Source organism: Photobacterium atrarenae (assembly GCF_024380015.1).
Lineage (GTDB): Bacteria > Pseudomonadota > Gammaproteobacteria > Enterobacterales > Vibrionaceae > Photobacterium > Photobacterium atrarenae.
Genome location: NZ_CP101508.1, coordinates 1,859,630 through 1,917,300 on the forward strand (window position 1 = coordinate 1,859,630; position 57,671 = coordinate 1,917,300).

At 50.5% G+C, this 57,671-nt stretch carries 47 protein-coding genes and 1 tRNA gene (2 of these 48 running past the window's edge); 22 read left to right on the top strand and 26 right to left on the bottom strand.

Going from position 1 to position 57,671, the window contains the following annotated elements; translation table 11 throughout:
* The 8 genes in view from tssA to tagH are tightly spaced (at most 30 nt apart) and all read right to left on the bottom strand, a layout consistent with a single transcriptional unit that may run on beyond the window.
* Positions 1 to 435: the 5' portion of a type VI secretion system protein TssA gene (gene tssA / locus NNL38_RS08920; RefSeq protein WP_255387707.1), read on the bottom strand. Its footprint begins 591 nt before the window's first position; the window shows 435 of its 1,026 coding nt (coding positions 1-435); its start codon is at positions 433 to 435; its stop codon lies beyond the left edge, outside the window.
* A 23-nt stretch (positions 436 to 458) separates the two neighbouring features.
* Positions 459 to 1,268 carry a PP2C family protein-serine/threonine phosphatase gene (locus tag NNL38_RS08925; protein WP_255387708.1) on the bottom strand — a complete coding sequence of 270 codons (810 nt, stop codon included), beginning with the start codon at positions 1,266 to 1,268 and terminating at the stop codon, positions 459 to 461.
* Positions 1,247 to 1,939: a type VI secretion system-associated protein TagF gene (tagF, locus tag NNL38_RS08930; RefSeq protein ID WP_255387709.1), complete on the bottom strand. Its 693-nt coding sequence runs from the start codon at positions 1,937 to 1,939 to the stop codon at positions 1,247 to 1,249. The genes NNL38_RS08925 and tagF overlap by 22 nt, the downstream gene beginning before the upstream one ends.
* Positions 1,921 to 5,472: a type VI secretion system membrane subunit TssM gene (gene tssM / locus NNL38_RS08935; protein ID WP_255387710.1), complete on the bottom strand. Its 3,552-nt coding sequence runs from the start codon at positions 5,470 to 5,472 to the stop codon at positions 1,921 to 1,923. The genes tagF and tssM overlap by 19 nt, the downstream gene beginning before the upstream one ends.
* Before the next feature lie 14 nt (positions 5,473 to 5,486).
* A complete protein-coding gene (gene tssL, locus NNL38_RS08940) occupies positions 5,487 to 6,776 on the bottom strand; it encodes a type VI secretion system protein TssL, long form (RefSeq protein ID WP_255387711.1) in 1,290 nt (429 codons plus the stop codon).
* A 22-nt stretch (positions 6,777 to 6,798) separates the two neighbouring features.
* Positions 6,799 to 8,124, bottom strand: a complete 1,326-nt coding sequence (tssK, locus tag NNL38_RS08945) for a type VI secretion system baseplate subunit TssK (RefSeq protein ID WP_255387712.1) — start codon at positions 8,122 to 8,124, stop codon at positions 6,799 to 6,801.
* Between the two features lie 30 nt (positions 8,125 to 8,154).
* Positions 8,155 to 8,610, bottom strand: a complete 456-nt coding sequence (gene tssJ / locus NNL38_RS08950) for a type VI secretion system lipoprotein TssJ (protein WP_255387713.1) — start codon at positions 8,608 to 8,610, stop codon at positions 8,155 to 8,157.
* A 9-nt stretch (positions 8,611 to 8,619) separates the two neighbouring features.
* Positions 8,620 to 9,882, bottom strand: coding sequence for a type VI secretion system-associated FHA domain protein TagH (gene tagH, locus NNL38_RS08955; RefSeq protein ID WP_255387714.1), 1,263 nt, complete (start codon positions 9,880 to 9,882; stop codon positions 8,620 to 8,622).
* A gap of 286 nt (positions 9,883 to 10,168) precedes the next feature.
* Here tagH and NNL38_RS08960 point away from each other — a divergent pair, with 286 nt between their 5' ends.
* Entirely contained in the window at positions 10,169 to 12,256 is a 2,088-nt protein-coding gene (locus tag NNL38_RS08960; RefSeq protein ID WP_255387715.1) for a serine/threonine-protein kinase, read from the top strand.
* A 432-nt stretch (positions 12,257 to 12,688) separates the two neighbouring features.
* Here NNL38_RS08960 and NNL38_RS08965 read toward each other — a convergent pair whose 3' ends face one another.
* The 4 genes from NNL38_RS08965 to phnW all read right to left on the bottom strand — a co-directional run bounded on the left by NNL38_RS08965 (position 12,689) and on the right by phnW (position 17,194).
* Positions 12,689 to 13,099: a hypothetical protein gene (locus NNL38_RS08965; RefSeq protein WP_255387716.1), complete on the bottom strand. Its 411-nt coding sequence runs from the start codon at positions 13,097 to 13,099 to the stop codon at positions 12,689 to 12,691.
* Between the two features lie 639 nt (positions 13,100 to 13,738).
* A complete protein-coding gene (gene phnX, locus NNL38_RS08970; protein WP_255387717.1) occupies positions 13,739 to 14,548 on the bottom strand; it encodes a phosphonoacetaldehyde hydrolase in 810 nt (269 codons plus the stop codon).
* 37 nt (positions 14,549 to 14,585) lie between these two features.
* The gene (locus NNL38_RS08975; protein ID WP_255387718.1) at positions 14,586 to 16,043 is read right to left on the bottom strand and encodes an aspartate aminotransferase family protein; all 1,458 of its coding nucleotides are present in this window, start codon (positions 16,041 to 16,043) and stop codon (positions 14,586 to 14,588) included.
* Positions 16,040 to 17,194: a 2-aminoethylphosphonate--pyruvate transaminase gene (gene phnW / locus NNL38_RS08980; protein ID WP_255387719.1), complete on the bottom strand. Its 1,155-nt coding sequence runs from the start codon at positions 17,192 to 17,194 to the stop codon at positions 16,040 to 16,042. The genes NNL38_RS08975 and phnW overlap by 4 nt, the downstream gene beginning before the upstream one ends.
* Positions 17,195 to 17,462: 268 nt before the next feature.
* On the opposite strand from phnW, the gene NNL38_RS08985 reads away from it, so the two are divergent.
* Entirely contained in the window at positions 17,463 to 18,476 is a 1,014-nt protein-coding gene (locus NNL38_RS08985) for a putative 2-aminoethylphosphonate ABC transporter substrate-binding protein (RefSeq protein WP_255387720.1), read from the top strand.
* 145 nt (positions 18,477 to 18,621) lie between these two features.
* On the opposite strand, the gene NNL38_RS08990 is transcribed toward NNL38_RS08985, so the two are convergent.
* Entirely contained in the window at positions 18,622 to 18,780 is a 159-nt protein-coding gene (locus tag NNL38_RS08990; protein ID WP_255387721.1) for a hypothetical protein, read from the bottom strand.
* A 244-nt stretch (positions 18,781 to 19,024) separates the two neighbouring features.
* On the opposite strand from NNL38_RS08990, the gene NNL38_RS08995 reads away from it, so the two are divergent.
* From NNL38_RS08995 to phnR, 3 genes are all read left to right on the top strand, one after another.
* Entirely contained in the window at positions 19,025 to 20,104 is a 1,080-nt protein-coding gene (locus NNL38_RS08995; RefSeq protein ID WP_255387722.1) for a putative 2-aminoethylphosphonate ABC transporter ATP-binding protein, read from the top strand.
* 38 nt (positions 20,105 to 20,142) lie between these two features.
* Positions 20,143 to 21,852: a putative 2-aminoethylphosphonate ABC transporter permease subunit gene (locus NNL38_RS09000; protein WP_255390604.1), complete on the top strand. Its 1,710-nt coding sequence runs from the start codon at positions 20,143 to 20,145 to the stop codon at positions 21,850 to 21,852.
* A 265-nt stretch (positions 21,853 to 22,117) separates the two neighbouring features.
* A complete protein-coding gene (gene phnR / locus NNL38_RS09005; RefSeq protein WP_255387723.1) occupies positions 22,118 to 22,819 on the top strand; it encodes a phosphonate utilization transcriptional regulator PhnR in 702 nt (233 codons plus the stop codon).
* A 127-nt stretch (positions 22,820 to 22,946) separates the two neighbouring features.
* On the opposite strand, the gene NNL38_RS09010 is transcribed toward phnR, so the two are convergent.
* From NNL38_RS09010 to NNL38_RS09035, 6 genes are all read right to left on the bottom strand, one after another.
* Positions 22,947 to 24,359: an FAD-dependent oxidoreductase gene (locus NNL38_RS09010; protein WP_255387724.1), complete on the bottom strand. Its 1,413-nt coding sequence runs from the start codon at positions 24,357 to 24,359 to the stop codon at positions 22,947 to 22,949.
* A gap of 230 nt (positions 24,360 to 24,589) precedes the next feature.
* Positions 24,590 to 26,251, bottom strand: coding sequence for a L,D-transpeptidase family protein (locus NNL38_RS09015; RefSeq protein WP_255387725.1), 1,662 nt, complete (start codon positions 26,249 to 26,251; stop codon positions 24,590 to 24,592).
* A gap of 384 nt (positions 26,252 to 26,635) precedes the next feature.
* Complete coding sequence (folE, locus tag NNL38_RS09020; protein ID WP_255387726.1) at positions 26,636 to 27,289, bottom strand: GTP cyclohydrolase I FolE; 654 nt, start codon at positions 27,287 to 27,289, stop codon at positions 26,636 to 26,638.
* 249 nt (positions 27,290 to 27,538) lie between these two features.
* The gene (locus NNL38_RS09025) at positions 27,539 to 28,051 is read right to left on the bottom strand and encodes a DoxX family protein (protein WP_255387727.1); all 513 of its coding nucleotides are present in this window, start codon (positions 28,049 to 28,051) and stop codon (positions 27,539 to 27,541) included.
* Positions 28,048 to 28,917, bottom strand: a complete 870-nt coding sequence (locus NNL38_RS09030; protein ID WP_255387728.1) for an NAD-dependent epimerase/dehydratase family protein — start codon at positions 28,915 to 28,917, stop codon at positions 28,048 to 28,050. The genes NNL38_RS09025 and NNL38_RS09030 overlap by 4 nt, the downstream gene beginning before the upstream one ends.
* A 71-nt stretch (positions 28,918 to 28,988) precedes the next feature.
* Entirely contained in the window at positions 28,989 to 29,966 is a 978-nt protein-coding gene (locus NNL38_RS09035) for an AraC family transcriptional regulator (RefSeq protein ID WP_255387729.1), read from the bottom strand.
* Between the two features lie 310 nt (positions 29,967 to 30,276).
* Here NNL38_RS09035 and moeA point away from each other — a divergent pair, with 310 nt between their 5' ends.
* Positions 30,277 to 31,509: a molybdopterin molybdotransferase MoeA gene (gene moeA / locus NNL38_RS09040; RefSeq protein ID WP_255387730.1), complete on the top strand. Its 1,233-nt coding sequence runs from the start codon at positions 30,277 to 30,279 to the stop codon at positions 31,507 to 31,509.
* A gap of 30 nt (positions 31,510 to 31,539) precedes the next feature.
* Positions 31,540 to 32,286 (top strand): molybdopterin-synthase adenylyltransferase MoeB, encoded by a 747-nt coding sequence (moeB, locus tag NNL38_RS09045; RefSeq protein WP_255387731.1) that lies wholly within the window; start codon positions 31,540 to 31,542, stop codon positions 32,284 to 32,286.
* A gap of 138 nt (positions 32,287 to 32,424) precedes the next feature.
* On the opposite strand, the gene NNL38_RS09050 is transcribed toward moeB, so the two are convergent.
* Entirely contained in the window at positions 32,425 to 33,264 is an 840-nt protein-coding gene (locus tag NNL38_RS09050; RefSeq protein WP_255387732.1) for a CvfB family protein, read from the bottom strand.
* Between the two features lie 310 nt (positions 33,265 to 33,574).
* On the opposite strand from NNL38_RS09050, the gene NNL38_RS09055 reads away from it, so the two are divergent.
* The 8 genes from NNL38_RS09055 to NNL38_RS09090 all read left to right on the top strand — a co-directional run bounded on the left by NNL38_RS09055 (position 33,575) and on the right by NNL38_RS09090 (position 43,508).
* Positions 33,575 to 34,918 (top strand): hypothetical protein, encoded by a 1,344-nt coding sequence (locus NNL38_RS09055; protein WP_255387733.1) that lies wholly within the window; start codon positions 33,575 to 33,577, stop codon positions 34,916 to 34,918.
* 150 nt (positions 34,919 to 35,068) lie between these two features.
* The gene (locus NNL38_RS09060) at positions 35,069 to 36,562 is read left to right on the top strand and encodes a protein adenylyltransferase SelO (protein WP_255387734.1); all 1,494 of its coding nucleotides are present in this window, start codon (positions 35,069 to 35,071) and stop codon (positions 36,560 to 36,562) included.
* Between the two features lie 221 nt (positions 36,563 to 36,783).
* Entirely contained in the window at positions 36,784 to 37,839 is a 1,056-nt protein-coding gene (locus NNL38_RS09065; protein WP_255387735.1) for a 3-deoxy-7-phosphoheptulonate synthase, read from the top strand.
* Positions 37,840 to 37,969: 130 nt separating this feature from the next.
* On the top strand, positions 37,970 to 38,452 hold the full coding sequence (locus NNL38_RS09070) for a YajQ family cyclic di-GMP-binding protein (RefSeq protein ID WP_255387736.1): 483 nt from the start codon (positions 37,970 to 37,972) through the stop codon (positions 38,450 to 38,452).
* Between the two features lie 222 nt (positions 38,453 to 38,674).
* Positions 38,675 to 39,907 carry an HDOD domain-containing protein gene (locus NNL38_RS09075; protein WP_255387737.1) on the top strand — a complete coding sequence of 411 codons (1,233 nt, stop codon included), beginning with the start codon at positions 38,675 to 38,677 and terminating at the stop codon, positions 39,905 to 39,907.
* Positions 39,908 to 40,153: 246 nt separating this feature from the next.
* The gene (locus NNL38_RS09080) at positions 40,154 to 41,791 is read left to right on the top strand and encodes a glycoside hydrolase family 19 protein (RefSeq protein WP_255387738.1); all 1,638 of its coding nucleotides are present in this window, start codon (positions 40,154 to 40,156) and stop codon (positions 41,789 to 41,791) included.
* 164 nt (positions 41,792 to 41,955) lie between these two features.
* Positions 41,956 to 42,552: a DNA-J related domain-containing protein gene (locus NNL38_RS09085; protein ID WP_255387739.1), complete on the top strand. Its 597-nt coding sequence runs from the start codon at positions 41,956 to 41,958 to the stop codon at positions 42,550 to 42,552.
* A gap of 101 nt (positions 42,553 to 42,653) precedes the next feature.
* Positions 42,654 to 43,508 (top strand): pirin family protein, encoded by an 855-nt coding sequence (locus tag NNL38_RS09090; RefSeq protein ID WP_255387740.1) that lies wholly within the window; start codon positions 42,654 to 42,656, stop codon positions 43,506 to 43,508.
* Positions 43,509 to 43,669: 161 nt separating this feature from the next.
* Here the strand turns inward: NNL38_RS09090 and lpxL are convergent, their stop codons facing one another.
* The 5 genes from lpxL to NNL38_RS09115 form a co-directional block, all read right to left on the bottom strand.
* The gene (gene lpxL / locus NNL38_RS09095; RefSeq protein WP_255387741.1) at positions 43,670 to 44,596 is read right to left on the bottom strand and encodes an LpxL/LpxP family Kdo(2)-lipid IV(A) lauroyl/palmitoleoyl acyltransferase; all 927 of its coding nucleotides are present in this window, start codon (positions 44,594 to 44,596) and stop codon (positions 43,670 to 43,672) included.
* A gap of 238 nt (positions 44,597 to 44,834) precedes the next feature.
* Positions 44,835 to 45,416: a NapC/NirT family cytochrome c gene (locus tag NNL38_RS09100; RefSeq protein ID WP_255387742.1), complete on the bottom strand. Its 582-nt coding sequence runs from the start codon at positions 45,414 to 45,416 to the stop codon at positions 44,835 to 44,837.
* A gap of 12 nt (positions 45,417 to 45,428) precedes the next feature.
* Positions 45,429 to 45,917: a nitrate reductase cytochrome c-type subunit gene (locus NNL38_RS09105; protein ID WP_255387743.1), complete on the bottom strand. Its 489-nt coding sequence runs from the start codon at positions 45,915 to 45,917 to the stop codon at positions 45,429 to 45,431.
* 10 nt (positions 45,918 to 45,927) lie between these two features.
* Positions 45,928 to 48,420 (bottom strand): nitrate reductase catalytic subunit NapA, encoded by a 2,493-nt coding sequence (napA, locus tag NNL38_RS09110; protein WP_255387744.1) that lies wholly within the window; start codon positions 48,418 to 48,420, stop codon positions 45,928 to 45,930.
* A gap of 44 nt (positions 48,421 to 48,464) precedes the next feature.
* Positions 48,465 to 48,602, bottom strand: a complete 138-nt coding sequence (locus NNL38_RS09115) for a periplasmic nitrate reductase, NapE protein (protein ID WP_255390605.1) — start codon at positions 48,600 to 48,602, stop codon at positions 48,465 to 48,467.
* Positions 48,603 to 48,833: 231 nt separating this feature from the next.
* Between NNL38_RS09115 and NNL38_RS09120 the strand changes: the two genes are divergently transcribed.
* The 5 genes from NNL38_RS09120 (at position 48,834) to NNL38_RS09140 (ending at position 55,072) form a co-directional block, all read left to right on the top strand.
* Positions 48,834 to 49,127 (top strand): winged helix-turn-helix domain-containing protein, encoded by a 294-nt coding sequence (locus NNL38_RS09120; RefSeq protein WP_255390606.1) that lies wholly within the window; start codon positions 48,834 to 48,836, stop codon positions 49,125 to 49,127.
* Positions 49,128 to 49,425: 298 nt separating this feature from the next.
* Positions 49,426 to 50,040: a DUF2760 domain-containing protein gene (locus NNL38_RS09125; RefSeq protein WP_255390607.1), complete on the top strand. Its 615-nt coding sequence runs from the start codon at positions 49,426 to 49,428 to the stop codon at positions 50,038 to 50,040.
* Positions 50,040 to 51,875, top strand: a complete 1,836-nt coding sequence (locus tag NNL38_RS09130; protein WP_255387745.1) for an Hsp70 family protein — start codon at positions 50,040 to 50,042, stop codon at positions 51,873 to 51,875. Before NNL38_RS09125 ends, NNL38_RS09130 begins: the two co-directional genes overlap by 1 nt.
* Positions 51,876 to 51,940: 65 nt before the next feature.
* Positions 51,941 to 54,772, top strand: a complete 2,832-nt coding sequence (locus tag NNL38_RS09135; RefSeq protein WP_255387746.1) for an Hsp70 family protein — start codon at positions 51,941 to 51,943, stop codon at positions 54,770 to 54,772.
* 96 nt (positions 54,773 to 54,868) lie between these two features.
* Positions 54,869 to 55,072 carry a helix-turn-helix domain-containing protein gene (locus tag NNL38_RS09140; RefSeq protein WP_255387747.1) on the top strand — a complete coding sequence of 68 codons (204 nt, stop codon included), beginning with the start codon at positions 54,869 to 54,871 and terminating at the stop codon, positions 55,070 to 55,072.
* A gap of 495 nt (positions 55,073 to 55,567) precedes the next feature.
* Here NNL38_RS09140 and NNL38_RS09145 read toward each other — a convergent pair whose 3' ends face one another.
* Positions 55,568 to 55,870 carry a hypothetical protein gene (locus NNL38_RS09145; protein WP_255387748.1) on the bottom strand — a complete coding sequence of 101 codons (303 nt, stop codon included), beginning with the start codon at positions 55,868 to 55,870 and terminating at the stop codon, positions 55,568 to 55,570.
* A 592-nt stretch (positions 55,871 to 56,462) separates the two neighbouring features.
* Between NNL38_RS09145 and NNL38_RS09150 the strand changes: the two genes are divergently transcribed.
* Positions 56,463 to 56,539: transfer RNA gene (locus NNL38_RS09150), tRNA-Pro, on the top strand.
* Positions 56,540 to 57,520: 981 nt separating this feature from the next.
* Positions 57,521 to 57,671: the start of an alanine/glycine:cation symporter family protein gene (locus NNL38_RS09155; protein ID WP_255387749.1), read on the top strand. 1,328 nt of this gene lie beyond the right edge of the window; only the first 151 of its 1,479 coding nucleotides appear in the window; the start codon lies at positions 57,521 to 57,523; its stop codon lies off the right edge, out of view.

Here is a 57,671-nt window from a genome sequence, read left to right on the forward strand (position 1 = left end):
ACCATCAACACCGTTGAGCCCAATCAAAGGAGAGATGCGAGTTTCCAAGCCATCCTCATCAGGCTCCGGGTAAAGGTCATCCCAAAATTCCTCAATCAGTAAACGAGCAACTTTAAAACCAGTACCCAGTCCCTTAAAACCATAATTTCTTGTGAGTCCCTCGATGTACCAGGCAGCATATTCAAGATCTTTTGCCTCGTTAGCAAGAAGCTCAGGGACTTGCCTAAGAATTTGACGCCATTTATCAGACAAACTTAATAGCGGCTCATTATCAATAAGCGCTAATCTTTCTGCTGCACGAGCCTGATTCCTGACATCCTTCAACAGATAATAAGGTGAATGAGGCGATGTATCTGAACGGGGGTCATTACCCGTTTGACTCTCGGCAGAAATAGGTTTTAATACCCCTTCAAAATCAAGTTGAATGTTATCCATATCACTCACCAACATATACCTGCTTATCGTTTCTTCTTAAAAATAGGGACTGTCGTTTCTAACCTGGTTTGGTGTACTTGTTCTGATACTTTCACCATGACACAAGTGACATTATCCGATGCCCCTCTCACCAGCGCTGAATGCATTAAAGCTAATACAGAATCATTCACCTCACTGGCGCGAAGGCAATCAGATATATGATGATGGTTTAACTCTTTTGTTAAACCATCGGAGCAAAGTAAGAACTTATCACCATCGCACAAAGTGTCTGATACTTCATCAATGTCTATCTCATATTCAACGCCTACAGCTCTGGTAATAACATTCGCCATAGGGTGCTGCTCTGCATTTTCCTCAGTCAAAATACCTTGATCTACCATATCCATGACTTGGCTGTGATCCCGTGTTTTTTGAACCAACTGATTATTTCGATAGAGATAAATTCGGCTATCACCTGCCCAAAGGCAGTAAAAATGGCCATTCTGAATGAGCAATATTGCCACCGTGGTTCCGACAACTTCCCCATTTAACTCATTGATTGAGTACTCTTTGATCTTGTAATTTGCTTCGGTAACAATATCTCGCAAAAGTACCGTATCAACATCTTTTTCGTTTACTTTACTCAAATGATGTTCAATCAGTTCAACGAGTAATTTGCTGGCATAATCCCCCGCTTCATGCCCCCCCATCCCATCAGCAACAACCCAAACGCCATTGGCATCAGAGCAAAAAAAGGCATCTTCATTATATGAGCGCACCTTGCCCTCATGACTTTTTGAGAATGATGAAAAGTTCAAACAATAGTCCACCATCACCAACCCCATTTCTGCCATTTGCCGTCTAACATCGCAGAGAACTGTCCCACTAAAGGCAAGCCTGATGTGATTAATTTACACTTCTGAATTTTCTGTGATCCGCTGGTCCACCAAATACAGTAGTTATCGAAACTTGACTCAGCTAAGTGGTGTATAAAGTAGTCAGAATCTGACTCACTCTCATCAACTACAATCATGCCCTTTGAGTTACTGGTCATTATTCTTGGCGATGATGACACAGGCTCATCTTCAATCAGCCAGTCATTGTCACTGAATGTAGCGAGCCAAGGCTCCAGAGCATTTCCGTCGTCATACAGCTTAAGCAAGTGACGCTCAATCTTTAAACTCCAGTCTCGACTCATCCAGTAGTCATACGGGTTCTTGTTGACTTCTCGTACCGTGGTAAAAAAATAGTGCCTACCCACTTGGTCAACACTTGGCATCATGGTACCTATCACCGTCTTGTCACAGCAAACGCCCGGCGATAGCGAAAAATGCCACACAGGGCTGGTTAAAAAGGCGTCCAGCCATTGCTCTGCTAACTGCTCTTTACTCACTGCGAGTACTGACTGCAACCACTCGCTCCAAACTTCAGTAAATTCAACAGAGACATCATGATGAATATAATCCCCACGCTCAGGCACTTTGCCAAAGTAGCCAAATTTAGATATTAAAGCCGTGCCGGACATGAAAAGCTCTCCAGTGCTTTAAGCCAAAATGGATGAGATACACTACTAGGTACCAGCTTCATTGCGACTTTATTTCCTTTAAAGTCAACATTGATCACCTTGTCTGTAACTGTTTGTGCACGCTGATTCTTCGCTTGTGTGAACATCCTGAATAACCCCCACTCTCCCGGGTATTCTTTCGTGATGGAAAACCCAGATTGTGGTGGTGTGAAAATTAATCTGACGCCATCAGATCGACCATTTGTCGGCCATTTAAAACTATTTACTCGTGTCGGTCCGTGACGATAAGTCATCGATGTGTCCCCGAGCTCAAACCGGAAGTTACTGATATGTAGATCCAGATAAACAGTTTCCATGCCAAATTCAACATTCAAATTTTGGGTACCCGGCTCAAAAAATTTGTTTCGGATTTCTCTTGCTCTCTGAAATTGACGTAGTGATCTATTACTAATCCCAACGTTATTAACAAACCGCCATCTGTTTCTCGAAGTATCTACGTACTGTTCTACATATTGACTAAAGAAACTATCAATTACACCACCATAACCGAAGAACTTAGAGAAATCTTTCAGCTTCACTTCATGACGTGCATTCGGTGATAAAGGATATTTTCCACGGATTGCTTTTTTATATTCTCGATAAACTTGATCTTGCCAAATGTCATTGAGCTGACTTTGTGTTCCTTCTTTAGAAAGCTGGGTTGTTTTGTTATGTGCCTCTACTAACCAATAGCTAAATGGTTCAGGTAACGTATCCCTTAGTTTCCTGAACGCACTATTGATCTCTGTATTATTACTTGTGCCTATCAATGGTAGCTGATTCACTTTGCCTGAACGAACATTCGCAATATTTAACAGTTCACTTTCCAGCGTACTCAATGAATAATTTATTTGTTTTAAGTCACTTTCCGTAGCATCAAGAATTTCTGAAAAATAATCTTCTACAACTTCTCCCGGTAAATCACCACGAGCGTTACTTTCCGACACCGGAAGATAACGTTCAATTCTTGACTTTTTATTTTCTAGCGCAACGTCTGCAGCATGAGTCGCAATTTTCGCTGCTTTAGTCACCTCATCTCCAGCCGGCAGTGTACTTAACTTTAGCTGTTTCTGAATAGCATAGATCATGTTCTGTATCGGTCTCTCCGATCCAGAAAGCACACTAACGATGTCAATTCCTTCTGAAGCTGAATCAAATTCCTTGAGCCTGAGATCTGAAATTAGTTTTTCCCATACAAAGATGTACTCCTGATAATACTTACTCTCAACTTCCTTCATAATTTCGTCGTTAGTAATTTTCGAAAGCTCTATTTCTTCATCACCATAAATCCATGAGTCTTCCATCAAACGCTTGACTATTCTCTGATTTTCTAACTGAAAGATACTGTGAAATCCGTTATAGGTGTAAAGCCCAGGGATCCCTTCACTCAATTTTTTCCCGCTTTCCCGGTAGAAAATATTGTGACTATCGCTCCCAATGACATTGGTGATCCGGAAGTCAGGTATATGGCTTGATTTATAGTCAAGCTTCAGACGTTGATATGCTCTTTCGGAGAGCGGAAGCTCACTCAAGGCCTCACGAGCCACTCTTACACTATCATCGTCATAGTCAGCAGTTCTCACACCACTTTCAAGCATGGCATCGGTATGAACTAACAAAGACGTTCTGAGATCAGCATTTATCTCACCCGGGTAATTACGACCATAATATTGAACATACCAACTCAGAACTTGCTCTTTATTAAATCGACTGCTATCAAACAACATCAAATAAGTTTTCAATGTCTCATATAAATATTCCAAATATGACTGCTTCTGATTCATATCATGAATTAAAGCAGAGGTAATATACGGTGAAAAGTGTTCTTTCAATACTCGATAATAGGCAACATTAAGAGGCTCGCCAATCTTATCACCTTGATACAACCCTAAGTTTTTGGCAACAACAACCTCACCGTCTAAACTTTTTGAAATAGAATTTGGTGATTGTTTCAAATAGTCCAAAGCCTTTACCAGGGAAACAATATCAGTATCTTTTGATAAACCACTTCCTGTAATTAGATCGAACTCATCCAGTACTTCTTCAGTCTTGTCCACATAAAGCATATTCCAGCGGTAACTCAAACTCCACAACACAGTAGAAGTGACGAGAAGCAAACAGCTTGCACCAATGACGCAGCGACGAATCAATAGGCTATTTCTTTCATGGATACGGTTCAATGTTCCAGCATCTTGCTCTGGAAAGATCACCTGTTCGAACAAGTTTTTGACAAAGTAACCTTTCGACTGACCACCATGCTGATGTAGCGAAACTTCTCCCATTCCGAGACTATGCGTTGCTTCAGAAATAACCTTGTCAATAGGTGTGCCTTTCTGTGTCGCGCTAACTAAATATATCCCACGCAACATTGGTGGCTCTTCAAAGCTATTCGGGCTAAATATTATTTTCAACAAATCATCCGCTGCTGCTTGCAACATCCTGAGCTGTTTTGGAAATTCGTAAATCAGCAGGCGCTTTTCTTTGTCAGCTACGTTGAAAACTTTTTCGTTAATCTGTTGAGTTAAGTTTTCTAGAATTCGATGAAACTCTCGATTGAATTGAGAAACTACACCTTGTTCATCTTCGCTGGACTGCTCTGGAAGGGTTATGCCAAAAACCTGCTCACGCTGCTCCTGGCTTAACCCTTCAAAAAACTCATTAAACCCCGCGACCAGATCAGCCTTTGTAAAAATAACATACACAGGGAAATTCATGCCCAGCCTATTTTTTAACTCTTGAAGGCGTTGTTTTATTGCACGCGCCTGAAGTGTTCTTTCTGTAGGCGTGTCATTCATCAAGCTGGTTAGGCTGATAGTGATAATTGCACCATTGATCGGCTTTTGAGTCCTGTATTTTTTAAGCAGACCGAGAAATCCGAGCCAGGCTTTACTATCGAGCTTAGCGTTGCTGTTCTGTGTTGTATACCGACCTGCTGTATCAATCAGAATAGCTTTATTTGTAAACCACCAATCACAGTGCCTGGTACCGCCAACCCCAGCCAACGGATCGTCACCTAGCTGGTCTTTAAGCGGAAACTCCAAACCTGAGTTGTACAAGGCAGTTGTTTTCCCTGTTCCGGGTGGGCCAATTAAAATATACCAAGGCAACTCATATAAGCTCTTTCCTTTCAGTAATGAAGATGTTTTTAGGATTGAGATCGCCTTGGTAATTCGTGCGCGTAACGTATCGATCTCATGGTCAATACCTTCTTTATCTTCCTCTTCCGATGAAATATTCAGCAAAGAGTTTACATTCTCCTCATTGCTCCTTTTCTCTTTTTTAGCTTGGTAAATGTTAATACCTGCCCAAAAAAATGTCAGGCACAAGATTATTACCAATCTTACGATTGGGCTAGAAAACGGCTCACTGCCAGCAATTGCAATCAGCGGACCTCCAAACCAGATTAAGAAGGATAACGCTAGCAAGCCGATCAAAGTGATAGCCCACTTTGAGTATAAAACTGCTTTAAGATAATGAATAAATCTGTAAAACATCTTCAGCCCTAAAATTAATTAAATAGCAGGTCAATTTCAACACGGCGATTTTCGGCGCGCTGAGAATGTGAGTCATTGGGATACCTGGGGCTCGCATCCCCTTTTCCTTCCGGCCATAAACGGCCTTGAAGTTCAGAACCCATTGCTAATATGTTTGCAACAGCTGTTGCCCTGGCTAACGATAGGTGCCAGTTGGATGGATATTTACTTGTAAAAATGGGCTGATTGTCTGTATGCCCGGTGATTAAAATATGTCCACTTGTTGATTCCAACACTCGAGCCACTTTTGCAAGAATAGGCAAAATACCCTCTTTTACTTCAGCGCTACCAGAGGAAAACAACTCACTAGAATTAATAATAATCCTCAGCCTGTCATTCAATTCAATCAGTTCAATAAACCCTTTAGAAACTTCACTTTGTAAGAGTTGCTTGAGGTGCTGAACTGAAGGGTTGCCTTCACTGTCAGAAATAACCACACCTTGTTCTAACTGAGCTATGTTGTTAATACGAGCAAAAACAGGATCAGATAAGCTATTGATATTATATGAAAAACCCATGTAAATCCCTAAGGTCATCACAGCAAAAACTGCTGTAACTACCCACAGCGGAATACCTCGAGTCGGTTTTACCCCGATCAGTAAGTTCTTCTTGTATGTGGGGCTGATCAGAGTTTCAGTATTTTCTGACATTCTTTTTATTATCTGGAAAGCCTTATACCTATAAGTTTCTATCTGATCCATGCCATTATCTTCAATGCGCATTTTCCCAATGAACCCCAGGGAAAGACACATATATAGAAACTCGATGAGCAAAAGATTATTTTGAGGATCAGATAGTGCATCATCGAGCAGCTTATAGAAATATTCGCCACCAAAAGTTTCTGTGTGAAAAATAGAAAGCAAGCTTTCTTCAGACCAGTTTGAACGACCACCCCAAGTTGTATTCAATACGGTCTCGTCAACGAAAGAGCACAAACAGTACCTAGCAGATTCAATATCACTCAGTGACAAGTTATTATCTTTCAATCTCTGCTCATAGTCTTTCACCCTATCAATTGAGTACTTTTTCAGGTTATCGACATTCGTGTTATCCGGAGCACTTCTGACCTTGAAAATAATTGAGAATATGATTGATGCTTCCTCGACAAGTGGATTATTCGAGAGTGGCATAACACCCAGTTTCGAAGAGTTCTTATGAACCACTGTTCTGTCATTGCTCAATGATGGTGCCTTGACTACACCGACATTGGTCTCCATCAATCCTAATCGTCCTGGTTTTGGTTTGATTACTGTTGAATCAGCCACAACATATCCTCAATTGTTCGAGCTACTTAATAGCCCACATCTGAATGTCTAAATTTGGGTATCGACCTGACAAGTGAAGCGCTATCCCGCCACTTGCACTTAACCTATTCCAGTAACTATTTTTCTGATCCAGCTGAAAATAGTGATAGCCAGCATTGTATGGAATCTGGCGTGGTGCCACGGGTAGTGGTGAAATAGAAACCCCAGGCAACTGGTTATTGACAAGATCACGAATATGTTCAACAGGACCAATTTTTATTTGTGCTGGGAAGCGCTTTCTTAATTCTTCAACAGAAATATCAGCTTTCACTGATAAAACAAAAACTCCAGAATCAAAAAGGGTTTTATCCGGAATGGTGACCACTTTAATACCGTATTTGGCTGACTCTATATTTAGCTGCACGGCTGTTTGTTCAAGTACCGTACTCATATATTGCTTGAGCACCACCATCAAGTTGCCAAAAACAGTCGTCAATTCATCATGCTGATAGACCGGTAAGATTGGCGGCCGCTTGTTATGGCTAGAGAATGTTGCCATTTCACCTGACATTGAACAAATAAGCCTAAAGATCTCTTCCGGATGCGTTCCATTCGTTTGCTCTAAATGTATAAGAAGCGGCTCATATCGGTTCAGTGCTTGCAGCATCAAAAAGTCAATGATTGAGTTAGATGTACCTTGTCCTTGCCCCAGCCTGCTTGCAATAGAATCTGCACGTAGCTTTACAACACTTCTAAGATCATGGATGAAACGTTTTATATTCGCATTACTTTGAGAGTTTATCGTCGGCGGAATAAACTTATCGTCAAGAACGACTTTCCCGTCATCATCGACTTCTTTGATTCTTGCGATTGGAAGCGCTACATAGCCAGATAAACTACTCTCATCCGTTGTGAGCTCAAGGCTATACTTCGTGACTTGAATAATTTCTGAAGCCTCGCTGCCAACAGAATTGTCTACAGTTTCATGATCCTCAAAATGAAACCTTGTAACCTTTGTTGAGTTTATATCAGATAAATTTAAGCCATTGCTCTTATCCGCCGGTATAGCTAAATAGACAATTTTGTCCCTTGTGTTCTTTTCTATCTGCAAAGGTGGTGGTAAAGCATCTTTCTTGGGTAAACTGATCGAAACGCCGTCTTGCATTTGTGCAGACAACGTAATGATGCCAAACTGAGACAACTTTAGTAATGATTCATCAATAGCAATGTCATATATACCCCAATAGTATGGCTTTGACTTCTCCAGGGTCGAAGTCAACTCACTCAGAATTGCACGCTCCTGCTGTTGGAAATGCTGCGGCCTCAGGAACATGCCCTCGGTCCATGCCACGCGACTGAAATCACTCATCTCTAAATTCCTTTGATTTGGACGGCGGGACTACTTATTCAAGACAGATACAGCTAGCTTCCCAACATCTATTTGATAGGTTTCATAGTCTGTGTTATCGATTTCAACAATCTCTCTCCAACGAGCATTCTCCAGATCTCTGTAGGCAACTAAAATACCCGCATACCTGACTCCAGGTTGAAGTGTTACATCATATGAATTTTCGGAACCAGGATAGAACTCAAACTCATCTCTAGCGATCAAGTCAGGACCTAATACTTTTTCAGGTTCGTCATATAATTCGAAAAAATGATGATTCTCAAAAAGGGTTCTCGATGATAATTCATACACTTTGACGACGACAGGCGACGGTCGTCCATTTAAGTCCGGATTAACTTCTTCAGATACACTAAACTCTAACTTTGTATAGGCCGGCACAACATAATTTGCGACCGTACAACCACTCAGTAGAATGAGCGACACTAGTAACACAGCGAAATTCTTCATAGCATGACCTTACTTACTATTGATGTATGTTTCATATGCTTTATTAAAATCATCCATATAAAACTTGTAACCGTTCATATCGTTCGTCATTTTCTTATAAACACTTTGATAGTTATTCCAACTGTCTTTACTTTCATTTTTGAATAGCTTTCGACGCCACTTTGTTTCATCTGTGCTACTTACTTTTATATTTCTTGGCGATAAAACTGTAAGAATCCCTTGAATACTTCCTTCCAGGCCAGCCTGAAGTGCTTTCTCGTGTTCTTTAATATCGTCAAAAGCTTCTTTTATAGCCAATTCAGGGCTCATAAAGCTTGTACTTTCACGGATGAATAGATTGTGTATAAGGTCTTCAATTGTCCCTGAATATTTTATGGGATTATTCTCTGTCTTTTGGAATAAAGTCTGATTTAAGCGCTTCTGCTGCTTGAATTCAGTTCTGCTATGCAAAGTTTCAGCGATACCCTCCAGTAGCAACCTTAATGAGGATCCCATTAACCTCCAAAACCTTTCATTCGAAGCATCCGGAACCATACTTGGATTTATCCCCAGCCCCTTGACAAAAGAATCGTAGATATCAATGTTTTCAAGACTAACTTTTGTAGAAGATTTTGAAGACAAAGCAGCGAAGGTTTCTTCAGCGTGTCCTGCCGTCTCCTTGGTCAATTGATCTTGGCTATCCAGTGATAGGCTCCAATCTTCAGGGATACTCCCTACAGCTCCGGTTTTTCCAGAGTGATTGTCGGGTATCTGAAAATTTTCATCTAAGTCGATTTCTAATGCTTGCGTTTTATTCTGCGTATTAATCGCATCATCAGCGAGCAAACCCGAGGAGATTCCAAAATCTTGAAGCAATATCTCATCTGTTTCAGATTCAATATTCCTTACACTTGAACCGCCTTCTGTTTTTTGAACTAAACTCACATCTTTAATTTCAGCCGCTTGTATATAAACCTTAATTTGATAGTCGGATATACTAATTTCATCTCCGTGCTCAAGGTAATAGGTGTTATTTTGGCCCAATGGGCTTGCTGACCCATTTATGTATAAACCATTGGTTGATACGTCTCTTATAACAAATGAGTCCTCAGTAATTAGTATCTGAGCATGTTCAGCTGAAATAACCCTTTCCGGATCAGGTAAATACCAATCACTTTCTCTAGCCCGCCCTAGCGTAATCAACCTGCCGTGATCGCTCGAAGAGAAGGTTTTAGAAACTTCAGTCTCTGTCGCGTACTTGTGATAACTGGCTATCTCTAGTGTAAGCTGCATCGTAAATGCCCCTGAAACACAGACACCTGTAGGAAACCACAGATATCTAAATTTAACCTCATTTATTAACCGTTGAATCCTATTGGCAGGTATTAAAAAATCAACGCTAAAGATTTAAAGATTAATTTTTATTCCATCAAGATCAAAAAATCGATGTAATCTATCAAATTATCATTATCTATATCGATCGAATTTCAGCGTATAACCGCTCAGCTTCTAGATCTTGTGGTTAATTAGTGTTATTTATGTCGGCGTTATTAGTTCTTGAATATACTTTGGGTTAGTTATGGAAAATGAAAACACCCCTCGTGATAATGCTAATGATGATTCATCACGGCAGAAGAATGATGAGACTGTTATCAAGTCGGCTGAGTTAGTTTCTGAGCATTCTGCCAATAATACCCATGATGACATTATCGATAATTCTATAGATAAGACTAACCACAAAAATACCAGCTTGGATAGTGGGGATATTATCGATAATCGTTACAAAATTGTGTCGCTTATCGGTCGAGGTGGCTTATGCGAGGTATATCAAGCGAAGGATTTGCTTTTAGAAGCTGAAGGTATTGATGCCTCGGATGTTGCAATAAAGGTACTTCAGTCAAATACGACTGAAAACCCTGATTATAATGATTTACTGATAAAAGAAGCTAAACAGACACAATCACTAAGCCACCCGAATATTGTGAAAGTGTTCGGTTTTGGTTTCGACAGGTTTTATTATCTGGTAATGGAGCTTTTAGACGGAGAGACGCTTGAAGATATTATCTTGCGCTCTCGTCCTAACGGGCTACCCCCGAAGAAGACTCTTTCACTGCTCAAACAAATCGTTTCCGCTTTCAGTTATGCCCATAGTATGGGAGTCGTTCATTCAGATCTAAAGCCCAGCAACATTATGCTCACCCGAAACGGCGTCATCAAAATATTTGATTTTGGTGTAGCACGGGCACAGAGCCTAAGTGTCGATAAATACGCATCCATCACACATGACGAGTCCAGCATCATCGCCGGCTATACGCCAGCTTATGCATCACCGAACCTGATTTCTGGTAATTCTCCTTCTTTTCAAGATGATATTTACGCTTTTTCATGCATTGCCTATGAGCTTGTCACGAGTAAACACCCATATAATCGAACACCATCAAACCAAGCTCAAGAACAAGCTCTCAAACTAACTCGCCCTCAGCAACTACCTGGCTACTTATGGAAGGTACTATTCAGCGGGCTGCAGTTTAATCCCTCTGAGCGACTCAAAAGTTTTGCTGAGATCGAAACGCTACTAACCCGGAGAAAGAGTCATTTTCCTGTACTCGTTGCTTCGTTATTAGTTATGGCGGCTGCTGCCTCCTATGGCTATCACTCACTGAACCAAGCAAGGTCAGGGCTTCAGGCTCAGCTAACCGATATCCAAAATGCACAAGACCATGAAGAAAAACTACTAGCGCTGCCTGTCGAGTCATTACTGAAGACATTGCCAACACTCCCACCAGAAAGCAGCGTTTTAAAGGCAGCTTTGTTACACCTGAATCAAGAGAAAGCTATCGACTGGTATCAGGATCGCATTGATTCTATTTTAAACAACAGCACCAACCGCTACCCTGACTACTATGCAATTGAAGGCATTATTAAAGAAGCTTTGAGCCTTTATCCAGATTCTCACTCTCTAACCGAGATGAATAAGCGTGTTACTCTCAGCTGGCAATCAAGTAAGTCTTTAATCATCGATCAGATTAACTCGATCTTGGAGGCAGGTAGTTACTTTGATCCCAAGATAGGACAGGACATTACGCGTTTGAGAGCGGACCTCTCTCAGATTGACCATAATTTTGACTTTAAGCCCAGTGCTGCAGCTAATTCAGTTTTTGCAGACCAGTTTCGTACCGCAATGAACACTCTTGATTCTCAACGATTGAAAATGCTCATCGCTGTTGGGGATACCTATTTCTCAGAGGATGAACATAATGTTGCCCTGATAACCAAGGGAGAGAGACTGTTTAACGCAGTTCAATCGATTAACAGATATCATGAGTTAAAACAATCAGATAACCCAATCAAGTTCCCATACAAAGCGGCTAGTGACTACTATGAGTTCCAGTTCAACGCTTTCCACGAACGGTTGCGTAATCTGAAAACTGTGCGACAGCTTCAGTCTTTAGAGAATGATGTAAACCAAGTAGCAAAGGATGTTCCTGCTGATTTTTCTCCTTTAATCAAAACTCAGCTAGCGATGGCCAAGCGCTACATACAGTTCTCTGATCAATTCCTCAATGCGCGTAAGCAAAAGGCAGCAAACACTGTAATGAAAAGAGCCAATGCATTATTTGCGAAAATCGAAGCAAGCAAGAAAGAACAATACGATGATAGAGGTTGATTTTGGATCTGAAAACGATACTAAGGACAGCCAGGTATACGAACACGCTTATTATTAATCGTGTAGGCCTGTGCTATTTGATAACAACGGCCAAACGTTGCCCATTCGGTATGGATAGCAGTTTTTCATTGGATTCATTTAAGAACAAGCTACAGGCCCATCTTTTGCTAAGCTCGCATTCGCAAAATTGGGGGGTGCAGTTCAGTATTTCCCGTCTTTATGCATCATTGATTGATAACCCTTTACAATGCAACTTATCAGAAGATGAAAAGCACCAAGAATTATGTAATCGAATCGCATCTGGTGACTTACTAGTCTATCGCATCCACAACTTCAATCCACCCATGTAGGAGCACTCGAATACAAAGGGAGGTATACAAGTGCGCCTTTCGATTTCAGGTAACCAGCATAATAAAGCAAAACCCGCAACGCTTAGATGCGCACTTCACATAACATGGCTCGAAGTACCTCCCCGCTTTCAGCCGCCAGTATAATCTTACACTCTGCCTTTTCTTCGATATAGTCCAGTTGCTCAACATCGAGTGCATAAGGCAAAGTGATCAGCAACTCCTGGATACGCTCCTGGCGCGCTAAACGAATAAGACGGATCAGATTATTGGTATCACTAGTACTGGTGGACAGAACTTTCAGCGCCTGCGTTTGCAGCTTTTCCGACTCTGACATCCCCTCCGGCAGCGCAGAAGTCCAGGATACTGTCAATGATGGAATTAATGCTTTGAGCGCATCGATAAACGTCAGCCTGTATTGACAGGAGGCAGATAAAAACAATGTGTAATTAAACACGACGCCACTGTCTTTCGAGATATCAATTGGTGTATCCATAACCATCCCTAAAGAAACATGACCACGACAAACTGAACGGCATTCAGAATCTCAGTCGGCCGGTTGCCGTCTGCTTTATACTTAAAGAGCACTTTCCAACTATACGTCTTACTTGATGCTGAGGAATGATGGATTTTAGAAAATTTGCGGTCGATCTTGATTTTAAGCGCAGAAAACCAAACACAAAATATTTACAATACAATTGATTAACATCAACAAAACTGTAAAAACAAAAGTTTTACCCTATTCATATTGATTTAACTTATGTTTTTTCGGGGCAGGATGCACAGAATAAGACCATACCCGGCCCTTATTGGCAAAAAAGTTTGTATAAAACAAGACCTCAATCACTGATTCTTAGCTGATGAAAAACATCAACTTTTTGAAGCGCCCGACCCGATTTGGTACTTATGAGGCATCTCTAATTCATCTCACCTTTCTTGCTTTACCGCTAAAGCGCCCAGTATCCGCTGGCGAACCTGAAGTCATGGCGCACCTAATGAGTGAACTCTGGCCCATGCGCACCGACTGCATGCATCCCGGACAAAAACAAAAAAAGCCTTCGCATCACCACAATGCAAGGCTTGATCTGTTTAGATGGAAATTGTCAGTATGTTTTGCGGTGAAATCAAAGGCGATTTACGGGCGCTCACCGTTTGCCAGCCGCTGCTCAATATCAGCAATCACTGCCGGCAGATCGGCAATGGTATCAATCTGATAATGGGCGCCCGAATGGGCAAACGCATCCTGAGCTTTCACCCGGGCTGCCGCCAGCGTCGCTTCATCCGCCACCTCAAACTCAGCCTGAGTCAGACCCGCTTCGTTTCCGGACAGGAGCAGCGCAACCGTCCACATCCCGGCATTTAAACCTTCGGTGATCCCCGGCACCGAGTCATCCACTTTCACGCAGGCTTTAACATCGCTCACCGCCAGCGTCAGCATGTTTTGCAGCAGCATATAAGGCGCCGGACGGCCCCCGGCTTTGAGATCGTCGGTTGCAACCGCACAATCCGGGCTGTAACCATTGGCTTTAGCGGCCGGGATCAGCGCATCCAGTACCACCCGCGGGTAACCGGTGCATGAACCAATTTTCAGGCCCTGTTCACGCAAGTTATCGATCACGGCTTTAGCGCCGGGGATCAGATCCGCATGCTCACCAACTTTTTTCACCTGCAGCGGCATGAAAGTCTGATAGATTTTATCAATGTCTTCTTTTTGCATCGGGCGACCAAACCTGGCTTCCCAGCGCGCCGCAACTTCCGGTAGCTCCCCGACGGCTTTAATATGATCCCACTTGCCGAGGCCCATCGGAACACGAGCTTCTTCCAGGCTGATCTCAAAGTCATATTCGCGCTTAAATGCTTCGACAAAAATGGTGGTCGGGGCAAAAGAGCCGAAATCAACCACAGTGCCAGCCCAGTCAAACATAACCGCTTGTAAATGTTGCATCTGATGTCTCCTCATCCTTCGTAAAGATGTGCCGCATTCAGCGTCTGCGCCAACCGGCACACCCGAGTAATCGTTGTTGTGGTTCAAATTTGTTTCTGACGGCGTCGGCTTCACCGATCGCCTGCTCGACGATATCCAACGCACGGGCAAGGGCGTCGCGACTGATAATCAGGGGGGGACTTAGCTGCAAGACGTTACCCTGTGACACCTTAAAGCTCAGCCCCAGCGCCAGACAGCGATACATCACCTGCTCGGCAGCCGCTAATGCACGGGCTTTGGTCTCCTGATCGGTGACCAGCTCAACGCCCCACAGCAGCCCCATACCGCGCACATCACCGATCAGGGAAAACTTCTCTTTCATCTGCAGCAGTCGTTCACGAACATAAGCCTCATCCGCCCTGACTTTCTCCAGCAGGCTTTCCTGCTCAATCACTTCAATCGTCGCCAACGCGGCAGCACAGCACACCGGACTCTTCTCGTGGGTGTAATGGCCAAGCGAGACTTGCGACGCGGTGTTGTACTGATCTCTGGTCAGCAGCGCCGCCAGCGGCACCACGCCGCCGCCCAGGCCTTTCCCGATACACAGAATATCGGGCTCGATGTCGAACGCCTGGTGGGTGAACCAATGGCCGGTACGTCCCATCCCATTGGGGATATCATCCATGATCAGCAGCACATTGTGCCGATCGCAAATCTCCCGCACCCGCTGCCAATAGGCCCGGCTGGGCACCTGAACATCAGTATTGCGGATGCCTTCAGCAATAAAGGCACCGATCCCGCCTTCTTTTTCAATCACATATTCTAAGTAATCGGCGTAATGAATATCGCTGCCATCCGGGGAAGGCAAAGCTCCCCGGTAACTGACGGCAGGCGGGATCCGTTCAACCCCAGCCATCAGCGGTCCCATCCCCTCGCGGAAGCAGGCCTCACCGCCGACCGAAATTGCATCCATCGACGCACCGTGAAACGAATCCCACAATGACACCACCTTGGCATTGCCGGTGACAAAACGCGCCAACTTGAGCGCCATGCCGATCACCGAGGTTCCCCCCGGCGCAAACAGCACCCGGTTCAGCTCGCCCCCGGCAACTTCCGTTAAACGGCGGGCACAATCGATCGCCGTCTGATTCGTGAAACGACGTGGTGCGAACGGTAAGGTTGCCAACTGTTGCTGCACCCGTTCAATCACATGCGGGTGACCGTAGCCAAGCTGATGCACGTTATTGCCGTGAAAATCCATGTAGCGCTTGCCGGCAACATCTTCGAGATAGATCCCCTGAGCGCCCACCAGCGCATCCAGGCACGGGGTCGACATCGCCTGATGGAGGAAATAGCGGCTGTCCTCGGCCAGCGTGGCTCGGGTTGTCTCATCGGAAATCGTCTGGCTCCAGGCCGCACGCGCCGGGGAAGTATTGGTATCCCCTTCACTGCGCAGTGACTGCTCGGTCAATGCCGTATCGTGATTGACCAGGGCTTCATTTTCCGGAAGGCTCATGCCTGCTGCTCCTGCATTTCGGCAGCGGTTCCGCCCTGTGCGCCATGTTGCCAGTACATTGAAGAGCCAATGGCATCAATCAGGCGATGGATATCCTGGTTGTAAACTTCGCCGATATTGCCGATCCGAAAGCAGTCCGCGTTCGACACTTTGCCCGGATAAATCACGAAGCCCTTTTCTTTCAGCAAGTGATAGAAAGTCTTGAAATCGTAATCCGGGTGCGCCGGAGAGTAGAAAGAGGTAATAATCGGTGAGTGTAGCGATTTATCCAGCAAACAGCGGAACCCCAAACGTTCCATCCCATCGACCAGAATTTGCTGATTGCTGTGATAACGCGCATAACGGGCTTCCACGCCCCCTTCCACCAGCAGTTCCTGCAGTGCCTGGTGAAAAGCACGAACGGTGTGGGTCGGTGAGGTGAAGCGCCATTTTCCGTGATTTTTTTCCATGCACTGCCACTGATCATACAGATCCAGCGTCAGCGAACGGGCACGGCCCTGACATTGTTCCAGCTCCGCTTGTTTGGCCAGGACAAAACCAAATCCCGGCACGCCCTGGATGCATTTGTTGGCAGAGCTGATCAGAAAGTCGATCCCCAATTCCCCGATCTCCAATGGGATCCCGCCAAAGCTGGACATCGCATCGAGGATCATCACTTTGCCGTGCGCTTTCACCAGCTCACACACCGGTGCGACCGGGTTCAGCATGCCGGTGGTCGTTTCACAGTGCACCATCGCGATATGGGTAATGGCCGGGTCTTCAGCCAGAATCGTCTCCAGCGCCTGCAAATCCGGCTGAGCGACTTCACCCAGCTCGACAATATGGTGAGCAATGTTCAGGTACTGGGCAATCTGGCCGATCCGCTCGCCGTAGGCACCATTGTTAATCACCAGCAGTTTGCCGTCGGCCGGGATCACCGAGCCGATCGTCGCTTCCACCGAGGCGGTACCGCTACCCTGCATCAGCACACAGGTATAGCTATCCTGAGCTGTCGCCAAGGCAACCAGTTGCTGGCGAATCACCTCAACAATGCCCTTGTTATAGTCATCATCCCAGGTACACCAGTCTTTCAGCATCGCCTCACGCACGGTACGGCTGGTTGATAACGGGCCCGGGGTCAGCAGCAAGTATTGATTTTCTACAGTTTCCATCTTTTGATTCTCATTCTGGACTATACCAATTTGATAAAAACTATAGCGAGCCAAACGAATTGATGTAAATCCCCCCACCGTAGACTTAATAAAACTTTCATAAACGGCAGTAAATGATCCAAACATGAACAGCATGCCGCAATTAACAACTCACATAACTGTTAGCAAACTGACATCTGAAAATCATTGAATTGTCATAATTGCTCCCTAGCATCTTCCAAGTCGAACCAATCTGGTACATACCAAATAGACTCATGGAGAATGAACAATGAAGCACCGTTGGATGATTGCGCCTCTGACTGCGATTGCCGCCCTATCTGCGACCTCGGCGTTTGCCGCTGAGGAACTGACGGTTTACACCGCCTACGAAACAGACATGCTGGCCAAGTTCAAAAATGGATTTGAAAAAGCCAACCCGGATATCAAAATCAAATGGGTTCGTGACTCAACCGGGATCATGACTGCAAAACTACTGGCTGAAAAAGCCAACCCACGCGCCGATGTGGTTTGGGGCCTGGCAGGCTCATCGATGGCTCTGCTGAAAGATGAAGGGATCCTGAAGCCTTATACGCCAGCCGGTCTGGATCAAATCCGCCCGAATCTGATTGACCCGGAGCAAGATAAAGCCTGGTTCGGCAACGACGCCTTCTTTAACGCGGTGTGCTTTAACGAAATGGTCGCCAAAGCACAGGGGCTGCCGAAACCGGAAAGCTGGCAGGATCTGCTGAAACCTGTCTATAAAGGCCATATCGCAATGCCGAACCCGGCCTCTTCCGGCACCGGCTATATGCAGGTTTCCGCCTGGATGCAGTCCATGGGTGACGATGCGGCCTGGGACTACATGGAAAAACTGGATAAGAATATTGCCCACTATACTCACTCGGGCTCCAAGCCTTGTGTTCAGGCCGGGATGGGAGAAGTGGCCATCGGTATTTCCATGGCGATCCGTGGCGCGAAACTGAAAACCCAAGGCGCACCAATCGATATCATCATGCCGACCGGCGGTGTGGGTTGGGAATCGGAAGCGGTGGGCCTGGTGAACACCCAATCGGATGCGGCGAAGCGCCTGGTTGACTGGTCATTGTCGAAAGAAGCCAATCATTTGTACAACGCCTTCTACCCGGTAGTCGGCCACAAAGCGGTTAACAAGCCGGTGAAAAACTATCCGGATGTTGAACGTGCCATGGTGAAAATGGACTTCTCAAAAATGGCCGTCAGTCGTCAGGAGGTGCTAAAAACCTGGTCTGCCAAATTTGACGCCAAGTCTGAGCCACGCTCATAAGCGTGCTTGATTGGTCTTGAAACACCAAGAAAGAGTGATGGTGAGCAGCCATCACTCTTTTTTATACCAATCTGATCCAGCCTCTCGGCTATGAATGATGAGACAAATAACCCGAGATTGGTTCAGGTTGGCAGGTCACAACCACTTAGTGTTGTTTATCTTTCAGAATCGCTTCTTCGGCTTCGGGCAGCACGGCTTGCTCTTGCTGCTCCCACTTCGCATCCAGTACCGCTAGCTCTTTCTTCATTTCTGATAACTCACGTTCCATATACGAAATATTTCGAATCAGCATTTTCCTTTCCATCACTTATTCCTTGTTAGATTAAGCTCATGTGGATAGTAGCAATATTGAATGGATTAAAACGCGGCTCTCTATTCAATAATCTTTTTTCACGCCAAGTAAAAAAAGGTCATTCAGGTAGAGTTAAGTATTAACCCGATGACAGAAATTTACCACCTGAACTGTCTTTTTTTCGTCAAGTAGCTGTCATCGAAGTGTAATTAGGTCGGTGTATGTTTGGTATATACCAAATAAATCGAGCTAAACCATGAATACCTATCTGAAGATTGAACATCTCAGTAAGCAGTACGGCCAATTTACTGCGCTGACAGACATCTCTCTCGACATTCACAAAGGCGAATTCATCTGCTTCCTCGGCCCTTCCGGGTGTGGCAAAACCACCCTGCTGCGGGCCATTGCCGGTCTGGATCTCGCATCTTCAGGCAAGATCACCCAACAAGGCCAGGAAACCACGTTCCTGCCACCGGAACAGCGCGATTTCGGCATTGTGTTTCAATCCTACGCCCTGTTCCCGAACCTGACTGTAGCTGAGAATATCGGTCTGGGACTGCGCAACCAGGGCAAGAGCATAAAAGAAGTGGATGAAACCGTCAGCCACTGGCTCAATCTCATCGGCCTGGCTGATGCCGGAGTGAAATTCCCAAACCAGCTTTCCGGCGGTCAGCAACAACGTATTGCGCTGGCCCGTGCCCTCTCATTATCCCCAGGATTGTTACTGCTTGATGAACCTTTGTCAGCACTGGACGCCAAAGTTCGCGGCCACCTGCGAGAGGAAATCCGCCGCCTGCAGCGCCAGTTGGGGATCACCACCATCATGGTGACCCATGATCAGGAAGAAGCCCTGGCAATGGCCGACCGCATTATGGTGATGAACCATGGCTGTATCGAGCAGGTCGGTACCCCGGAAGAAATTTACCAACAACCGGCATCGCGCTTTGTCGCCGATTTTGTCGGCAACATGAACTTTATTGCCGGCTCCGTGGTCAGCGACACCCAAATCCGCATCGGTGAAACCCTGTTGCCAAAACCTGCCGAACACCTCAAGCGCGGTGATATGCTGGAGCTTGGCCTGCGCCCGGAAGATCTCCACTTTACCGACATCGGCGAATCGGGTGAAGCCAGCTTCCCGGTGATGGTCGAAGATCTGGAGTTTCAGGGCACCTTTGTCCGGGCTGAATGTAAATTGCAGGGTGAGCACAACGCGCCGACGCTCCGCGTCGATGTGCCGATCCGTGAACTTCGCCGTCTGGCACTGAAGCGCGGGCACTACCATCGGGTTAACCTGTCGCAAAAACACACCCACATTTTTCTGGCGGGGCAATCATGATGGCGACCAAAATGACTTCGATCACCAGCGAACCCGCAATGACCCGCGCTCAAGCCAGCGGCAAGCAGCGACTCTACCGGCTCAGAAATGCCTTCAGCCGCGATAACCTGATCCTGGGCATCGTGCTCAGCGGGGTGGCCATCATCATGGCCCTGTTTGTCCTCGCCCCACTGGGTGCCATGCTGCAGAAAAGTGTCCTCGACCGTGACGGCAATTTTGTCGGCATGGCCAATTTTGCCGAATACTTTGCCTCACCGGCACTGTGGCTCTCACTGCAAAACACCATGGCGATTGGCCTCATCGTCACCATGGCGGTCGGTTTGCTGGCCTTCGGCTATGCCTACGCCCTGACCCGCAGCTGCATGCCGTTTAAAGGATTGTTTACCGTCATCGGCGCAGCGCCAATTCTGGCCCCTTCACTGCTGCCGGCGATCAGTCTGATTTATCTGTTCGGGAATCAGGGGATTGCCAAAGACTGGTTGATGGGCTATTCCGTCTACGGCCCGATCGGCATTGCCCTGGGCCTGATCTTCTGGACGTTTCCGCACGCGGTGATGATCCTCACCACCTCGCTGAAAACCTCCGATGCGCGCTTGTATGAAGCCGCGCGGGCACTCAATACCTCGCCGTTTAAAACCTTCTTCATCGTTACGCTTCCGGCCGCGAAATACGGCCTGATCAGTGCGCTGATCGTGGTCTTCACCCTGGTGGTGTGCGACTTCGGCGTACCGAAGGTTATTGGCGGACAATACAATGTGCTGGCGACGGATATCTTCAAACAGGTGGTCGGTCAGCAAAACTTCTCGATGGGTGCGGTCACCAGTGTGATCCTGCTGCTCCCTGCCCTGCTGGCTTTCGCCGCCGATCGCTGGGTACAGAAAAAACAACAAGGGTTATTTGATTCGCGCTCGGTGGCCTACACACCGGCCCCGCACAAAGTCCGGGACGGCCTGTGCTTGCTGTTCTGTGCCGGGATCGCAGTCGCCATTCTGGCGGTCATTGGCATGGCGGTGTACGGCTCGCTGGTGACCTTCTGGCCCTGGAACCTGACCCTGAGCCTGAACAACTATAACTTTGCCGAATTCAGCACTTATGGCTGGGCACCGTATTTCAACTCGATTCAGCTCGCCAGCCTGGTTGCACTTCTCGGTACAGTGGTGATCTTCATCGGGGCTTACTGTATCGAGAAAGGTCGCAGCTTCAGTCCGCTACGCAACCTGCTCCAGATGATTGCGATTGTCCCAATGGCCGTCCCCGGCATGGTGTTGGGTCTGGGCTATATCTTTTTCTTTAACCATCATGCGAACCCGATGGCGGTTCTGTACGGCACCATGACGCTCCTGGTGGTCAACACGGTGATCCACTACTACACGGTCGGCCATATGACCGCCTTGACCGCGCTCAAGCAGCTGCCGGCAGAAGTCGAGGCCATTTCGGCCTCAATCAAGATGCCGCAGTACAAAGTGTTTTTCAAAGTGACGGTTCCGGTCTGTATGCCAGCGATTCTCGAAATCGCGGTCTACCTGTTCGTCAATGCCATGACCACCACTTCGGCCATTGTGTTCCTGTACGCGACCGATACCATGCCGGCCTCTGTCTCCGTGCTGAATATGGATGATGCCGGTCAGACCGGTCCGGCGGCCGCGATGGCCGTCATGATCCTGCTCACCGCGGCAGGGGTAAAGCTGGCACATGTTGCAACGGGGCGCTTCATTGAGCGCTCGACCCAAGCCTGGCGAAAACGCTGAGCAACCATGCCATGGCCCTTGGGTTACCTTGTTCATCCAATGGTCATGGAAAACAATTAATCTGCGTTCACCAATCCGATACCAAGCTGAAGATCCGGCCAGCACCTTACCCCGACAATCAAACTCAGCTTGGTATTTTTTATGAACAATCAACATCTAACGCGTTTGATGAACCTCAGTTGCTGCCTGGTCAAGCCATTTGTCCCGCGCAGAAAACTGATATAATGCCCTCGCGCACCGCACATGACATGATGAAAGGTAAATCGTGCAATATTTAAAAATCATGGAAGCCATCAATGAACAAATTGATGCCGGACTTCTGATTGCAGGGAATAAACTGCCGGCCGAGCGCAAGCTGGCTGAATCTTTTAATACCACGCGGGTGACTCTGCGGGAATCCTTGGCCCTGCTGGAAGCCGAAGGCAAGCTGTATCGCGAAGATCGTCGCGGCTGGTTTGTCTCACCTGAGCCGCTCAAGTACGATCCGACCTACACCACTAATTTTCCGGCCATGGCCAGAGAGCAGGGCCGGGTTGCGCGCTCTCAGCTGCTGTCTGCCAAACGGGTCCCAGCCAGTCGCCGCGCTGCTTCCCTGCTACAATTGCCGCCACTCACAGAAGTGTACCGGATCGACCGGCTGCGCTTTTTAGATGAGCGCCCGGTCGTGGTAGTCACCAACTTCATTTTGCCCCAGCATTTTCCCGACTTGCTGGATCATGATGTCACCAACTCGCTGACAACCACCTATCGTGAGCAATACGGTGTGATCTACTCGAAAACCCGCTACCGGGTGAGCACCACATCCCTTTTGGGGGAAACCGCCCAGGCGTTACGTGCGACCTCCGGCAGCCCGGCGATGTTTGTCGAGCGACTGAACTATGATCAGCACAATAACCTGATTGACTGTGATCTTGAGTACTGGCGCCACGATGCCATCTGTATCGAATCACTGGCGACACTGACTTAAACACATATTGGGTCGGCTTTGAACCGCCCCAATATGCAAACTCGCCACTGAGTCCATTAAAAAACCGCCAACCTAAAAAGACTGGCGGTTTATTTATGTCTAAAAACTTGATCCGAGATATCGAATATTAGCCCTTGTCCGCCTTCCCGGCCGCATCAGCAAACTTAGCCAGTTGCTGATCCAGCCAGCGCGGCTTCAGTCCGGCATCCTCTGCCGCCTCTTTTCGGCGAATGGCATTGCGGACCAGCATCGCCCCGCTCCAGCGCACCGGCTCCGGCGGGAAATAGCCTTTGGGTCCCGACACCAGGCCGCAACGCCGCCATGCGTTGTCCTGCTCCAATACCAGGGATGAGAGGATCTGACCGCCAATCCAGGTTTGCGCCACCCCGTTGCCGGAATAGCCCAAACCATAAACGACATCGTGATTGTCTTTGAAATAACCGAAGAACGGCAGGCCGGTCACCGAGCGATCCGAAGCGCCGGTCCAAGTGGTGGCAAACGGCTCATCAGCCAGCGACGGGAAAAAACCGGCAAAGGCCCGGCGCAGCAGCGACTGATACCGGCTTGGCTGATCAAAGATCGGACTGACCCGGTTGGCAAAGGAAAAGTGATTGCCGCCCTTGCCCAGCATCAGACGACCATCAGGCGTCGTTCGGTAGTAATGGACAAACGTTCGTGAATCAACAACCGCCTTGCCGTCAGCCAAGCCCATTTGCTGCAGCTTGTCCGGAATTGGCTTGGTAATCGCCATATCGGAAGAAACCAGCACAATGCTGCGACGAAATTCAGGAAACTTCTCCACCATCCATGCGTTGAGCGCCAGTACCACTTTACCGGCAAAAATATCAGCCTGCGGGGTCGTGATGGTGATCGGTGCATCGGTATTGATATCTTCCATCGGGGTGTGCTCATAGACTTTCACTCCCAGCTTCTCTGCCACCTGCTTCAATCCCCGCACCAACATCGCCGGCTGAACGCTGCCGGCCGCCGGAGAATAGAAACCTTCCCGATGCAGCGCTGATCCCGCAGCCTGCTGCACCTGCTCAGTTTCCCACTGTTGCCAGCTGTTGATTTCCTGCGCATCCAGCGCCTGCAACACCGGATCCAGACTCCCTTCCTGCGCCGCATTGGTCGCGGTATACAGCGCGCCATGGCGCCTCAGTTGGGCATCAATCCCATGCGCCTGGCAAAACGCTTCGATTTCATACACCGCCTGCTCAGACGCCTTGACCAACCGGACCGCTTCTTCTTCACCGTAGAGCTTTTTCATCGACAGGTACTTAGTCGACCAGGTCAACATACAGCCGCCGTTCCGACCCGACGCCCCGCTACCGCACAACCCCTTTTCAATCACCACCACATCCAGGGATGGCTGCTGCTGCTTCAGATTGATCGCAGTCCACAGCCCGGTAAATCCCCCGCCGACAATACAGACATCGGTTTGAATATCATGGGTGAGTCCTTTAGCACTGGCCGGCGATTCCGCTTTCATTGCCTCGGCAAACCAGTAAGGCTGGCATGCCTGATGATTCTTTTGCATATTTCACCTTGGTATAGACCAAAACAAGATTGCGCTAATGTAAGGCAAAACTGTGAATCCTTCATGATCACCAGCGGCTGACACAAAAATTTCATCACCCAGAGAGCCCATATATAAAAAGCCCTCACATAAAAAAGCCCGGCCCTGTTGAGCAGGGCCGGGCTCTGATACCAAGCACAGAAAATACGATTTCTGATCACTTACTTTGCTTGGTATGACGATGTCTTCGCTCAGTAGCTGAAGTCTTTCAACGTAATATACTGCGGCTCAACCGGCTCGGTCCCCGGCCGGTCATAGCCGTAAATATCTTCACGCATTTGCAATTGTTGGTGCTCATCGAGCCAGGCGGTGACATAGGTAAAGTCCACGTCCACCCGTTTTGCGAGGCTAATCGTGTCCTGCCCCTCATCACGAACCATGGCCCGGTAAGGCGGGATCCCCGGGCGGGCCTGGTATTCGAGTAAGAACTCCGCCAGCTCATCGGCTTTTTCAACCCGGACACAACCGGAGCTGAAGCTACGTTTATGCTGCCGGAACAGGCCGCGAGCCGGGGTATCATGCAGAAACACCGAGTAATCATTAGGCATCAGAAACTTCACCCGGCCCAGGGCATTTCTCGGCCCCGGCCCCTGCTGGAATTCATACGGGAAGGTTTCCGGCTCAACCGCGCTCCATTCAATCTGAGACGGTGAAATTTCACTTCGATCACGCCAGCTACGGACAATCCGCATATTCCGTTCGGCCAGATAACTCGGCGACACTTTCACTTTCGGGATCACATCTTCCTGTTTGATGGTTGTCGGCACATTCCAGTACGGGTTGACCACCATGGTATTGAGCGAGGAAGAAAACAGGTACGTTGGCCGTGAGCTGCGCCCGACAATCACCTTCGATTCAAACACCAGCTGATTGTCCTGGGTCACCCGCAACATATAATCCGGAATATTGACTTGGATCCTCGGACGCTCGGTCTCTTGGATGCCAAACCGGCTACGCTGTATATTCAGTGCAATCACCCGTGCGACTTCCGCATAAGGCAACACCAACTGGCGTACGGTTGCCGGGCCAATAATACCGTCATCCAGCAACCCGTTACGACGCTGGAACGCCTGAATAGCATGATGGACTTCACCACTGTTGGTTATGATCGGCTGATCGTCCAGCAGTTGGTAATCGAGCTGGCTGAGATCGCCAAACTGCATCAACACCTCCAGAAGCTGATGGCCATTGGGGATCACCTGATGCTGCTTCACAACCCCGCGCAGCGGCAGCCTCAGCCCGTGAGGGGCTAAGGTACGAAATGTTTCAGCCATTGCCACCGCGCGCTCCAGCCGCATCACATTCGGACGCAATTGCTCAAGCTCGGCGGCCAAATCCAGTGGCAGCTTCAGTGAGGTTAAAATATTTTCCGGTTGAGTTGTCAGCGGAAACTCCGCCTGGACAAATAATCCACTGGGATTCGCCTGTATTTTTTCGATAGCAGATTTATAGAGCAGAAAAGTATCAGTCGCGACAATGTCAAAGGCCCGTTGATCCGTCTCCTGCTTTAATCGCTCAAGCTCAGTAATCCGCACCGCTAATCCGGGCACAAGTTCTGCGTAAGCCAAAGATTTTAATTGCAACAGGAACTCATCTCGCTGCGGTGATTCAGTCCAGATCGGATAATAATGATTTGCCGCATATATCTGCTCCAGCTGCTGGGGCAAACAAACTTTCTCTGAGCGATGCGGACATAAATCCTGTTGGCTGACCGGCTGATAATTTGCCAGCGGCTCCCAGCCCAACTGCGCTTTGGCCTGTACCGTATCGGAAGACAACGCCACAGCGGCCGCAAGAAACGAAATCACACTGAGTTTTAACACAACATGCAAGGTACGGCTTACTTCGAACATTATTAACAATCCTGCTTAAGGAAGAAAACTATTAATGCTCTCAATCCATGATGACTTTTAGGGTTTATATTGCCGAATCAATCTTCGGTTTCATTTCAGCAATACATAATATTTAGTCAACAAACTGACATTATGACAAATAAATACCAAAGCGCGATTTAAGATCTTGTTTTTAAAAAAACTAAAATATTCCACTCTCGGACAATCATGTATTTATTTCATACTTTTTTATGAATACTCATCATAAAAACTGTTTTATCCTATCTCGAATTATCAAAGGTTCAGGTATTTAATGTGTCAACTTATCTCAGGACGGGACATCAATAAATAAAAAGCCGGCTGAGATCAATCAGCCGGCTTTCCATATTGAAAATAGATTCGGGTTTACCGTAAACCGTTCAGGAACTCTGCACGTGTTGCCGGGTTACGTTTAAAGATCCCACCCAGCGCAGTGGTCGTGGTTGCACTGGTTGCATCCATCACCCCACGCGCTTTCACGCAGTAGTGCGTTGCGTCCATAGTGACGGCAACATCGTCACTTTCCAGCAAAGTCTGCAGCGCGACGAGGATCTGCTGGGTCATTCGCTCCTGAACCTGCGGACGCTGGGCAAAGAAACGGACAATCCGGTTGATCTTGGATAAGCCAATAATTTTGCCACGTGGAATATACGCCACGGTCGCCTTACCATCGATGGTCACCAAGTGATGCTCGCAGGTACTGGTCAGCGTAATATCCTTAACCCGAACCATTTCATCACAGTTCATCTTGTTTTCAATGACGGTGATTTTCGGGAAGTTCGCATAATCCAAGCCAGAGAAAATCTCATCCACATACATTTTGGCGATCCGATGGGGCGTTTCCATCAAACTATCGTCGGTTAAATCCAACGACAACAGCCCCAGGATTTCACGCATATGATATTCAATTTGCTCTTTCTTCTCTTCGCGGCTGACCACCCGGTCGGTCATCGGTGTTTCAAGCCCGCGCGCTTCCAGTGCGTTACGCACTTTTAATGCAGATTCACTTAATGCCGTCATTCTTTCCCTCCAACTGGCCCAGGCGTCATGCAGTATCAATGCCTTAATATCAGCAGCCAGCGATAATCAAGCCCGAAGGATACCTGTAATTGACACAAAATACACTACGAAATTACCAAATGGTTCTTGCTGAGAGCCCAAGAGAGTTCGGGCCGGAGAGGGAGCTGGCTTCAGCATTGATATCAGTTGACGCGGGATCACAGGGCAATGGTGAATCCCCTCACCAAGGCCCTGATAAAAGTAAGTGGTTTAATTATTGCTCAGCCGGGCCGGCCGAAGACATAAATAATAAGCCCAGGCAATCAGAGTACATTGCAGCGGGGTGCGGATCAGCAGGTAAACCGGCCCCCATTGATGACCGCCCAGTCCGATGTAATTCACTGCCGCATAAATGTTTGCTGAAAAGAAAATCACAAACACGCCAATCGCCAGTTGCGCGGCACGTACCCGAAAGCGCGGTATCAACAGCCCGATGGCAATCACCAACTCCAGCAATCCCGTGGCGTACACCAGCTCAAGACGCATCGGCAACCAGGGCGGCAGCATTTCTACCATGCCCTGTGTTTTCACGACATGCCCTAAGGCAAAGAAGAAGAACGTCAGGCTTAAGCCCAAAAAAGCCTGCTGTTGCCGGGCATGGGCAGCGCTCTGAGTCGAATCCCGCGCCGTTCCCTGTCCCTGACGTTTTCTCCTGCTCAGCAATCCGGCAGCAATCAACATCGGGCCGGTGAGGAGCAGGAGAATGATCACTGGCGTGATCATCCGAATGCCTCCCGGTCCGCATAAATCCGTTTCGGAACCCAACCGAGTGTTGCTTCTGCTTTTTGGCTGGAAAAACGCTGCTTTAATCTATATCCCTCGGTCCAGTCCCCATAGATTGCGCGCCACTGTTTGTCGGCATGAGTCAGGACTGGCCCTTCAGCAAGCGATTGAGCCAGGGTTTCCACACGCACTGCCGGATCGCCGACGCCGATATACTCTTCTCCGGCCATGCCTTTTTCCAGCACCAGCCGATACAACTCGGCCAGATTACACCGCTCCACCAACGACCAGGTCAGTGATAGCGACGTAGGGACCGTCGGTTGCCCATTGCGTTCCAGCTCCATCAGCATGATTGGCGGGACATACTGCTCTTCGACACCAATCACATTGGCCGGACTGACAACCCGCAGATCAATGTTCGGCTGCGCCGCCAGCCATGACCCGTTGTCATTCATCCATTGAAACGTATCGATGGACCGGCGCTCAGACTGCTCGGTGATCACTTGTTCATGATCGCCGTAAGTCCAGCATCCGTTGGTATAGAGCACAATTAAAGGGGTGTTCCGCGTTGTTGCATGTGACGCTAATGCCTGCACAAAGCAGCGATCTTCAGTTGCCATACTTTCCTCAAAGCCGCAAGCAGTATGGATCACAGCATCAACCTGCTCAAGATGCGCCGACCACAATTCAGGTTCTGCAATGTTGCCGTTCACCGGCAAGCACCCGGTGGCGGCCGCCTTTTGCGCACTGGCTGATGAGCGGCACAAGGCGAGTACCTGATACCCATGTTGCTGAAGTTCTTCGGCCACTGCACTGCCGACATAGCCGGTGGCCCCGGTTAGAAAAACGGTTGTGATTTGGCTCATAACTCTCTCCCTGACGTTGTTTTCCTTCAACTTACGGACATTAACCTGTCAGGAAAAGGCATCTGCTAAACTTACCGACTGATCATCGATAGCGCCGGATGAATCGTCGATTTTTCGGGTCCACTCCCCTGCGCGGCCAACCGGTATTGCTTCGGTGTGCTCTGGTGAAATTGCTTGAAGTTTCGGATCAGCACATCACTGGACTGAAAACCGCAGTATTGCGCAATTTGCTGAACCGAGTCGGAGGTCGTTACCAGGCGTTCGGCAGCGACAAAGCAACGCCATTGCCGCAGAAACTGGAGCGGCGCCGTCCCGGCAACACGTTTAAAGCGCTCAGCAAAGGACGAGCGCGACAACGCCGCGAGACTCGCCAGCTCCTCGACCGTCCACTCTCTGGCAAAATTATCCTGGATTGCCAGAATAACACGCGCCAGATGCCGATCATGCAGCGCACGCAGCCAGCTCGGATTAATCGCCAGTGTATTCAGCCCCCGCAGCATTTCGAGAAAAAACAGCTCCAGCAAGTGCTTCATCGCCAGATCATGCCCGGCGTCCTGCTGCAGATTTTCCTGGTAAATCCAGGTCAGATAGTTCTCCAACCGATCTCCGGGATCGATATCAACCACGATGGTATTCGGCATCCCGCCAATCTTGGGATCCTGCCCCCAGTGCTGCACCATGGAAAAGCGGATATTGCCGCACATCAGCTGGCACGGGGCGCCATCCCCGCCAATGTTCATCTGCCGGATCGCTTCCGGCGTCTGATGATCAAACAGCTCACTGACCGACTGGCAAGGAACCCCGGGCTCACTCATGATGCGGTGTGCACACCCATAGGGCAACAGGATCACTTGTCCTGCCCGCAGGTGGATCGGTGCCTGCCCTTCAACTTCCACTACGCAGCGGCCCGAACGCAGATAGCTGAACGCCCCACAATCGAGCTGGGTTTCCGCCATCCCCCACGGCTCGCGAAGCCCGACCTGGGCAAACACTTCCACCTGTGGTGAAAGATGGCGAATGAACTGACTCAAGGGATCTTGAAAATGCATGATCACAACCCATACCAAACAATGTGAATATTCAACGGCGAAAGCCGGGAAGCGTCAAGCCGGGACATGGGATCCTCAGCGCCCTGTCACAACTTCATGCTTTCTCATCTGCTTCATGCCTGCTCACATACACCATGCCTTTTCACACCCTGCACGTGCTTTCCCAAACGATTCCCCACTGAACGCTCTATCACAAAAGAGTTATTCTTCCCGGGTTGCCACACACAGATTAGTGAAGCCCCTGTTTTTTTGTCATAATGGCGGTCACGCCAATTATGTATAAGCCGTTGACGACAAACAGGTACACTTTATGGGATGTTGTGATGTGCCAGGCCTGATGCCTGTAGAAGATGCCCTGACCAAAATCTTGGCAGAGGTAAAACCTTTAACGAAAACCCACACGGTTGCACTGGCCGATGCCATTGGACTGGTTATTGCGGAAGATATTCGCTCACCGATCAATGTCCCGCCTTTTGCCAACTCGGCCATGGATGGTTATGCCCTGCGCCATGCCGATCTCGAAAACACCGACACCCTGACCCAAGTCGGCAAGTCCTTCGCCGGTGCGCCGTTTGACGGCCACTGCGGCGAAGGCCAGTGCGTACGCATTATGACCGGCGCTGAAATTCCGGCCGGAGCCGACACTGTGGTGATGCAGGAAGAAACCGAGGCCGATGGCGATCAAATCCGTTTCCTGTCCCAGCCTAAGGTGCAGCAGAATATCCGCCCGATTGGCGATGATGTCTGCCAGGGCGATGTGGTCGTTGCCAAAGGCCACCGCCTGACCGCCCGTGAAATGCCGCTGTTGGCGTCGCTGGGCATCGCCACCATCACCGTTTTTCAGCGTCCGCGCGTGGCCTTCTTCTCCACCGGTGATGAACTGCGCCCGGTTGGCGAGCCACTCGAAGCCGGTCAAATCTATGACAGCAACCGCTACGGCATTCGTGCCCTGCTGGAGAAATTCGGCTGTGAGGTGATGGATCTGGGGATCATTCCGGATGAGCCGGATAAATTGCGCGACGCTTTCCAGCAATCCACGCAAGCCGATGTCGTGATCACCTCCGGCGGCGTCAGTGTCGGCGAAGCGGACTACACTAAGACGATCCTGGATGAGCAAGGCGAAATCGGTTTCTGGAAAATTGCCATCAAACCAGGCAAGCCGTTTGCCTTTGGCACCATCGGTAATACATGGTTCTGCGGCCTGCCGGGCAACCCGGTGTCAGCCATGCTGACACTCTACCAGCTGGTGCAGCCCATGCTGGCTAAACTGGGCGGACACAGCCAGTACCAGCCGCCGCAGCGCCTGAAAGCCAAGGCCACCACGGCCTTTAAAAAACAGCCGGGCCGAACCGACTTCCAGCGCGGGATCTACCAAGTCAATGCCGACGGACAACTTGAAGTCGCCACCACCGGCAATCAGGGCTCTGGTGCATTCAGCTCGATGCATCTGGCGAACTGCTTCGTGGTTTTAGAACAGGCGCGCGGCCGGGTTGAGCCGGGCGAAGATGTCACCATTGAGCTATTCAACCAAACGATGTACTAAACGGCCCCAACGCATAGACAGGAAAACACTGTGGTAGAACTTAGCGACGCAGAAATGCTGCGTTACAACCGCCAGATCATCCTGCGCCAGTTCGATTTTGACGGCCAGGAAGCACTGAAGGCATCGTCCATGCTGATCCTCGGTGCTGGCGGCCTCGGCTGTGCCTCGACGCAATATCTCGCCGCAGCCGGGGTCGGCAAGCTGACCTTAATTGATGACGACAAGGTCGAAGTGTCGAACCTGCAACGCCAGGTGCTGCACAACGACGCCACAGTCGACCTGCTCAAGGTGGATTCGGCACAGAGAGCCCTGCAGACCATCAACCCCAATACCCGGGTAGACACCCTGGCCCGCCGTCTCGACGACAGCGAACTGCTGCCGTTGATCGCGCAGCACAGTCTGGTACTCGATTGCAGCGATAATGTCGAGACCCGCAACCAGCTCAACCGCTTGTGCCACCAGAGCCGGACCCCCCTGATCTCAGGTGCGGCCATTCGGATGGAAGGGCAAATCAGCGTTTATACCTATCAGGACGACGAGCCGTGTTATCAGTGCCTCAGCGCTCTGTTCGGCCAGCAGGCCCTGAGCTGTGTGGAAGCCGGGATCATGTCGCCGGTAGTGGGGATTGTTGGCGCCGTGCAGGCCATGGAAGCGATTAAAGTGGTCGCCGGGATGGGCCAGCCGCTGAGCGGAAAAATCCTGATGCTGGATGCCATGACCATGAGCTGGCGGGAAATGAAGCTGAGCAAGCAACCAAGTTGCCCGGTGTGCGGCTGACCATGTGCTGCGAATTCCATAACGAGCTCGCAACCGCCTGGTTCAGATAAAGCAAAGCCGGTCAAGAAGACCGGCTTTCTTTTTGAGGACAGGATTTAAATCGCACCGGGATTCGAGAGCTCTCCGATGACGTTTCAATTAGTTGTCGTTAAGACGGATCCCTTCGCGCTCAATGATGATCAGCCCTTTCTTGTACAGACCACCAATCGTTCTCTTGAACGTGGCCTTACTGGTGCGGAACTCTTTAAAGATCGCTTCCGGCGAAGATTTGTCGCTCAGTGGGACAAACCCGCCCTTGCGCTCCAGCGTGGTCAGAATTTTATCGGCCAGATCATCCACCTTGGCCCGGCCGGCTTTTTGCAGGGACAGATTGATTTTGCCGTCCGGACGGATTTCCTTGATAAAGGCTTTGAGCTTTTTACCCGGGAACAGTTTGCCGAAAGCTTCGGTGCGGAAAATCAAGCCCCAGTGCTGATCTTCGATCACCGCTTTGTAACCCAAATCAGTTACTTCCGCGATCTGGATCTGGACTTCCTGACCAACCTTATAGTTGGCCGGGGTTTTATCCAGGAAGCGGTTAAATTTAGTTGAGCCGACAATCCGGCCGGAAGCTTTGTCGGTATATACCCGAACCATGATGTCCTGGCCTTCTTCCAGGCGACGGCGCTGCTCACTGAACGGCACCAACAGATCTTTTTTCAAACCCCAATCGACAAAGGCACCCACCCCGCAGATTCCCACCACCCGCAGCAGTGCAAAATCTCCAACCACAGCCAGCGGACGCTCCGTGGTCGCGATCACGTCATCTTCAGAATCAAAATAAATAAAGACTTCAATTTCATCGCCCAGCTCAGTGCCGGCCGGAACATCCGATTTCGGCAACAGAATATTGCCAAAGTCTTCACCACCATCAAGGAATACGCCAAAATCTACCAGTTTGACGACCTCTAACGTGTTGTATTGTCCAATTTTAATCATCTGTTCGACACTCTCTGGGTATATAAAAACGAACCAGGCTGCCTGCCTGTCTGGCCGCTGACAATCGTTGCAGCCATCATTATCGATTGTAGGCGGCGCATTATACGTGATGTTGCTGCAACACGCCTCGCCTATCGACAGTTATTTGTTTGTTTTTCCGGCTAACGAAGCCCCATACTGGGCTATACAATAAGATTAAGCGATTAATCTTACGAAAAATCACCCGGCCAATGACATTTGTATCAAAAGTGAGTGATAATCTGCATCATCATCTTTTCCATCATTAATCCGTAAGAGGTCTTAAAGCATAGTGATCACTGTTGAAAAAAAAGACGGCCATAAAATAAAAATCTCCCACGTCATTCAAGAAACCACCAATCGACAGCTTGATCTCTATCTCTTCGTCCCCGGCGAGCTGGGCCTGAACCCCAATATCCTCTCTGAAGATGAGTTTTACCATAATGCCCTGCTTGGCAAACGAACCTATTACAGTGACGTTAACCATCTGCCGCTGGTTCACAGCCGACTCGCCAGCCGGGGGAAACTCTCTACCGAACAATACCGCTTAAGCCTGAGCCTATACGCCTACCAGTATGCCCTGGCGCTGGAGGAAACCGTCCACCAGCTGCTGGATGACAAGGTAGAGCGTACCCTGGCGGAAGTCAGTGAAGTCGCAGAGCTGGCCGTGCGGATCTTAAAGCGGTTACGCCGGAATGTGCCAAGCGATAAAAAACTGCACAAATACTACGAAAACATTGATAACTACCTGTCCTGGTATACCGAGCAGCGTTGTCTGGAACTTATTGCTCACCTGCCACGCAGCAACGATTATCCGGCAATCAAAACGATGCTGATTGAGATCTGTGAAAACGAAGCGGAACATCGCCTGAAACACAACTACAACTCCAGTCGAGCCACCCAGGATCCGACCAGGATGTCGAACAAAATGCGGCTGCTACGTCGCCTGATCGAATACCCGGTAACCATCAAAGAAACGACCATGGAACTGGGCAAAAACACCCAGAGAATTGTGACCGGGTTTGCTGCCGGGTTTGTGATGATTTTTGTCACCCTGATGTTGATCAAGGCACGCGGGGTACTGGGCGACATTACCGCCTCCTTCATTCTGGTACTGTCGTTTATCTACGCGGCGCGAGAAGTATTTAAAGATGATCTAAAAACCGTGTTGTGGCGCTGGGTGCGTAAAGGCAAGCCGAAGTGGCGCAAACAATTTGTTAATGCCAGCTCAGGCCGCTTGATCGGCCGTCAGCTCGAATGGCTGGAATACACCAGCTACGACAGGCTCGACAATGACATAAAGAAGAAACGCAAGCACAAGGTCTCCCAACGGGAAGAGACCATTCTGCACTATAAAAGTACCACCCGGATGTCGACGACTAAGTTCCTGACCGGTTACGAGCAGAGCCGCGAGTCGCTCCTGCTGGATCTGCGGGTGATCGCCAAGCTGATGGAAAAAGGCTCGCAGCGGGTCTACCAGCTCAAAGACGGTCAAGTTTCGAAAGAGTCGGTTGAAAAGCGCCACCTGATCAACCTGATCACCAAAGAGACTGATGAAGATATGACGGTTCGGATCCAACGCTGGAAAATCATTGTTAACCGTTCCAAAATTGTCGATATCGAAGCAGTAGATTAACCATGGGGCGAACCGCTATGCTTACAAGAAGCCGGTTGGGCAGTCGCTGAGCATGAAAACCCCTACTTTTTATCTCTTGTTAGCGGCCAATAACTTGCTACCCTGAGCCAACTTACCACCGCTCGATCCACTTTCGCTAAGGTCAGCTTGATGCGCGCACTTTCAGAACTGGTTTTCCATAATACTTACAGTGAATTACCGAGTGACTTCGGTACCCGGGTCACGCCTCAGCCGCTGAGCGATCCTTGCTTAGTCAGTGTCAACCCGCAGGTTTGTGCGCTACTGGAGCTGGATCCGGCGGAGGCGCAAACGGATTATTTTGTCGATCTCTTCACCGGCAATGACGAGTTGGCCGGATTTGACCCGATTGCGATGAAATACACCGGCCACCAGTTCGGCCAGTATAACCCGGCCCTGGGGGACGGGCGCGGCCTGCTGATGGGCGAAGTGCTGACCAGCCAAGGTAAAAAATGGGATATCCACCTGAAAGGCTCCGGAATGACGCCGTACTCCCGCCAGGGCGACGGGCGGGCAGTACTGCGCTCCAGTATCCGTGAATATCTTGCCAGTGCCGCCATGCACGGCCTGGGGATCCGCACCACCCATGCCCTGGCCGTTCTCAGCAGCGCCACACCGGTTTACCGGGAAAAAGTCGAGCGCGGTGCCACTTTGATCCGGGTGGCCGAGAGCCATCTTCGCTTCGGTCACTTCGAGTACCTGTTCTATACCGAGAAGCATGGCGAACTGAAATTGCTGGCGGATTACCTGATCCAACATCATTTCCCGGATCTGCTGACTGCGGAGCATATGCCGGCTCCCGCGCAACCAGATCGCTATGCCGCCATGTTCCACCGCATTGTCAGCCTGACCGCAGAGATGATCGCCGACTGGCAGTCGGTCGGATTTGCGCACGGGGTCATGAATACCGACAACATGTCCGTGCTTGGTCTGACTTTCGATTATGGCCCCTACAGCTTTCTTGATGACTATCAGCCGGGCTTTATTTGTAACCATTCCGACTACAGCGGCCGCTATGCCTTCAACCAGCAGCCGTCCATCGCCTTGTGGAATCTCTCGGCACTGGGTTATGCCCTGTCACCGCTGATTGAAAAAGAGCTCATTGATGAGGCGCTCAACACCTATCAGCCACAATTGCAGCAGCACTACAGCATCCAAATGCGCAACAAGCTCGGGTTGCAGGAACAGCTACCCCAGGACTCGCAGCTGTTCAGCGATATGTTTACCCTGCTGGCCAACCAAGCTGCGGATTACACCCTGTTTTTCCGTACCCTGTCGGAAATTCCGCACGATGAAATCGCGCAGAGTGCAAACCGGTTTGAATCTTTCTTCGGCTGCACCCAGGCCCTGTCAGCCTGGCTAGCGCAATATGCGGACCGGCTGGAGGCCGAACCACGGGATGACACGCAGCGGCTGGCCGCGATGAAAGCCGCCAACCCGAAGTTTATCCTGAGGAATTATCTGGCCCAACAGGCGATTGACGCGGCTGAACAAGGCGACTTTACGATGATTGAACGGCTCATGAGCGTCCTGGCAGCACCGTTTGAAGAGCATCCGGATGATGCACATTTGGCTGATGTACCACCGCAATGGGGCAAAGAGCTGGAAATCAGCTGCTCATCTTAGCATCACGACCAGAAACCCCGGCCTGTCACAAACTGAGCTTATACCAACAACGATGTGCACATGTTCTGCGCACGCGGTTCAAGTAACACAATTTGCAACTAATAAAGGCGGGAATTCAGCAGAAAAAGTTAGCCATATCACAAGTTTGGTTTATTCCTGCGGTCATTTGGGCTATCTTAACGCGTCGTTATTTTTTGATATACCGAGATAGGCAACAAACTATGCCAATGAAAACAGATGAACTCCGCACGGTGAGCCTTGGTTTGATGCCAACACCGGCAGAGGTTGAAGCCGCTTCCCCGCTTACCGATGATATCGCAGCCCATGTCGCGAACGCCCGCCGCCAGGTCGAAGCGATTCTCTCCGGGCAGGACAGCAGGCTCCTGGTGATCGTTGGTCCTTGCTCGGTACACGACCCGGAAGCCGCGCTGGACTATGCCCGCCGGCTTCAAGCGGTTCAGGCGCAATACCAGGATCAACTGTGTATTGTCATGCGCACCTATTTTGAAAAGCCACGTACAGTGGTGGGCTGGAAAGGCCTGGTCTCCGATCCGCACCTGGACGGCAGCCTGGACCTGGTCAGCGGTTTGCACAAAGCCCGCAAGCTGCTGGTCGATATCAACCAGCTGGGTGTTCCGACTGCAACTGAGTTCCTTGATATGATCACCGGTCAGTATATTGCAGACCTGATCACCTGGGGGGCGATCGGCGCCCGAACCACGGAATCGCAAATTCACCGCGAAATGGCTTCGGCACTCTCCTGCCCGGTCGGCTTCAAAAACGGCACCGACGGCAACATCAAAATTGCCGTCGACGCAATTCGCGCCACCCGTGAATCTCATGTGTTCTGCTCACCGGCCAAAACCGGTGAGATGACCATTTACCGCACCGCCGGCAACCCGTATGGCCATGTTATTTTACGCGGCGGTAAAATGCCGAACTACCATCAGGAAGACATTGCCTCGGCCTGTGATACCCTGGCTTCCTTTGGCCTGCCGACGCGCCTGGTCGTGGATTTCAGTCACGGCAATTGCCAAAAACAGCACAAGCGCCAGCTTGATGTCGCCGCCGACATTTGTCAGCAAATCAAAAGCGGCAGCCAATTCATTGCCGGCATCATGGCCGAGAGTTTCATTACCGAAGGGAATCAGGCCGTCGATCCGGAAAACCTGGATCAGTTAACCTATGGCCAGTCAATCACAGATCCTTGCCTCAACTGGGAGGATACGGTGACCTTGCTGGATATGCTGGCCAATGCAGTAAAATCTCAAAAATAAGCTATATATAGAATCAGTTGGGGAGATCGTGGAGCTTTTCGGTGGCTCCCCTCCACACCGCTGGCCCACACCTGATTGAGGTGGGGAGATGTCACCGAAAACAATTTCATCTTTAGACTAGGACAGAGACATGCCCTCTTTTGATATTATTTCTGACGTCGATTTTGTAGAAGTTCGCAACGCCGTCGACAACGCTTCCCGCGAGCTGGAAACCCGCTTTGATTTTCGTGGCGTCGATGCCAGCTTCGCGCTGGAGAAGGAAATCGTCAAAGTCGTTTCAGAATCAGATTTTCAAATTAATCAGTTAATGACCATCCTGCGCAGCAACCTCGCCAAGCGCAACGTGGATGCCGACTCCATTGACCAAAAGGCAACGACCCGCTCCGGGAAAAACAGCCTGTGCGATGTCGCTTTCAAGCAAGGGATCGAAACCGCAACCGCAAAGAAACTGGTCAAAATGATCAAAGACTCCAAGATCAAGGTACAAGCCTCCATCCAGGGTGATAAAGTTCGCGTCACCGGCAAGAAACGCGATGACCTGCAACAGGTCATGGCCCTGGTGCGCCAGGCAGAATTGGAGCAACCATTCCAGTTCGACAACTTCCGCGACTAACGTCGTTACTCGCAAATTCCGCAGTCAGCTGAGTCGCCATAACAATCATCATCAGCACTCAGCTGGCTGATCAGACCAATCACGACCTTTCGCGTTACTGATACTTAAAACAATTTCGGCGTGATAAAATGCGCCCATTATTATAGATGTGTAGAAGAGGCCTGCTGTGATTCAATCAGGCACATATGACTTGTTGATTTATCATCAATTAGGGGGTCATTCGTGGTAGAGACGATTTTTTCTGATAAGCGCTATACCAAAGAAGCGCAAGCTGTCGCATCAGAAATAAGTCAACAGGTACAGCAACGCCATGCCAGATGGATGGTCAGCCAAAAATATCTGGTCAACCAAGACGATGTTGATCACCTTCTAAGCCGGGAAACCGAATTCTGCGAAACCATCATTTTATATGAAGAAGAGCGGATCACGGATAATCAGCGTTTACTACTCAGCTGCGAAACTGACAAAGTTCTCGAGCGCCGGGCAGAAAATGTTGTCCGCCAGGAGCGCCATAAACGGCTGGGCGAAATGGTCCAACAGGCCGCCGGTAAAATCATGGAAACCCGATTCCAGCAAAATGATATCGCCCGGTTGCTCAATGTCCATGAAGGCTTTGGTGACTTTGCATCTTTTGCCTATTCCCCGACACTCAACTTTCAGAAACTGGGCTCACTGGCAATTTTGTATCATTCGCTCGGGGCCAATATTCTGGATCTGGTCAATGAACCTAAGTTTTGCCAACAAATGGGCAAGGCACCGCGGAAAATCTCCGATCCCAAGACAGCAATCGGCTATCTGGGAATCGACAACTGCCGGATGCTCTATCCGGTTCTGATGGCCAAGCCGTTGCTGAAATGGGCCGACAAGAACACCAAGCTCATGGCGCCGAAAATGTGGCAACACACCATTATGCTGGCTAATGCCACCCGCATGCGTCTGAGTGATGTGCATTATAAAGAGCCGGATGAAGGCGTCTTACTGGGCATTCTCCGGGGGATCGGTCAGTTTGCGATCTGCAACCACTTTACCAACTGCTTTGACATTGCTCTGGAGAAGGTGATGATGGAGTTGCGCGAGCAAGAGCGTCGGGAAGATTACTTCGCCTGCGCTGAAGTGACGCATTCGATGGATTTTTTGCCCGGGGTTCTGGCAAGCTGGGAGAAAAAGCTGACTCAAAAGATTATCAACTATATCGAGTGGAGCCCACGCAACCTGCACCTCAAAAACGCCCTCGAAGAAGACATCAACGATGTACCGATCTATGAGCGTGGCCTGCACGGTGCGGCCCTGGGCCAGGGCCGGGTCTTCACGATTTTCGATATGATGAGCAAAAGCAAAGCCTTCAATCAGGAACACGTCCCATACTGGCTTGCCAACATGCAGATGGACGGCAAGATCCTAAAATCGATTAGCCGCCGCAATCCCGGCAAATTCACCTTGTCAATCTCCGGGTAACAGCTCCTCTCAACAAACATTTGCCCTGTTCGCCAAGCCCAGTCCCCCTGGCTTGCTGCACAGGGCGAATTCACTTTCCCGGCCAATATCACACCCCACACAACACAATGGATTATTGCCGGATTATGATATTGAATTGACTCGCAAACTCATCTTCTCCCGCCATCACCATCGCCAAATTCTTTCTATGGTTATTGACGATCAACACCTCTGTATTTCATCAACATCAAAGACGGTGGTAGAAGAATGGAACATACCTTGCGAAAAACGACCAGCCAGCCTTTCCTGGCCGGATTACTTACCAGCACCCTGATGCTGTCGGCATCGTCAGCCCTTGCCGCTTACCCCAATTACAACCCGGAAGCTCTCTATCAAAGCGGCGATCAAGTGGTCTATCAGGGTCATGTTTATCAAGCCAGACAATCGGTGCAAAACCAGGCACCGACCCCCGACTCCCGCTACAACAGCTGGCAGTGGCTCGGACAGCGAAGTACACTCAGCACAGAGCCAACCTTGGCGACCGTTGTTGCCAACTATCCGGCCTATCAGGATACCCAGGTATACGTGAACGGGGATCGGGTATCTTACAACGGGCAGGTTTATGAAGCCCAATGGTGGACCCAGGGCGAAGCCCCGGATGCTGCCAACAGCACCGGGGTCTGGCAGCACATTGACGCCGATCCCGGTCCAGGCCCTGATCCGGATCCCGGTACCCCAGACAACGGCATCATCGGCCAGAATCCCGATGGCAGCTATATCATGAGCAAGGCTTTTCTGGATGCACGGGAAGCTGCCCTCACCAGCTCGCCGCAATTTGACGCGGTACGGGCCTCCATCAAAACCCGGGACAACGCCATTGTTGAGGCCATCGTCCCGGGCGCAGCCAGCAACCCGGACAATGTCAAACGGGTGGAGTCTCTGGTCAGCGAGCAACAATGGGATCATCGGTTCCCGGAGCGAAACGCCGCCTATACTTATACCAACTTCCTTAAAGCCGTCGGCAAATTTGAAGGCTTCTGCGCCACCTATACCGACCACAGAGCCGCTGAGTCTGACGCGATTTGCGCCAAGTCCCTGGCGGTCATGTTTGCCCATTTCACTCAGGAAACCGGGGCCCACAACCCGCACTCGCCGAACGAGGAATGGCGTCAGGGGCTTTACTTCGTCCGCGAAGCCGGCTGCTCAGATGATGCCGGCTCCTGTGGGTACAACAGCGAATGTGCCGCCACCAACTGGCAAACCGAGCAGTGGCCCTGCGGCACTACGCCAGATGGCCACTACGTGAAATACTTTGGTCGCGGTGCCAAGCAACTCTCCTACCACTACAACTACGGCCCCTTCTCGGATTTTATTTTCAATGACGTCCATGTCCTGCTGCAGAACCCGGATCGGGTTGCAAGTACCTGGCTGAACCTGGCCTCCGCGGTCTTCTTCTTTGTCTATCCGCAGCCGCCCAAGCCTTCGATGCTGCATGTCATTGATGGTACCTGGCAGCCCACTGCCACGGATATTGCCGAGAAACGCACACCGGGTTTTGGCGTCACCACCATGATCATTAACGGCGGGATTGAATGTACCCAGGACACCGAAAAACCGCAGTCCGTCAACCGGATCAAATACTACCGTGGTCATGCCGCTGCACTGGGCGTGCCCATTCCGGCCGATGAGCAACTCGGCTGTGCCGGAATGAAAGCTTTCAAGAAAACCGGCGATAACAGCTTCGGTTTGTACTGGGAGAACGACTGGGGTTACTACAAAGACAACCCGGACGGTGCCAGCTTCGCCTGCCGCATTGAATCGGGCTATCAGACCGCTCACACCACCCTGAAAAAAGGCGATTACACCAAGTGCGTACAAAAGTATTACGGGGTAACGATTGAGTAAACCTGCCGGTTAACCGGACCGTATCATGGCCTGCCGAGCGGCTGGGCTGGCCATGATGCTTACCGTACTTCCAGTACCTTACTGCGCCAATCCATAGGCGGACAGTTGACACTGACCCACCTTCTTCTGTTAGGCTCTGTTCAGCCCATCATCCAGGAACCCTTATGGATCTCAACGCTGAACCGGAATACGACAACCCGCTGATCTGGCCCATCCTTTCCTTGCTTAATCGCGAACCATCCGGATGGAAAGTCCACACCCTATTCGATGCCCTCAAACAGCAGGACCTGTTGGAGCAGCTCGATGACAACCCGGAACAGGATCTATTCAAGCGCAATTTCCTGCTGATGAATGCCTTATATCAGTTGCAAGCACTGCTGCTGCCGTCGCAGTGGCTACAGGTTCAGGCGATGGATATTCAGTTGCTGGAAAATACTGGCCAGCATCACCAGATTGATCAACATGATCCCTTGCGACGCTATTACCTCGACTGGCACAACTACCACACCGACGCCGCAGCGGTGAAGCGCCTGCTGTCCTCCTTCTGGAGCCGTTATCAGCGTTATATCGGCCACGACGTACCTGTTTCAGACTCAAGCCGCGCCGAGGATCTGGCCCGGCTCGCATTACCAGATGATGCCACTCCCGCTCAGATCCGCCGTCAATGGCGTAAACTGGCGCTGCGCTGGCATCCCGACCGCCCCAACGGCGACGCCGACACCTTCCGTCAGATCTGCGAAGCCTGGCAGCGCCTGCAATAGGCGCTTGTTCAGTTTTTTCAAACAACCTGTTCATTTCAGCCCGCTGTTACCCCTGCATCTGCCCGCCTACACTATCAACAATCAAGAAAATCGGAGGGCTTATGGCTATCAGACGTATCAAACAGATCATTGCTTCCCATCCATCAGCAGATGGCGACGGCGTTAAAATTCAGCGGGTCCATGGCTTTAACGACGCCCAGTTTTCTCCCTTCCTGATGATTGATGAACTCAAGTCCGAAAGCCCGGATGATTACATCGGCGGTTTCCCGCCGCATCCGCACCGGGGGATAGAGACCCTGACCTATATGCTCAGCGGTCATTTTCAACACCAAGATCATATGGGCAACACCGGGGAATTGCGGGACGGCGGCGCCCAGTGGATGTCGGCCGGGCGTGGGGTCATTCACAGTGAAATGCCAGTCATGACCGAAGGGAACCTGCATGGCTTCCAGATCTGGATCAACCTGCCGGCAGCGAAGAAAATGCAACCGGCGCAGTATCACGACTTCCAGTCAGACGTGATCACGGAAAAAGCCTTGGCTGACAACAGTCTGATCCGAGTGATCGCCGGGGATCTGACGATTAAGGGAGAAACGTTAATCGGCCCGCTGCAACAGACCGGTGTCCCGACCACCATTGCCAATTGGCAGGCCGGAAAAGGCGCACACTTCAGCAGTTGCCTCAACCCGGATTTCCAGGCGATCATCTATGTCTACCAGGGTGCAATTGAGATTGAAGGCACCACGGCCAAGGCCGGTGAGCTGGCCATTTTAGATCATGGAGAAGGACTGGCGATTGATGCAGTCAGTGAGCAGACCGGGATCCTGCTCCTTTCCGGGATACCTATCCACGAGCCGGTGGTACACTATGGCCCGTTTGTGATGAACAGCATGGACGAAATTGAGCAGGCTATTTCGGATTATCAGCAAGGTAAACTGGTGACGCCAGAGTCGTAACCCCTGCCCACGCGCCAAACCAAACTGGAGCGAGGCCACAGCAACCTCCCGGGGGGATAAACATCCGAACGTACCCGAACGTCCCTCAACGAAAAAGGGCAGAGAAACCTCTGCCCTTTTCTGTATCACGATCACGGCTGAAGCCTCAGCGGGGACATGAGCTAATACAGCGATGGTTCGCCTTCCGGCCGGGTCTTAAACCGGCGGTGCAGCCACATGTATTGCTCCGGCGCTTCCATAATTGAGCGCTCAATCGCCTTATTCACATACGCAGCGGCGGCATCCGGCTCATTGTGCGGGAATGCATCCAACGGCGGAAAGACTTTGAGGGTGTACTGACCGGAGTCGGTGTTTCTCACCATCGCAAACGGCACCAGGGCGCAATCAGAGGCATCCGCCAGCAAACTGGTTCCCGTGGTGGTGCAGGCTTTCTCGACTGCAAATAGCGGCGCGAACGTTGAGCGGCGGCGGCCGTAGTCATGATCCGGTGCATACCAGACCCGCTCGCCGCTTCGCAACGCGCGCAGCATGCCTTTCACATCTTTGCGATCGACCATATATTTATTCGAACGCACCCGGCCTTTGAACTGGAAATAATCAAAGCACGGATTATTATTCGGACGATAAACGCCAACACCCGGCGCGACAAGACCAAATGCCCGGGCCCCCAACTCCAGGTTCAGCGAATGAACCGCAATCATCAGTGCGCCCTTGCCCTGTTTCTCCAGTGCTTCCAGGTGCTCAAAACCTTCGTAGCTGACATGGCGCTTGACCCGAAAATCGGGCCAGAACCAGGCCATGCCGGTCTCAAACATCGCCAGGCCGGTATTGTCGATATTCTTGCGCGCAATAGCGTCCCGCTCTGCCTGCGGCATCTCCGGGAAACACAGCTCCAGGTTTCGTGCGATGGTTTTGCCGCGCTTTTTCATCACCTTCATCGCCAGACGGCCTAACCCCTGTCCGAGACGGAACTGGATGAAATATGGCAGCCAGCTGATCAGGTACATCACACCAATCAGGATCAGCGTCAACCAATAACGCGGATGGAGAAACGCTTTTTGAAACGTTGGTGCTGAAAATTTACTCATATCAGTAATCTAAATCCCATGGTTATTGTGATGGTCAGGATAAAGCAAGGAAGGCGATGTCTGTATCGAACATCGTATTCTATTAACAGGGAAGGATTTCTGCAAGAAAGTGATGACGGGAATGCCCGGCTGTTCAGGCGAATATCAGTGGCTGGGTAAAAAGCAGGCGATGAACGGCCTGCCATCGCGCCAATTGGCAAAGAAACAAGCAAAACCCTGTCATGAACAGGGCTGGTGACTAAAAACCTTCCACGCCATGCATGTCCGGTAACCGGTGGGCAATTCCCTTGTGGCAATCAATACAGGTTTTGCTGCCATCCGCCAGCGCCGTAGAATGCTGGTTCGAAGCCCGCAGGGACTGACGGGTAAAATCCATATAGACAAACTCATGGCAGTTGCGGCACTCCAGCGAGTCATTCTTTTTCATCCGGGTCCATTCTCGCTCAGCCATCTCCCGCCGCCGGGCATTGAACTTATCCAGGGTCGAAATCGCGCCCGTCACCCAGGCGTACACTTCTTTGGAAGCCTGCATCTTGCGCGCCATTTTATCCGTCCAGTCATGGGGAACGTGACAGTCGGAGCAGATCGCCCGCACCCCGGTCCGGTTGGTAAAGTGGATAGTGCCCTGAATTTCCTGATAGACGTTATCGCGGTGGCAGCTGATACAGAACGGCTCCGTATTGGTCAGCTCCATCCCGGTATTGAACGCCCCCCAGAAAATAATCCCGGCAATAAATCCCCCCAGGGTCAGAAAGCCGAGACTAAAATGCTTCGACGGCGAGGTGACCAGCGCCCACCATTTTTTGATCCAATTCCACATCGCGACGCCTCCTCACTCTTCCTGATCAATCAAGGTATCAAGATCGGTGAATTGAGAGTCCACCAGTGGCTTGGCATTGGTTTGCACCACATGGCACTGCTGACAGAAATAGCGACGGGGAGATAACTCTGCAAGGAAATTACCGTCACGATCCATATAATGCGTCACGCTGATCATCCGAGCCTGGGTTTCTTCCACCCGGCTGCGGGCATGGCAGGCCATACACTTGTTAACTTTTAAATCGACCTGGTAATTGTCAATCTTGTGCGGGATCAGCGGCGGCTGCATCGGATAGCTTCTGCCCGGGATCACATCAGTATTTAAGGTCTTACTCATCCGCGGTGGTTCCGGCTCAGCATTCAAATCAAACTGACGCAGGGAAGCCAGGTCCCGATCAGTCACGGCTGTAGCCGTCGCCGGATAGCAAAGCACCCAGGCCAGCGCAACAACAACCCCGCCGGCCCGACCGACTTCATTCAGCATTGAGAACAATCGCTTCATCACGCAACTCCTAGGCTTTCACCAGCTTGACCGCGCATTTTTTAAAATCAGTTTGCTTCGACAGCGGATCGGTCGCATCCAGGGTCACTTTGTTAATCAGCTGACTGGCATCGAACCAGGGCACAAACACCAGCCCCTTCGGCGGCTTGTTTCTGCCCCGGGTTTCGACCCGAGTGACAATTTCGCCCCGGCGCGAGATCACCCGCACGGCATCACCGCGCCTGAGCCCGCGCTCCCTGGCTTCTTCGGGATGCATAAACACCTGCGCATCGGGATAGGATTGATACAGCTCCGGCACCCGCTGGGTCATCGACCCGGAATGCCAGTGCTCAAGCACCCGGCCGGTCACCAGCCACAAATCGTACTCGTCATCCGGGCTTTCTGCCGGCGGCTCGAAAGGCAACGCAAAGATCACCGCCTTGCCGTCCGGCTTACCGTAAAACTCAAATCCGGCCCCCTTCGACACATAAGGATCCGATCCTTCGCGGTAGCGCCACAGGGTTTCCTGACCATCCACCACCGGCCAGCGCAAACCGCGGGTCTGGTGGTACATCTCAAACGGGGCCAAATCGTGGCCGTGGCCACGGCCAAACTCTGCATATTCTTCAAACAGCCCCTTCTGAACATAAAAGCCATAATCGGCCATTTCGTCATTGAGCATGCCTTCTTCCAAGTCGGACGACGGGAACTTGTTGACTTTACCGTTGAGAAACAGGACATCGAACAGCGTTTTATCCCGATAATCCGGGTTGGCATTCAGTAATTCTTCCGGCCAGACTTCATCGGTTTTAAATCGTTTGGAAAACTCCATCAGCTGCCACAGATCCGATTTGGCTTCCCCTGGCGCTTTGACCATCTGGTGCCACAGCTGGGTCCGCCGCTCGGCGTTACCATAAGCACCTTCTTTCTCGACCCACATCGCGGTCGGCAGGATCAAATCGGCCGCCTGCGCCGTCACTGTCGGATAAACATCCGACACCACGATGAAGTTATCCGGATTGCGATAGCCGGGCAGCGTTTCCTCATTGATGTTGGCCGCGGCCTGGAGGTTATTATTGACCTGGATCCAATAGACATTGATATCGCTATCCCGCAACATCCGGCTCTGGAGGACGGCATGGGCACCGACTTTGTCTGGGATAATCCCGGCCGGCAGTTTCCAGATCTTCTCGGCCGTCTGGCGATGCTCGGGGTTGGTGACCACCAAGTCTGCCGGCAACCGGTGGGCAAAGGTACCGACTTCCCGGGCTGTACCGCAGGCTGAAGGTTGGCCGGTTAAGGAAAACGGGCTATTGCCCGGGGTCGAGATTTTCCCGGTTAGCAGGTGAATGTTGTAGATCAGATTGTTGCACCATACCCCGCGGGTATGCTGGTTAAACCCCATGGTCCAGAAGGAGACAACCTTGGTCTCCGGGTTGGCATACAACTCCGCCAACTCGGTCAACCGCTCAGGCGCAACGCCGGTCATCTCCGCAGTTTTTTCCAGCGTGTAATCGGATACAAAGGCTTTAAATTCCTCAAACGTCATCGGCTCTGAGGCGCCGCTGTCGGGGTTTTTCGCCTGCTGCTGCAGTGGATGTTCCGGCCGCAGGCCATAACCGATATCGGTCGCCCCGCGGCGGAAGTTGACATGCTTACCGACAAAGTCCTGATTCACTTTGTCGTTGGTGATAATGTAGTTCGCGATAAAGTTCAGGATTGCCAGGTCGGTCTGGGGATGGAAGACCACGGGCACATCCGCCAGCTCGAAGCTGCGATGCTCAAAAGTCGACAACACCGCTACTTTCACCGCCGGGTTCGACAATCGGCGATCCGTCACCCGGGTCCAGAGAATGGGATGCATCTCTGCCATATTCGAGCCCCACAGCACAAACGCATCGGCCGCTTCGATATCGTCATAGCAACCCATCGGCTCATCAATCCCGAAGGTGCGGATAAATCCGACCACCGCAGAGGCCATACAGTGGCGTGCGTTGGGCTCAATATTGTTGGAGCGAAAACCACCCTTCATCAGCTTAGACGCGGCATAGCCTTCATAGACCGTCCACTGACCGGACCCGAACATCCCGATCGCTTCCGGGCCTTTGGCCTTCAGCGTTGCTTTCCACTTCTCAGCCATGATGTCAAAAGCCTGCTCCCAGGAAATAGGGCTGAATTCTCCCTGCTTATCGTACTGGCCATCTTTCATTCTCAGCAACGGCTGGGTGAGGCGATCCTTGCCGTACATAATTTTGGAGAGGAAATACCCTTTGACGCAATTCAGACCGCGATTCACCGGTGATTTTATATCCCCGTGAGTTGCCACCACATGGTTATCTTTAATCCCGACATTTACCGAGCAACCCGTACCGCAAAACCGACACGGCGCTTTTTGCCATTTTAGCCGGGTTAACGAAGCATCCGTGACCACATTACTGGCGGTGATCGGAAGCGTTATCCCAGCCGCAGCTGCCGCCGTGGCTGCAGCCTGAGCCTTGATAAACTTACGTCGAGAACATTTCATGTTGACCTCTCTACCTGCGCGCCATTGCTAATCTCAGAGGCTGACTAGCCGGTCAATACCTGGAGAAACCACACCAGAAAGCCATATCCGCCCACCACCGCGACCGCCAGTACAGGAAACAGGATCACGGTAATCAACAGGAAAGCTCTGAGTTCAGCACGACGCCGGGTGTTGTCATCCATCGGTCCAATCCGAAACTTGGGGATACGATAACTGTAGTCAGCTTTGAAAAAATTGTAAGCGCGCTTCGGGATGATACCGACAAAGTGGTAACTCAGCATCAGCTGTTGCTTGAGGGCCACCGGGCGATAGCAAAGTATCAAGCAGAGCAGAGCGCCGGTACCACCAAGGTCGCATTAATGTTACTCTCAACCCTGAAATCAGCCGCTTACAAAGGATTGAAGTACAAGGCTATGAGTATCAGCAAAACCAAAACCAGTTTTTATCGCCGCCTCTATCTGGCCCACCTGATCGATCATGGCATTGACACCGTGCCCGGGATCCTCGAATACACCGGTATGCCGCGACGCACAGCGCAGGACACCATCAAAAGTCTGTCCGACCTGGATATCACCTGCACCTTTGTGCAAACCAAAGGCGAGCGTAACCGCATCGGCCATTACCAAATCAGTGACTGGGGAGCGATTAACAAACAATGGATTGATGACAACCTGACGGAGATAAAATCGGTCCTGGACTACCCTTAATCCGCATCGAACTCGGAAAAGCGGTGACGCAGCGCTCATCTGGCCGGGCAATATCATCAGAAAATAGCGGGCACACAATCAATAGCATACGTGCTGGTCTAGAATGACAGAGATGTGTCAAACCTTTGATTGGTTGCAAATTAATCTAAGGCAGCATTTCTGACCTTAAATTGCAACAAAAATATGTCTGGCTTAGATGTAATGCAGTTTGAGTATGGTAGTATTCGACCCAAATTATTCATAGTGAATCGAATTTCACTGTAACGAGAAGACGGATATGGCTTTTGATTTTTCTAAAATGACTGTGGATTTATCGGCAATGCCGACAACCCTCGATATGGGACACGCCTGGTTAGGCGGCCTGGTCTTGGTCCTGCTGGTAATGTACATCGCCAAAAAAGGCAAGCCGGTAGAAGTTGAGAAAGTTGTCGAAAAAGAAGTCGAAGTTGAGAAAATCGTTGAGGTTGAAAAACCTGTCGAGAAGATCGTTGAAGTTGAAAAGATTGTTGAAGTTGAACCTAAACTAAAAACCGCAACACCGGATGCGGCGCTGCAACTGCTGTCCCTGCTGCAACAAGAAGCGCGCTTCATCGATTTCATGCAAGAAGATTTGAAAGGCTTTTCGGATGCAGAGATCGGCGCCGCAGCCCGTGTGATCCATGAAGGCGGCCAGAAAGTTCTGAACGACTATTTCAGCTTTTCCCCGGTTCGTGCCGAAGACGAAGAAACCCGCATCACTCTGCCGGAAGGCTTCAATGCTTCTGAAGTACGCCTGACCGGCAATGTCGTGGGCGAAGCGCCGTTTACCGGCACCCTGATCCACCGCGGCTGGAAAGTCACCGAAGTGAAGCTGCCGAAACTGGCAGACGGTCACGATGCACGTATTGTTGCCGCCGCTGAGGTAGAACTGTAATGCAAGAGACTCAAGAACATCGCTATAGTGTGGGCATCGACTTAGGGACCACCCACTGTGTCCTGTCGTATGTCGACCTGCAAGACGAAGCAGCATCGGTCAATGTCATGCCGATTGCCCAGCTGACGACACCGGGAAACGTGGAAGAAAAATCCCAGCTGCCGTCATTCATGTACCAGGCCCATGAGTCTGAGCTGGCCGAGGGCGACACCGCCCTGCCCTGGAACGCGCAGCCGAACGCCATTGTCGGTGCGATGGCCCGGAGTCTGGGCAGCAAAACGCCTATCCGCCTGATTGCCAGTGCCAAAAGCTGGTTGTGCCATGGCGGCGTGAATCGCCGGGATGCCTTCCTGCCGCTCAACAGCCCGGAAGAAGTGGCCAAAGCCTCGCCGCTGGATGCCACCCGTCAATATCTGGCGCACCTGGCTGAAGCCTGGAACCACCAGCACCCTGACACGCCGCTGTTCGATCAGGATGTCACGATCACCGTCCCGGCCTCGTTCGACCCGGCAGCCCGCGATCTGACCGCCGAAGCAGCCCGCAGCGTCGGCTTCAAACATATGACGCTGCTGGAAGAGCCGCAGGCTGCGGTTTACAGCTGGCTGAAAAACAATGATGAGAGCTGGCGTGATCAGGTCTCGGTCGGCGATGTGATCCTGGTGGTCGATATCGGCGGCGGCACCACGGACCTGTCACTGGTTGCCGTCACTGAAGAAGATGGCAACCTGGTGCTGAACCGCGTTGCGGTGGGCGATCACATCCTGCTCGGTGGTGACAACATGGATCTGGCGCTGGCCTACCGCCTCAAGGCAAAGCTGGCCCAGGAAGGCAAGCAACTACAGCCGTGGCAGATCCAGGCGATCACCCACGCCTGCCGTGATGCCAAAGAAGCGCTGCTGAGCGATGCCACGCTGCAAACCGTGCCGATTGTAGTGCCAAGCCGTGGCTCAAAACTGCTGGGCGGCACGCTGCAAACCGAACTGACCCAGGAAGAAGTCCAGCAAACGCTGGTTGAAGGTTTCTTCCCGCGTAATGCGATTGAAGAACATCCGGTAGAAATGCAACGCGGCGCCCTGACCCAAATGGGTCTACCGTATGCGCAGGATGCCGCGATTACCCGCCACGTGGCCGGCTTTTTGAGCCGCCAGTCTTCAGCGGTGGACGAGCTGTTTGAAAAATACGACCAGCTGCATGAAGGCTTTATTCGCCCGACCGCAGTCCTGTTTAACGGCGGCGTACTGAAATCTGAGCTACTGTCCGATCGCCTGCTGTCGATTATCAACAGCTGGCTGACCACCGGCGGCAGCGACGCTGCCAAACTGCTGGAAGGTCTGGATCTCGACCTGGCGGTTGCCAGCGGCGCATCCTACTATGGCTCCGTCCGCCAGGGCAAAGGGGTTCGGATCCGGGGCGGTATCGCCAGCAGCTATTATGTCGGGATAGAAAGCGCGATGCCGGCCATTCCGGGGATGGAGCCACCGCTGGAAGCCCTGTGTGTGGCACCGTTTGGCATGGAAGAAGGCACCCATGCCGAAGTGCCAAGCCGTGAGTTCGGTCTGGTGATTGGCCAACCGGTGCAGTTCAAGTTCTTCGGCTCCACGGTACGTCGTGAGGATCCGGCCGGTACCCACCTGGATTGGTGGCAACCGGAAGAGCTGGAAGAGTTACCGGCGATTCAGGTCACCCTACCGGTTTCTGAAGGTCGCACCGCTGGTGAAGTGGTGCCGGTCCGTCTGGCATCTCGGGTCACTGAGCTTGGCACCCTGTGCCTGGAAGCAATTCCGACCGACGGCGGCCAGAAGTGGCAAGTCGAATTCGACGTTCGCGATAAGTAACCCTTGTTTCATCTTGTTACGGCGCATCTTGGATGCGCCGTAATTTTTTCATCACGGAGTCATCCATGCCTTCCCCGCGTTATCTTATCGGTATCGATCTGGGTACAACTCACACTGTGGTGGCTTATGCCCCGATCACCGAAGATCTTGAGTCCAGCCCGGTCAACATCTTTGAGATTGACCAGCTCATTGCCCCGGGCGAAGTGGCCCGCAAGCCCCTCCTGCCCTCTTTCCGTTATCACCCGGCCGAAGGTGAGATCAGCCCGTCCGAGCTGGTTCTGCCTTGGGATCCTCAGCCCGTTGCCGGCGATATACCGCTCGCGATTATCGGCGAGTTTGCCCGTGAGCTGGGCGCTAAAGTTGAAGGGCGCCAGGTGGTCAGCGCCAAGAGCTGGCTCTCGCACACCGGCGTTGATCGCAATGAAGCGATCCTGCCGTGGTCTTCCGCCAGCGACGTCGATAAAGTCTCACCGGTTATCGCCAGCGCCAGCTACCTCAACCATGTCCGCCAGGCCTGGGACTATCATCACCCCGATGCCAAACTGGCCAATCAGGAAGTGGTCATTACCGTCCCGGCTTCCTTTGATGAAGCCGCCCGCGCACTGACCCTGGAAGCTGCGACCCTCGCCGGTCTGCCCAAGATCCTGCTACTGGAAGAGCCGCAGGCTGTTTGCTATGACTGGTACGCTAAGAACAAAGCCGATGCACCGCAACTGCTGGAAAATATCCCGTTGCTGATGGTATGCGATATCGGCGGCGGCACCACGGATCTCAGCCTGATCAAAGTCAGCACTCAGAACGATCAACTGAGCCTGGATCGCATCGGGGTTGGCGATCACCTGATGCTGGGCGGCGATAACTTGGATCTGGCCCTGGCCCATCGCGCCGAGCAGCGCTTGCACGGCAGTCAGAAAAAACTCAGCGCCGCCGGGTTGTCAAAACTGATCCAGCAGACCCGCAAAGTCAAAGAACGGCTGTTGTCAGGCAATGCGCCGGATACCGCCAAAATCACTCTGCTCGGCAGTGGTTCACGCCTCATCGGCGGTGCCAAAAGTGTCGAACTGAGCCGGGAGGAAGTCCACGAAATTGCCCTGGATGGTTTCTTCCCGCGAACCGAATTTCAGGATCAGCCGAGCCAGCGCCAGGCCGCGGTGGTCGAGTTTGGTCTGCCCTATGCGGCAGATCCGGCCATCAGTAAACATCTGGCCCAATTTATCAGTCTGCACGATACTGTTTGCCGCGAGGCTCTCCAGAGTCATGGGCTTGAGGTTGACGCGGATCTGCCAGCCATTCCGGCTGCCGTCCTGCTCAACGGCGGGGTGTTCAACAGCCCACTGCTGACCGAGCGTATCCTTGGCAACTTCTCACACTGGCGAGGTGACAGCGTCACTGAGCTGCACAACCCGCATCCGGACCTGGCAGTCGCTTACGGTGCGGTAGCCTACGCCAAGGCCCGCCACGGTGCCGAATTGAAGATCGGTGGTGGCTCCGCCCGCTCCTTCTTCCTAGCGCTGGATGACAAGAAAAAAGGCAAACAGGGAATCTGCCTGCTCCCGAAAGGCATTGAAGAAGGCACCGAAGTCCGCCTGGCCAACCGCAAGTTTGCCCTTACCCTGGGCGAGCCGGTGCGTTTTAACTTGGTTTCCTCAACCGATGACAGCCATACCCAGGCGGGCGAATTGTTCGAGATTGATCACGACGGATTTGTCACCTTGCCGCCGTTCATTGCCACCCTAGACAGCGAGCGGGATCGGGCTGAGCTGTCGGCCAACCAGAAAGATCGGGAAGAAGTCACCCTGGCTTGCCAGCTGACGGAAGTTGGCACCTTGCAAATGGAGTGCGTCAGCCTCGGTGATGACAGCAAGCGCTGGAAAGTTGAATTTGCCATCCGTAAAGACATTGCCCGACTCAACCGGGGTGACGACAGCACGCTGGCCGAATCCGCGCTGCCGGCTCGCATTGATGAAGCCGTTGAAGCCATCAAACAGGTCTACGGCGGCAGTACTAAAACTGCCGATAACAAAGCGGTAAAAACCCTGCGCAGCCGGCTGGAAAAAATACTGGGCAAGCGCGACAGCTGGGACACCCCTTGTCTGCGCGAGCTGGCCGGTTCCCTGCTCGAGAGTAAAAAACGTCGCCGCCGCTCCGATTTACATGAGCGCAACTGGCTCAAGCTGACGGGATTTGCGATGCGCCCGGGTTTTGGCTACCCCTCTGATGACTGGCGTATGGAGCAGATCTGGCACTTGTATCAGCAAGGGATCCAGTTCAACACCAATACCCAGACCTGGAGTGACTGGTGGGTATTCTGGCGCCGGGTCGCCGGGGGGCTCAGCCAGGAGCAACAACTGGTGATCTTTAAAGATATCGCTAAGTACATCAATCCAAGTGCAACGCGCAACAGTAAGCTGAAAGCAGAAATGCAGGAGCGCAGTTACGGCGATATGGTTCGCCTGGCCGCTTCGCTGGAGCACTTGCCGTTTGACAAGAAACTGCAGCTGATAGAGTGGCTGTTTGGCCGGCTGCAGAAGCCACAGCATGCCCAGGCACACTGGTGGGCAATTGGGCGCATTGCCAGCCGGAGTCCGTTCTACGGCAGTGCCCACAACCTGCTGACGCCCCAGCATGTCGCCTATTGTCTGCCAGAGCTGATGGACTGGGACTGGCGCAAGGAGCCTGATATCGCATTTGCCGCGGTCATGATGTCGCGGATGACCGGGGATCGCGCGCTGGATATTGATGAGAAGCATCGCAGAGCCGTGATTGAGAAACTGAAAGCGAGCAAGGCGCCTGAAAGCTGGATCCAGATGGTCTCGGAGGTCAAAGTACTGACCGAAGATGAAACCAAGCGGGTGTTCGGAGATGCCCTGCCGACCGGATTAAGATTACTTGATTAAGCTACGGTTAGGGTTTGGCTGTTACAATCGATGCATTGTTCGTTATTGGATCCCGACACTTGAAGCGGGACGACGCAAGCATGAGTGAGTATAACCATGACCCGGAATCAGTATCAGATCATTGCACAGCGGATTTTCAAATCTGAAAATCAACGGATTGCTGTAGAGGCAGTCGTCTTTGATGGCCTGTCCAGCTATGAGGCCGAAAAGCGTTTTGATGTCCCGAAAGGGACTTTGTCACGCAATGTGCGAAAGTACCGCGATGAAGTTGAATACCTGACCCAGGTTGTCGAATCCTGATGGGGATACTACAGACAAAAACGGAGAGCCTGGCTCTCCGTTTTTGTTTTTTGCCATCGATAACGATAGAGAATGTTTGAGCACGATAATTTTGATCGCACTTTCTTGATCAGCTGTATAACAAATTTGCGGCAAAGGGCTATCGAAAAATTCCTAAACACTACTGAGGTGTTCAATGTGCGCTTGAAGTCATCATGAATGAATCAGGCTATATCCCTCCTTTACCCCGTACGTCCATCAATTCCCGGGCAGAGCGACGAGCTTTACCGAAAATAAATAATATGCTGACAAATTTGCCTCAATGGCAGAACATGAATTAATCCGCCTTATCCTCTACATTCAACTTCCCTGAGTCATCAGAATGTAAAGGTTCTGTCAGTTTCTCATTTCATGTAAGCAAGGTGGTTCTAATTCCATTATTGATAGCAATAAGAACCGCTAACGATCAACTTGCTGACTTGATCATCTGAATAGATAACAATGTGTTCGGACGCTTTAGTCTTGCTGTTTTGAAACCAACTCTTCAGGATGAACGCCGTCTTTTTCCATTTGCGCCAAGATCTCATTCATTCGCACCTGCCGTGCTTCATCTTTAAATTCGTGTAGCACAGCAATCAAGTCATTAATCTTATGCAGCGGAATTCGCTTGATCACTGCCTTCTGACGCCCTGGTACTTCATCTGCAAAATCAATGAGCATTTGACGGTAATCTACGCGTTCTTCTTTTGTTGTACCGTTAGAATCAACGTTTTTTAACATTGCGGACAGTGCTTTTTCAGCAGCTGTAAAACTATCCATGAAATATACCTCTTAAATCACAAACCAGCTTGCTATCATTCAGGCCATGATATGGGTGTCTGAACGAATAATATATTGTCCGGCATTAGCCTCAGGACGAAACCGCCAATTAACAACTAAATTAATAGGCAGAGAATAAGGGATTGTATCGGTTGGTAACTGCCTGCCAAACACAACCATTAGAACCGTGGAACGATACACACTCTAATTATAATTGAATTTTGTCGCCGTGCAGCGAAGATAGGCACTTACGTGCAAATAATACTCCCTGTTTCGTTTATTGTGAACTTAAATTTTAGTGATTTCTCAAATAAAGTCCCAGCTTTCATTTCTTCTTCCGACAGTCCTGCCTTTCAGCGCCCCACCACATCAATAAAACAATATGTTAGCGATAATTGCCCTCACGTGAGTCTTTCTGCCCCAACTCGCCCATGTCGCCGTCACAGCCAGTCAGTATTGCTGATACTTCGAGCAATCAACGCAGGGCCATCACTATTTTGGTAGCTTGATCACAATTTACCCTTTGCTTTCCAGGCCCCTTGTTGCTAAGTTAAACCCGTCGATAAGACCATGAATAATAATGGCCTTTTGGCGGACATTAGCGCAGTCTGGTAGCGCACTACTCTGGGGGAGTAGGGGTCGCTGGTTCGAATCCAGTATGTCCGACCAAAAGGCCATTTTTTGTGTCCACAATTGACGGGCTTGATATAGCACCATGACTACCTTGCCCCTCCTTGGGCGGCTGCGTTGAAATAAAAACTTGCGATGAATCCAACTTTCTACCGGGCAATATATGAAACCCCTGTAACTCACAGTATGATTTCTGAGTATGACAGGGAGGGAAGTCAATAATGAAGCTCAATCCGATTTGTAATCAATGTGGGCAGTCTGATGAGTTTTTTGTGTCAGAGGATGATGTCTATATCTGTATTTGCGGGCACAAGTGCACGGATATTATTAAAATACACGAAGACGACGTGCTTCAACCGGCAACACCTCACTATTATCACCTCGTGAAGCCACAATATACCCATTAAAACCCCAGGGTCATTTGTAAGGCGAATGATCCCAAATATTTCAATCGCCTGCTCCCTGACGGGGGCATCCGTCGCTCGCTGAAAGCTGAAATACACGGCCCGCCCCACAAAAGTGCACAATCCCCGCCACTCCATCGCCTAAAAATCAATCGCTTGTTAAATTTTCGAGATAAATACCAAGCTTGTAAAAGTTAAATTTCCCAACTTTTACGTTAAATTCAGGTTAAAATAATTCTTTTGATTAATTGTCCACCGTTCGATTGAAACCGTATCAATTGGGAAGGATAAAATTTTAATCTATTGATTTTTAATAATTATTTTTTAAAACACTTGCAAATCAATTCTCGTTTGCACATCTGCCATTCAAAATATGTGATTTAGATCGCAAGTATGATTCAGAATTTCGTGCTAACTTTCAGCACCTTCATAAGTCGAAGCATCCGATTTCATGTTTCACAATTGTAAATGCAACTGGTTACCCATGCAGCAACTGTTGTGAACAACCAAATGAGAACACATCTGAAATCGGCCAATATGAACTGTCACTTAAATGGACGTTCCGGTTCGCTCAGTAAGTCCCTGACTTGCTGAGCCTGATAAACAGGAAAATAATATGAGTGTTACACACGAAACTTGGTTAACATCGCTCAATGACAGCCTGCTGGCAATCATTGGCGAAGTTAATGGTGTACTTTGGGGCTACCTACTTATCTACCTGCTCGTTGCAGTCGGTATCTATTTTACTATTCGCCTCGGTTTCATCC

What these genes read in the sequence shown, in the direction of transcription:
- NNL38_RS09015 (WP_255387725.1), bottom strand. Translation starts at nt 26,251, where the DNA reads ATGTTCGAAGTAAGCCGTACCTTGCATGTTGTGTTAAAACTCAGTGTG.
- phnX (WP_255387717.1), bottom strand. Translation starts at nt 14,548, where the DNA reads ATGCAACATTTACAAGCGGTTATGTTTGACTGGGCTGGCACTGTGGTT.
- NNL38_RS08960 (WP_255387715.1), top strand. Translation starts at nt 10,169, where the DNA reads ATGGAAAATGAAAACACCCCTCGTGATAATGCTAATGATGATTCATCA.
- lpxL (WP_255387741.1), bottom strand. Translation starts at nt 44,596, where the DNA reads ATGAGTAAATTTTCAGCACCAACGTTTCAAAAAGCGTTTCTCCATCCG.
- moeA (WP_255387730.1), top strand. Translation starts at nt 30,277, where the DNA reads ATGGGATGTTGTGATGTGCCAGGCCTGATGCCTGTAGAAGATGCCCTG.
- tssM (WP_255387710.1), bottom strand. Translation starts at nt 5,472, where the DNA reads ATGTTTTACAGATTTATTCATTATCTTAAAGCAGTTTTATACTCAAAG.
- NNL38_RS08965 (WP_255387716.1), bottom strand. Translation starts at nt 13,099, where the DNA reads ATGGATACACCAATTGATATCTCGAAAGACAGTGGCGTCGTGTTTAAT.
- NNL38_RS09140 (WP_255387747.1), top strand. Translation starts at nt 54,869, where the DNA reads ATGACCCGGAATCAGTATCAGATCATTGCACAGCGGATTTTCAAATCT.
- NNL38_RS09145 (WP_255387748.1), bottom strand. Translation starts at nt 55,870, where the DNA reads ATGGATAGTTTTACAGCTGCTGAAAAAGCACTGTCCGCAATGTTAAAA.
- NNL38_RS09125 (WP_255390607.1), top strand. Translation starts at nt 49,426, where the DNA reads ATGACTGTGGATTTATCGGCAATGCCGACAACCCTCGATATGGGACAC.
- NNL38_RS09130 (WP_255387745.1), top strand. Translation starts at nt 50,040, where the DNA reads ATGCAAGAGACTCAAGAACATCGCTATAGTGTGGGCATCGACTTAGGG.
- NNL38_RS08990 (WP_255387721.1), bottom strand. Translation starts at nt 18,780, where the DNA reads ATGGAAAGGAAAATGCTGATTCGAAATATTTCGTATATGGAACGTGAG.
- NNL38_RS09120 (WP_255390606.1), top strand. Translation starts at nt 48,834, where the DNA reads ATGAGTATCAGCAAAACCAAAACCAGTTTTTATCGCCGCCTCTATCTG.
- phnW (WP_255387719.1), bottom strand. Translation starts at nt 17,194, where the DNA reads ATGGAAACTGTAGAAAATCAATACTTGCTGCTGACCCCGGGCCCGTTA.
- tssJ (WP_255387713.1), bottom strand. Translation starts at nt 8,610, where the DNA reads ATGAAGAATTTCGCTGTGTTACTAGTGTCGCTCATTCTACTGAGTGGT.
- NNL38_RS09100 (WP_255387742.1), bottom strand. Translation starts at nt 45,416, where the DNA reads ATGTGGAATTGGATCAAAAAATGGTGGGCGCTGGTCACCTCGCCGTCG.
- tagH (WP_255387714.1), bottom strand. Translation starts at nt 9,882, where the DNA reads ATGCAGCTTACACTAGAGATAGCCAGTTATCACAAGTACGCGACAGAG.
- NNL38_RS09030 (WP_255387728.1), bottom strand. Translation starts at nt 28,917, where the DNA reads ATGAGCCAAATCACAACCGTTTTTCTAACCGGGGCCACCGGCTATGTC.
- NNL38_RS08925 (WP_255387708.1), bottom strand. Translation starts at nt 1,268, where the DNA reads ATGGCAGAAATGGGGTTGGTGATGGTGGACTATTGTTTGAACTTTTCA.
- NNL38_RS08975 (WP_255387718.1), bottom strand. Translation starts at nt 16,043, where the DNA reads ATGAGCCTTCCGGAAAATGAAGCCCTGGTCAATCACGATACGGCATTG.
- NNL38_RS09080 (WP_255387738.1), top strand. Translation starts at nt 40,154, where the DNA reads ATGGAACATACCTTGCGAAAAACGACCAGCCAGCCTTTCCTGGCCGGA.
- NNL38_RS08995 (WP_255387722.1), top strand. Translation starts at nt 19,025, where the DNA reads ATGAATACCTATCTGAAGATTGAACATCTCAGTAAGCAGTACGGCCAA.
- tssK (WP_255387712.1), bottom strand. Translation starts at nt 8,124, where the DNA reads ATGAGTGATTTCAGTCGCGTGGCATGGACCGAGGGCATGTTCCTGAGG.
- NNL38_RS09135 (WP_255387746.1), top strand. Translation starts at nt 51,941, where the DNA reads ATGCCTTCCCCGCGTTATCTTATCGGTATCGATCTGGGTACAACTCAC.
- NNL38_RS09060 (WP_255387734.1), top strand. Translation starts at nt 35,069, where the DNA reads ATGCGCGCACTTTCAGAACTGGTTTTCCATAATACTTACAGTGAATTA.
- NNL38_RS09070 (WP_255387736.1), top strand. Translation starts at nt 37,970, where the DNA reads ATGCCCTCTTTTGATATTATTTCTGACGTCGATTTTGTAGAAGTTCGC.
- tagF (WP_255387709.1), bottom strand. Translation starts at nt 1,939, where the DNA reads ATGTCCGGCACGGCTTTAATATCTAAATTTGGCTACTTTGGCAAAGTG.
- NNL38_RS09115 (WP_255390605.1), bottom strand. Translation starts at nt 48,602, where the DNA reads ATGGATGACAACACCCGGCGTCGTGCTGAACTCAGAGCTTTCCTGTTG.
- NNL38_RS08985 (WP_255387720.1), top strand. Translation starts at nt 17,463, where the DNA reads ATGAAGCACCGTTGGATGATTGCGCCTCTGACTGCGATTGCCGCCCTA.
- NNL38_RS09090 (WP_255387740.1), top strand. Translation starts at nt 42,654, where the DNA reads ATGGCTATCAGACGTATCAAACAGATCATTGCTTCCCATCCATCAGCA.
- NNL38_RS09105 (WP_255387743.1), bottom strand. Translation starts at nt 45,917, where the DNA reads ATGAAGCGATTGTTCTCAATGCTGAATGAAGTCGGTCGGGCCGGCGGG.
- NNL38_RS09050 (WP_255387732.1), bottom strand. Translation starts at nt 33,264, where the DNA reads ATGATTAAAATTGGACAATACAACACGTTAGAGGTCGTCAAACTGGTA.
- NNL38_RS09010 (WP_255387724.1), bottom strand. Translation starts at nt 24,359, where the DNA reads ATGCAAAAGAATCATCAGGCATGCCAGCCTTACTGGTTTGCCGAGGCA.
- folE (WP_255387726.1), bottom strand. Translation starts at nt 27,289, where the DNA reads ATGACGGCATTAAGTGAATCTGCATTAAAAGTGCGTAACGCACTGGAA.
- NNL38_RS09065 (WP_255387735.1), top strand. Translation starts at nt 36,784, where the DNA reads ATGCCAATGAAAACAGATGAACTCCGCACGGTGAGCCTTGGTTTGATG.
- napA (WP_255387744.1), bottom strand. Translation starts at nt 48,420, where the DNA reads ATGAAATGTTCTCGACGTAAGTTTATCAAGGCTCAGGCTGCAGCCACG.
- NNL38_RS09025 (WP_255387727.1), bottom strand. Translation starts at nt 28,051, where the DNA reads ATGATCACGCCAGTGATCATTCTCCTGCTCCTCACCGGCCCGATGTTG.
- NNL38_RS09000 (WP_255390604.1), top strand. Translation starts at nt 20,143, where the DNA reads ATGACCCGCGCTCAAGCCAGCGGCAAGCAGCGACTCTACCGGCTCAGA.
- NNL38_RS09035 (WP_255387729.1), bottom strand. Translation starts at nt 29,966, where the DNA reads ATGCATTTTCAAGATCCCTTGAGTCAGTTCATTCGCCATCTTTCACCA.
- NNL38_RS09085 (WP_255387739.1), top strand. Translation starts at nt 41,956, where the DNA reads ATGGATCTCAACGCTGAACCGGAATACGACAACCCGCTGATCTGGCCC.